A 57671-nucleotide genomic window follows, 5' to 3' on the forward strand; every position below is an offset into this window, starting at 1 on the left:
CGCCATTTTCACATGTTGATTGGCATATTGCGGGTAGATCTCATTCCAAGCTTCGATGAGCCGTTTGAAGTGGCGATACACCTCCTCTTTGCTGTCTACAAGCAAGGGTAAGCAGTTGAAATCTCGGTTTACACCCTGAATCAGTTCATTAAAACGACTCGACAGCATGCGGAATAAATTATTTCTTACGTCTGGGGAAATGCGAAGTTGAAAGGTCGCTTGGAGAACGCTTTCCATCTGGTTTGGCAATTCTTGCTGTGAAAGCTCCGGGAGTGAGTCCGCAAATTGTTGTAAGCGCGTTATCGTCTCTCTCGTGCCTGTCATGCTAGCTAAACGCTCTGCCGTTCTACGTAATGCACCATGGAGTTCATCCTCGTTCAGCGGCTTTAACAAATATTCAAAAATACCAAACCGCATAGCTTGCTTAGCATATTGAAAATTATCATAGCCACTGACGATAATCGTAGCCATCGGCAGTTCATGCTGATAAACTTGCTCAGCTAACCAGAGGCCATTCTGGCGAGGCATCATGATATCAGTGATCAGGATGGACGGCCAACATTCTTGTATGGACTGCCAGGCATCTTCTCCGTTTCCCACTTCACCGACCACATGAAATGCCGGACTGAGCTTCTCCACCATTTCACCGATCGCACTGCGTATCCATAGCTCATCTTCAGCGATTAAGACATCGAACATGGCTATGCACCTCTTTTCATTTAATTTCTTTGACCTCAGGCCGCAGACCTACTCGTTCATATTGTTCGGAAGGCGCGTCACTCTCTTGCATGATTTGCAGCATGTGTCCTATCATTTTGGCCTCGATGTTCTGATCTTGGATGGGTAGCTGTTGCCTTGGATCTTCTTCGGTATCAAAAAGCAGTGTTCCAAACTTATGCAGCTCATTGTGTGGATTGGCACTTATCTTCATCGTCTTCAGCTGTTTCGTGAATGCGAATGGCTGCGCTAGCTCAAGACTTTTCAACTCGTCGATCGTAAATAAACGTCGCATGTGGGACGGCATCAGTGTGTAATTGAACAGAGGACCATTTTCCGGAGCTACAGGAGCTTTCATATACACATAACGACCATCCGTGCAGTTGATATGACCGCCATGAATGCCGAAGAGTGCCGCATCTCTAACGGGATAATTAGCAGCGATCGACGCTTTCAACGATTTCCCCTGCATATCATCTGGTATTTCAACACCAAAGAATTCTAATAAAGTCGGAGCCATATCAATCATTTGTACGAGGCAGTCTCGGCGCTCCCCAGCTTTCTTACTTCGTGGGTCCCATATAAAAAGTGGCGGCCTAGCGATTTCATTGTAAAATGGTTGAATATTCTTGGCCCACCAATCATGTTCGCCCATCAGGAAACCATGATCCGAATTGACGATGAGCATCGTATCCTTCCAGAGATCAAGTTCATCCATTAGATCCAGCACTTTGCCCAAATGATAATCACACATGCTTACAAGCGCTGCATATTCATATCGAACATGCTCAACTTCTTCAGGCGTTTCCTCAATTCGGCGGTATGGCGGCCAATCGAAATGTACGCCCTGATAATCATGCGGGTACATATCGCGGAATGATGGATGAGCAAAAAAAGGCTCATGCGGATCAAAGGTCTCGAGCTGCAAAAACCAGTTATCCTCCGCCACATTCTTGCGAATAAATTCAGTACCCAGTTCGAATGTTAATGCCTGTGGAAATTCCGGCAAATCCTTTACATATTGACGATTAATCCAGTCCTGTGTAACCATTCTACCTGCATGATGTCCACCAAGTCCGGTCGTATGTCCGCCTTTATAAGCAGGGGTTTGTGGATCTGCAATTTCCCCTTTCCACGGATCACCTTCCTGACCTCTAATGAATTCATACGTGTTATAGCGATTATGATACGTTGCCCCGCCGTCTTCCCAATAATGCTGATGGTCCGTGACGAGATGTGTATAGACACCATTCTGCTTTAAAATCTCAGGCATAGAATCATCAAATGGCTCTAAAGGTCCCCAACTGCGATGTAAAAAGTTGTATCTCCCGGTGTGAAGCTCTCTCCGCGCTGGCATGCAAGGCATACTACCAACGAAAAAGGTATCGAATGTAACACTCTTTGCAGCAAGACGTTCAAAGTTTGGCGTTTGGATCCAGCCCCCATAGGGTGGAAGCATGTGTCTGTTCAAAGAATCAAACATAATCATGATTGCTTTCATTCGTCTTTCGCGCAGGTAAATAAGGTGAGGTGAGAACTGCCTGCGCTCCTCCTTTTCATTTGTTGGTTGAAGCATCATTCTATGTAAGCGCGTTCAAGTGTATTGTAGCATAGACTCTTTCGGCGTATATATAGATAAAATCAGCAAAAAAAACTAAGCGCCATATAAGCAGCTTAGCTCTTTATTTAATACTAGGGGGATTCCCCTTATCCTTAAAGTTCGATGATCTTCGTTGCAACGTGATGGCAAAATTCGGCGTCATGCTCAACGAAAAGAAGGGTTGGCGCGTATTGGATCAGCAATTCTTCAATCTGCATGCGTGATATGACATCAATAAAATTAAGCGGTTCATCCCAAATGTGCAAATGAACGTTTTGACTCAGACTTTTTGCAATAAGGACTTTCTTTTTCTGACCGCCGCTAAAAGTGGACATATCCTTTTCGAACTGCACTCTGGCAAAATCCAGCTTTCTTAGTATGGCCTTAAAAAGACTCTCATCAATCCCATTTTGCTTCGCGAAATCCGTCAAATTGCCCTGTAAGTGAGATGTATCTTGTGACACATAGGAGATCTGAAGCTGGCTTCCCTTTCGGAAGGTTCCCGAATAGGTGATGTCCTGACCGCATAGCAGCTTAATTATACTTGATTTGCCTGAGCCATTTTGACCTGAAAGTGCAATTCGCTCACCTTGCTCAATTGTAAAGTTGACATTCTGGCAAACGACCTTCTCGCCGTAATATATGGACACATTCTCAAGCTCAGCAAGTTGGTTTCTATGATAGGCAAGTTGAGATATCTTCAAATCATCTGCGCTTTCCATATTTCGAAGGAGCTTCGATTTCTCGTCGATGGCTGTTTGCTGTCTATTCTCAATGGATTTAGAGCGTTTCATCATTTTGGCCGCTTTGTGACCAATGTACCCCTTATCCACCTTGGAACCTGAATTTCTAGTACCATTTTTGGTTTTCTCAACTTCATGTGACCAGTCACCCGTTCGTTTCGCAGAATCGGATAGCCGTTTAATATCCTTCTTCAGCTTTTCGTTTTCTGCAAGCTCGAACTGATCTTGCCGCTGTTTATTTTCCCACCAATCGCTAAAATTACCTCTTTGAATGTCAATATTCGTCTTGTTGATGGAAAGAATATGATCGACACAGTTATCCAAGAAAGCTCTGTCATGCGACACTAAGATGAATCCGCTCTTAGATTTGAGGTAGGAGCTGACCAGCTTTCGAGCTTTCATGTCCAGATGATTGGTGGGTTCATCAATCAACAGAAAGCTATTTTCCTTCAGAAATAGTGCAGCCAACAACACTTTCGTCTGCTCTCCATTGGATAATGAATCAAAGGAACGATACAGTACATCCTCAGAAACCTTCAACAAGGAAAGCTCACGCATTAATTCCCAATGTTGATAATCTGCTAAAATGTCATTGATAATATCAATGGTATTATGTCCCTTATTGTTCACTTTAAAAGGAAAATATTCAAAACTGACATTTGCGGAAATATGTCCGCTGTATTCATACTTCCCAAGCAGTAAGTTGAGAAAAGTTGTTTTACCTCTTCCATTTCTTCCAGTAAACCCTAATTTCCAATCGGTATCGATATGAAAATTGACATCCTCAAATATATAATCATAGCTGCCATCATAGGCAAACGTGAGGTTTGTAACTTGTATTAATGACATAATTGAATCCTCCTAACCACGCGTGATGCTGAACCCATCATATCATAATAGGATTTACCATTTCGAAGGAAAGGATAACTATAGATAAACTATCCTTCTCCATTCAGATACATTTGTTTACATTCAGTTTAAAAAGGTACGTTACAATCACGTTATCAATTGTTCTTTAGGAGGAATTATATTGGATGCTTCACAACGAAAAGAATTCGCACAGCATGGCGATTGGGCTGTCGAAGCGAATGGACTTGTCAAAACGTTTGGAGAAAATCGAGCGGTAGATGGTGTGGACTTGAAAGTAAAAGCAGGTACGATTTACGGCGTACTTGGCCCGAATGGCGCGGGTAAAACAACCACCATCAATATGCTTGCGACCTTACTACGCCCCGATGCGGGATCTGCGAAAATCTTCGGATACGACGTCGTGAAGGAGTCACAAATCGTTCGTCAATTAATCGGCGTAACAGGTCAGTACGCATCTGTCGATGAGTCGTTAAGCGCGACAGAAAACTTGATCATTTTCTCCCGTCTGCTTGGGCTCAGCCGTAAAGAAGCTCGTCAGAAGTCAGACGAATTGCTTGAGGAATTTGGATTAACAGAGGCTGCAAAACGTCCATTAAAAAATTTCTCCGGCGGTATGCGCCGCAGATTGGATCTAGCAGCAAGTCTTATTGCCCAGCCTCCACTCATCTTCTTAGATGAACCGACGACCGGGTTAGACCCGCGTACACGTGCTCAGATGTGGGAAACAATCCGTAGATTGGTAGACACAGGATCTACGATTTTGCTAACTACGCAATATCTGGAAGAAGCAGATCAACTAGCTGATCGAATCGCGGTTATTGATCGCGGGCGCGTCGTCGCTGAGGGAACCGTAGATGAACTTAAAGCTTCTGTGGGTACGTCTTCCTTGCAGCTTACTGTCCAGAATCCGCTAGACATTGAGCAAGCTCGTAGAACGGTTGAGCAAGTTCTCCACGTAGCTTCTACTGTGGCCGCTGGTCAAATCTCGGCTCCAATGGCGAACGCCGATCGTGTCACGGACTTGCTGATCTCCCTGCGCGAAGCTGGCATTCACTTGGCGGAGTTGAGTGTTCAGAAGCCGACACTCGATGAAGTATTTTTGACCATTACAGGCCATGGCGTCTCGGAGCAAGATTCAGAAACGTCTGATTCATCAAGTAAGAAACAGGAGGCACGTGTATGAGTACATCAATTAAACCCGTATCCGAGCGCCATTTACGAAACCACACCAGCTTCCGTCAGTCCGTACGTAATTCATTAACCATGGCTTACCGCGGATTGCTAAAGATCCGTCGTACACCTGAACAATTGTTCGATGTCACGCTTCAACCGATCATCTTTACTTTGATGTTTACCTATATTTTCGGCGGAGCCATCTCCGGTGATGTCGTGAGTTATTTACCTGTCATTATTCCCGGCATTCTCGTTCAAACCGTGATCACCACATCCATCGTTACGGGTGTCCAGTTACGAGAGGACATGGATAAGGGTGTATTCGACCGATTCAAATCATTGCCCATTGCCCGAATAGCTCCACTCGCGGGAGCCCTATTGGCTGACACCATACGTTACACCATCGCGACGGTACTTACCTTCTCCATGGGCTTCATCATGGGTTACCGACCTGAAGGCGGATTAGCCAACGTTGCCATCGCCGCGCTGCTTGTCATTTTCTGTTCATGGGCCATTAGCTGGATCTTCGCATTCTTCGGCGTCATTGCACGTACAGCATCCAGTGTTCAAGGGATCTCGATGCTCGTCTTATTCCCACTTACGTTTCTATCGAATGCCTTCGTACCGGTCGACACCATGCCGAACTGGCTTCAGTGGTTTGTCAAAATCAATCCAATCTCGCACCTTGTCTCCGCTGTCCGCCAGCTAGCGAATCAAGGAACTGTTGGTTGGGATCTAACGATCTCCCTTTTCGGTGCGATCGTGATCGTGGCGATTTTTGCACCAATTACGGTGATTGCGTATATGCGCCGGACATAGTCGTTGAACGAAAGAGGCTATTTCAAAAGTCGATCTAGACTTTTTGAAACAGCCTTTTTTTTTACAAATGACTTTGAGTAATGAACCTGCTTCCTCTGCTTCCTCTGCTTCCTCGCAAGCTAACTGGATTTTCTCCATCTATTTGAACCGTTTTTCTAGAATTGGAATGGTTAACTGTATTTCCTGTAGTTAAATTCCTGCGATTTGCTCGATCCTTCAAATATCATACAATTTAGATGTACTTTATCCATCTAATCCTGCATTCACGTCAGATTCGGACAAATTAGCTGTAGTTTATACATCTAAACACGTATTGGCAGCTCACATGGATCTCACTCAGCGATGAGCTTCCAATTTTCATCAAAAATGTACTTCCCATTTATTTGACATGAATCATAATTTTCCCCACGTGACGACCTTCACCAAAATAATGAAGAGCCTGAGCTACATCACCCAAAGGGTAATGACGATCCATCACAGGCACGATTTTCCCCGCCGCTCTTAGTTCCATTAGTTCATTCTGATCCTTCTTATTTGGCTTGTGCAACAGGAGTCCCATTTTTTTCGTGCCAAACATTGAAATCAAGGGTCCAAATAACATGCCTTGCAAAATCCGATGCATCGGACCTCCCACCATCACGTACTGGCCATTCGGATTTAAAGCTCGTTTGCAGTCGAAGATGGATCGCGTTCCTGCGATATCAAGGATTAAGTCATACCGTTGACCATTTGCAGTAAAATCATCTTGGGCATAATCAATAACATGATCCGCACCAATCGCTTGAAGATCAGCCAATTTTCCAAGACTATCTACACCCGTCACTTCAGCCCCAAAGTATTTGGCAAGCTGGATGGCAAAAGTACCGACACCCCCACCTGCCCCATTGACAAGTACCTTGTGTCCTTCCCGAATAAGTCCTTTATCTCGCAACCCTTGCAAAGCAAGGACTGCCGCTTGTGGCATTGCCGCCGCATCTTCAAAGCTTATGTGGGTTGGTTTCAGTGATAACGCTTGTTCGGACGCGCATACATACTCCGCAAACCCTCCCCAGTTGCACCCAGATAGGTCTCCAAACACCTCATCTCCAGGAACAAACTGTTTAACCTTTTTGCCAACCGCTTCAACGTGCCCCGCTATATCTGCGCCGAGAATGTTGAATTTAGGCTTTCGCAAGCCACCGATCCGCACTAAGAATGGCGATCCACGAAGAAGATCCCAATCCCATGAATTAATTGAAGTTGTATGTACGTTGATCAGTACTTCATCATCTTTGGGTATTGGTTTTTCCACTTCTTTGAAATTCAGTTCATCCGCTGTACCGTATTTATGATAAATGATAGCCTTCATGAGGATCCCCCTTGCCTGTAAGATGCGTACCTTATCAGCTTATGTCACGCTTACATGCTTAAGTATACGCATAGGTTACCGTGGAAATATAGCAAAAAAAGCTGAATCAAGGGCTACCCTTCATCCAGCTTTAATTTCTCGCTTTTAGTTCGCCTTATCACATAAGCCAGAATTCCGAGTGTTACAAGTGCTCCAGCTAAGGCAAGCCCCATGTCCTTATGAGAATCGAATACATCTCCTTGCATGCCCACGTATTCCTCTCCATATTTCTCTACCGCGTAGGCTGCACCCATTTCTACAATTTCAAAAAAGGCACTAATCCCAAGAAGAACTACTGTAGTAATGGCATATGACCAGAAGCCGAGCTTAATAGCAACACGGATAAGTAATTCACGGAAGGGATAGGCCCAGAACACGCCGAAAGCGAAATGAACGACGCGATCATAATAACTTCGCTGAGTACCCATCGTTGCTTTCAGCCAGGTATCAAAAGGTGTGGCTTGGTACGTATAATGAGCTCCGTAGGTGTGCAAGCATAGAAAGATAAACATGCACAGATACGATAAATTTGAGAATTTGAAAACTTGATAAGTGAACGCTAGAACCAATACAAGGGCCACTGGAAGCAAGCTCTCCATCAGCCATTGCATACGCTGTGTTGGTGAAATAGCTGTATATACAAAGTAAGCCATGTAAATGACAATCATCACATGCAGAGGCCAATTACGTGAAAATGATACATCATGTTGCGTCAGCATAGAAGCAGGCGACCTTCATTTTTAGTTAGGTTCGTGCATCTAGTTTGACAAGGATCCCCGCAAGATATACATGAAGTCAACGTGCTTACACGGCTACGGTTTCATTTTTAACATCAGGGATTCAACCTGCCCGTCTTTGGTCGCCGCATTGATGTACAATTCATAATCGCCTACTCGGTAATATAAACCCCAAACACCATCTTCACCATTGATCTCACTACTTGGCATTCCTAAAGCTTTTTTCACCTCAGGTAAGCTGTAATCAACCGCCGCACCAAGCACCCGAATGGCACCGATTCGTTGATCTGGCGGCCAGAAGTACAATTGATAGTGATGCCACCGCTGAAATTCCACTTGCCTAGTTCCCACTTCATGAGGTTTTCCCCATTTGGCAATCACTTCATCCTGTGCAGCCCCGATACCGAATTCAACACCAAGAATTTTTCCCGTAGCGGCTACCTCCAAAAACTTCGGATTAAGCACGATCTTTTTTGTCAAATGAGCAATCGAACTTGCATCACCAGGCACGGGCTCCTTGCCATCGACCATTGAAAAGTTAGCGTACGTATTTTGGAAGTTTACCTCCCTTAGATCGAAACCTTTTATTTCTAACAATACGTAATCGTTGACTAAATCCTTATCACTTCCCGCGGCATATTGATACGACTGATACGCAATCATAGCTTCTCCCGCTGAAACCAATACATCTTCCAACTCCACGGAATCAGAGTACGACGAAGATGACTTAATCAAAGCATAAGTTCGATCACCGAATGTTTGATATTCCTTTTTCCATTCCGGTTGCTTCAAGATCCCTTCAGCCCATGTCTTCACTTCTACCGGAGCATGAACTAGTGAAATTCGTGTATAAATGTCGGGTGATGAATTCCCTTCAGGTGTATAATCCGTACATGCGGAAATGAGCCATATCCCATCATGGGTATAATCTTTTCTCATTGTGATCATATAAGCAACTTGATCCGTAGTGGTAACCAGCACAGAACGCGGATTTAGAGGTTTACCGATCGTTTGGAAGTTCGTAATTTCCTTCTTCAACTGTGTCTGAACGAATTTTTGAAGCACGTGGATATAATCTTTATTTTCAGGATCAGCCTGAAGCACCTTGCGTTGATCTTCTGTGTATTCATACCCGACTGTGCTATCGTGAACTCTTGAAAGCAGATGCAACAACCTATCCCTATCCTGCAATTTGGTGTTTACCACAATAGGGTTTGGGGATGCCGTGTTCCCCTGATATAGCGTTGGACTTGGACTAACCGATATTTTCGATTCTTCAGAAATTCTATCCTTCGAGACTGAATAACCCACACCACCGCCTATTACCAATGCACATAGAACCGCAAGCAGATATTTGATTGGCATCTATATTCCCCTTCCCTCTTTCACCCCACCAAGTCTTTCCAATTAGTTAGACGTGAACGATGTAGTGAATGTTCTGTGTTTTTCAAATTTAAAGCCGCAATTCCCCCTTACATAAATCCACCATGTTTGTACCACAATAGCCTTGAGGTGTCGAAATGTTATCCTTCCGCAATCGCATTTATTTCGTACTTTCGGTGTTAGTAGGAAGTACACTGCTGCAGGTTAATCCCGAAGCAAAGGCTTCTAGCTGCCTCCCTATGGAGTCCGCAGAAGTGCCTTCAACGCAAACCGATGAGCTTGAAAAAAGACTACAACATCTTGAACCCCCGCTTCCCGTACATATGGATGAATTACCATTTCAAACTAATCTAAAAAAACTTTACCCGAAACATACGGTGTCCCTGAGCGAGGTCATGCATAAAGGCACTCAAATTCCTTTTAACCGCATGACAAATAAACCTGCTTATATTAGACCTGTCTATGAGCCGCATTGGCATAGTACCTATTGGGGTGGTAGATGGAGTTACCTACCTTCTCGCATTTATTATGCCTCTCATCGCCTGTTTACCACTTATGATATCGGACTTTCGAATTGGATGAATTTCGAGAAAGATATGGGTTTTCAGATTGATATGTTTCAAAATGAGACGGCTCTCGATATGTATCTCGTGGTTTTTCAAACGGAGGTTACAGCGGTATATACAAAAGGAAATCAGATTGTTATCGTGGGTAATCCTAAGCGTGATGGCGTTGAAGTGATTACGATTAAAACAGGAGATCTTCGACCTGAAAATAAGAAAGACATGCTGCTCGTTCAATTAGCCACTGACTCCGGTCATGAGTTAGATTACTCTTTAATCAGCTATGTGCCGCCTGATTTTTGGTTACAACAAAAAGCTAAACATAGGTAATCAAAGCAAATAGGCGCTTTTACAAGCGCCTGTAGCGTTAGATTCGATTTTGCTGCATTTGCTTTTTCAACAGCATGATTTGTCCGATATGATATGCGTTATGGATACATAGATTAGAAATCACGCCCCACCACGGTGCTTCGAAGTAGAATGGTAATCTTTTCTCCAGTTTCGCATCCTCACAACTCGTAATGGCCTCACGCCAAAGTTCGAAACCATCGCTTAACTTCCGTATGGACGCCTTCCAATGCTCTTCATCTTGATATTGCCCTGTATCGGATGTTTCGATGTTTGCGATGTCACTTTCTTCAAACGGAACATCTTTTACGAAGCGATTGAACCACATCTCATTCCAAAATATGAGGTGATTCGTGATCTCCCAGATGGATTGCGAGTTGATCGCTACTTTCAAAGCAGCCTCATGTACAGAGATATCCGATAAAATCTTTGTCGAAGATTTGAACCAACTCTCATCATTATGGCATGCAGCTAATTGATCAAGTAGTACAAGTTTCACACTTGTCAGCATGATTACCTCCAAGATATTAGGACTTCCACCCTAAAAATAATTTCAATTTCCAGTTATTACACCCTTCCATTTTACACTTTCATGACGAATTTATGTTTTAATTAAATAGTGAAAGTATTTTAGATGCAAAGGAGAGATACAAAGTGGAAATTAAATCGTTTTTGTTACCTAAGGACAAAGTCTCCTACCTGACGACATCAGCTTCGATGAAAGAAGCGATAGAACGGCTGGAAGCCTGCCATTATACAGCGATTCCGATTATTGACGAAGAAGGAAAATATGTCGGCACGTTATCCGAAGGAGATTTGTTATGGAAGCTGAAGTGCACTCCGGGTCTAACTTTCGATAATATGCACGAAATTTCTGTGACGAATATTCGCAAACGAATCTACAATGAGTGTGTCGCTATCCATGCTCATATGGAAGATATGTTGGCACTAGCTGCGGATCAGAATTTTGTTCCCGTTGTTGATGGGGACCGTGTTTTTCTCGGCATCATTCGACGCAAAGACATCATTGAATATTATACGAGAAATATTACCGATTAAATTAAATCGATCATGACATGAAGCGAGGAAGATAAGTCAATTTCAAAAGGTGACTTGATCTTCTCACCTCGCTCGTTGGTAAGTACTCTAACGACAGGTCTAGAGGGAATGTACGTATTATGTCGGCAGACAACACCGAGTTCACCCGTGCTTAATTTCACGCCTTGTCCAACTGGGAAAATGGCAACTTTATTCCGAAATTGGGTTACTTTTTTGATATCAAATAAGGTTCCGGCATTCGCATATAGGATTTCCAACGCGTAATGCGGCGCAATCGAATTCCGATACGTTCTCGGATGGGTCATCGCATCGTACGAATCGAGCATCCCGATCCAACGCGCATATTCATGAATTTCTGTTCCTTGAAGGTTATGAGGGTAACCACTTCCATTAATTCGCTCATGATGCTGTAACGCACAGATTGCCGTAAGCAATGGAATGCCCATATCCTCTTTAAGCATATGAAAGCCTAACTCTGCATGTTTCTGAATCTCCACATATTCGCTGGTCGTAAGCTTGGTACGACTTAATAATAGCTTTGCTGGAAGCTGAATGTTACCGACGTCATGTAGTAATGCACCCATTCCTAATTCTGTTAACTCTTTCTGAGAATACCCATGGAGCATACCAAGCTTCGTTGCATAGACGCAAACATTAATCGCATTTTGACAAAAATGCTGTTCTAACGTAGTAGCTGGAACCATATTAAGAGTCGTAAGGGAGACCAAATTGTGTCTCCCTTTTCTCATATCTTCAATCACCCTAGTGATACCTTCAAACAGTAAAGTCGAGATTTCTGCAGTATTTGATGAACCATGCAAAGATGAGGTCGCGCTGAATTTGCTGAAAATTTTACTCAACACGATGCGCAGCAAAGCACGTGTCTCTTCATGAATCGATTCTTCGATCGCGATGTCATCCGTATCTCTGTCTTCAATATACAAGAAGTCAAGTCCCATGAGGACTAACTTTCTAATCATGAATTGTGTAAGTTCTACGCCATGTCCGATCATCACTCGACCTTGTTCAGACAAAACGGCTTTACCGATCCGCATGCCCGGCCGACATTGAGCCGTTGGAACTATAATCATGGTCTATACCTCCGCCAAAAGATACAATATGATCCCTGTATTCTTTCTCAGTATACGGAGTGGAAATCAAAAAAACTGTCGAAAACACTGCAAGGATTGAAACAAATTTTCTCAAAATCAGACATCTGTTAAAACTTTATTTCTCGTTTTCCTCTTGCCCCAAGGCTTAAATACGGATAGTACAAACATGGCCAGTAATGAGAGAAGCTGGAGACCGATACCTACGAAGAGATATACAGTGTTAGCCACATAAGCACCTTGATTCGCACCTTCTAGACCTACATCCGTTAGTAATGTAATGCCTTTCAATGTCCACACATACATGCCAAAAGGTCCTAGGATAATAGCGATTAGGGTAAGTATTTCTTTGACAATAATCCAATTGTATTTCACCAAGCCCCAATGCGTTCTCAAAGAGAGCAGCACCCCTGTGACGATAGTCCCAATGATGGAAGCGCGAACAGAACTTCCTGATAAAACATGCATGGCCTTATAACAGGCGAGTACTAAGGCGGAATCTTGGGTGCTTACGGCCGTTATACTCAAAATGAGAAACGTGACACTCGTCCCCAGCATGATGGCTGAGAATACAATGTGCAGGCTTAATAGCCACTTTTTATTCGTCATGCTCATGGTTTTCATCGTTCCACAATCTCCCTTGTAATCCTTCTTACCACTAAGATAATCAATTGAGATTAACTGGTTGTAAACCATTTCTTAAATATTCCTAAACTGATGAAAAACATACCTAATAAAAAGGAGTTCCCGCGCATGGCAGGAACACCCTTGGTTTCAAATTTGCTAGCTTGGTTACATCAGCAACTTCAGCAAGGCATCTTTTACCGTTGACTCCACACGGTGATCGAAGCTTGCAGGCATTGCAAAGTAGAAGGTGGATTCGTGCGTCTCATAGCCACCTTCTTCCAGTTGTTGAGCGGTAGGGATATAGCCAAACATACCATTCGTATATCCCATCGGCAGTATGCTTCCATCTGTGATCCGCTTGATAAACAGTCCGTAATCAACTACGACTTCAGCATTCATGCCGATAAGTGAGAGATTATCCGCCAGCTTCAATACCGTTAACTCAAGCGGAATATGTGCCGACAGATTGTCATATCGCTCCAGCATGAGGCTGCTCCATTCACCAATCACGCCAGGCTTCAAGGCTGATTTTATAAGCTGCTCACGTTCTGGAAGATTAGCTAGCGGAAGTTCAACCACTGTCTTACGCCATTCCACATGAGATGGGGGTGCTTGACGCAAACGCATACGCAGCGTTTTCAACACGCAATCGGCAAAATCTATCCCGATTTGCTCAACAACATCGTTGTTTCCTCGTATGACCTGCATGCCATTTCCAGGGTTAATATCACCGCAAGTTCCCTGTAGAAAGGCAACGACTGCCCCTTCGTCAATAGCTTGCTCCACCAACGTCATGGCAACACCGGTAAATTCCGATGACACTAGATTGTCCCTTGTAATAACCGGGTGACATGCGTAATGGACAAGCAGCCCTTTGGTTCCTCCATCCTCTTTAACAAAGCGAACGACTCGCAGCTCGTGATCCACGGGTCCCGCTTCAGGAGGCGATTTCGCTACGCCACGTCGATTAATCCCTAGTGGAGATACTCCAGTTCCCTGCTCAATTCGAACAGGTTCAACTTGAAGCAAGGCTACTTCAATACCTTCAAGCATACGTAACTCCAGCGTATTCACATATTCTGCGTCCATAACGCCTAGGTACGAAGTGAATAAGCCACTCGTTTGGGGACCAGAATGCGTGTGAGTTCCGTGCAGAAGAATAGCATCCTCGGCTATGCCGAAGCGCGCCTGAATGCGCTGCTTCAGTCCCGGAACTTGATCGCTTCCCCACCATAGCAAATCTGCTGAGATGAGAACTGCTTTTTCTTCTATTGAGTCATCGCTCTCCCCTTCACTAGTTGTAATAACAAAGATACGCGCATACAACTTGTGCGAAACGCCTTCAAAGGGACCTAGCTCGCTTCGAACCGCGAATCCAGCAAGCGGAACAGGAAGAACGGGAGTAATATCAACCTTACTTACTCCAACTTGCAAGAACGGCTTCGACATCCTACTCACCATAACTCCCCTTTCCCTGTACACGATCCTCGTGATAACTAAGGTTATTAATACGATTTGATGACTTTCTGGATCGCCGCCGCAACGTCATGCATGGCTTGCTCATCGGCGAGCAACACGTTCTGTCCAAGCCAGAGTACTTCTTTGTCACTTAACCGTTCGCTGACGGGGCAAATATATACCTTATCTTCTCCCGTCAAAACGCGTGTGGCGTTCACAATTGCCTCGTTGCGATTCAGCGGCACATACCCATGACTGATCGGAATCCCTTCCGCATTCACTTTGCGAATGAAGTCGGTTTTGTCGATCCGATCTGTCACTGCTGAAGCGAGCCGGAACATGTACAGGTGATACGCATGTCGTGTGATACGAGGTTCCGATTTCAGCACCTCAATGCCGTCGATGCGACTTAATAGTTCAGTAAGCAGCTTCGCATTCTTTTCCCTGAGCTGCATCTGCTCTTCCAGTCGCGTCATCTGAGCGAGCACGATCGCCGCTTGCAGCTCGGTCATCCGGTAATTTTGCCCGATGCGATCGTGCTGATACCAAGCCCCCGTTCGCGAGCGGCCTACATTGCATAGTGACCACGCAATTTCCGCTAGTTCATCATTATTGGTAAGAATGATGCCCCCTTCACCACTATTCAGGTTTTTGCTCGATTGCAAGCTGAACGTTCCGAAATCTCCAATAGCCCCAACACTGCGGCCTTCCCAGCTCGCACCAACGGCTTGAGCAGCATCTTCAATCACCCGCAACTTATGAGCAGCTGCTATTTCATTGATGCGACTCATATTAGCTGGAGCACCGGCAAGGTGAACAGGGACGATAGCTTTCGTTCGTGAAGTGATGGCTCCAGCTACCTTCTCCGGGTCGAGCAGAAGTGAATCTTCCTCAATATCTACGAAGACAGGAACAGCCCCATAGGCAAGTGCAGCCGCAGCCGTAGCAATAAACGTGTAAGGCGGCACGATGACTTCATCTCCTGGCTTAACACCCGCTGCTTGCAGTGCTACCGTAATGGCGACCGTGCCATTTACAACACTAATGGCATGCGCTGCCTGGTGCAATTCCGCGAATTTGTGCTCCATCTCAGGGAGCTTAGGCGTATATTCAGGCGTATGTACAACGCCCGTACCTCCCCATTTCCCTGAACGAACAACCTCGAGAATAAGCTGCTCTTCCAGCTGCCCGAATATCGGCCATTTCGGGAATTCATCGATTCGAACAGGCGTCCCGCCATCCACGGCTAATGCTAGCTTCTCCATGTCCTCACCTCTTCCTTTTATGAAACATCTACATTCGCATGTATGATAACCTTGCGGCATGGCATGCCAAAATGCTTCTCATGTCCTTCATGAGGTAAGAATGCTTCCGAAGTCTGCATTGGCACCCAAACAACAAGTCCATCAACAGGAGGATTTGCTTGCAGCTCAATATTTCCGTTGCTATCACATGTGATCCGAACTGATCTTCGCAAGCGCGTCCAATCTTGAATCTGCTGTGATTTCCAAAACGTGAAGCCCAGCTCTCTCGCTTTTGTCACGAGCATTCGAATTGCGTCCCGTACCTCTTCCCTATTGTGAATGTGAATCTGATGGAATAGAAAATGTGCAATACCGTTCACTTCCAAGGTTTGCTTTAGAAAGGGTTCAATCACCTTATTGTCAGCCAAATGGCCAAGATCCAGATCCTGTGTTAAGAAGCCAATCTCAAGCACATCATAGAACCTATTCTTCTCATCAAATAACGAAATAGGAAAATAAGGATGACAAGTTCCAAATAAGAATCCGACATTACCTTTTTTACTCGGACCTCTGGTTTGATCACTCGGGATTTCGTTCTTTTCCAGCCATTGGAAGAGCTCACCCCATCCTTCCACTCGCGTGTAATGGTTTTTGTTGGTTGTTACGTGTTCTAAGCCTGTCGCACCCTTCAGCCAACTTACCTGTCGATCAAATTCAGCTTCATCCCAGTACCCATTGTCTTTCTCCAAAGCGTTATAATGGAAGGCAAGTTCATGATCGGCTTGCTTCACTTCCTCGTAGATAGGGGCACTATAGCCAGGTTCAATCATGCACCAGGTTGTCTGAATGTGGCATTCTTCAAGCAACTTTAGTGTGGCCACTGCGTGTTCATCCTGATTGGAATCGCTGTCATGTGAGATCAATGCCATATGCTTGACGCCTTCTGGCCAATAACCTGTGAATGGCAATGTCATTTGCTTATCGAGTGCACATTGCAGCACATGTCGGATCAGCGCCTCTCGCCAATAATCCGCATACGGCCACGGGAAATAAGGAATACCGGTTTCTGTAAGTACACGGTCGAATTCCCAGTCCATCGCAATGCGATCATCTGCTTTCAGAATATCCTCATTGACATTTCCACTGCCATCCAGGGCTGGAACACCATCGTCTAGAACAGGTCCCGTGCCTTGCTGCATGTGAACGATCGTTAAGGGGATATTGACGGTCCAACGATGAATGCTTCCTTGCCCTACATCAAATATTTGAAGGGCAGGTCCCTTATCAGGACCATCGGGACGCCCCTGATTAATCGTCCCACTGACTCGACAAGTAGCTTGCGTAACGCCTTCCGGTGTCGCTTCACCAGCTTCTATCCAAGGGTTAGCGGATAAAAAGCGTAATTGACTCGGTTGTCCCGACTGAGTTGGTACGATCTCTGCATAGCCAGCGCCAAGCTCTCCCGTCTGGATATAGCCTAAGTTGATGGCTAATGCGTTAACACCAGCATACGAAATCAGCGTGCCGCCTTGCTCCGCATACGCCCATAACAGCGCAGCTTTGGCCCCACTCTCTTGTGAACAAGCGACAATGACGATGTCGAATTGTTGTAAGCTCGCAGCATCTAGCTCCGTTAGGGATGTATAAGAAATGCCAGCATGTTGTAAGACTTCTTCCACATATTTTTCAAAAACGTTTAGTCCGTACTTCCATTTGCGTGCAGCAGCCTCATGTTCGACGAGGACTCCGAATTTGGCCATCTTCATTTCAATTCCTCCATCCGCTGTCGGCTACACGGCTTTCAAGCCCGACTCCCTATAATGAGCAGCCACCTTGCGAATGCCTGCAATGATCTCATCGATATCCTGTTCACTGAAGAATTCGTTGACGGGTACGCGAATCGCATTCTTCAGAATATGTTCAGCCGTGGGGCAAAGCCCTTCGCTATACGTAATATCAGATAGCTCAAAGGGGTAATGACTGCCTGTATACGCTTCCCGATTCAAAAATAATGGCTGCATATAGACCGGTTGAGGGATATAGCCTGCCGAACTGTCAATTCCCTCAGCTTGAAGTGCTTGGGCGAACTCGTCTCGTGTACAAGTAAGGGTATCCGTATCAATCGTAAACATGTAAAACCAATAGGTGCATCTTCCGTCCGTCGTTACTTGATGCGGATGGATGCCGGGCACATTGCTAATGCCAGCTGTTATGGCATTTCCGTACTGGCTGCGCTTGTCACAAATCCCTATTAATTTCGATAGTTGAGCAATACCCACGGCACCTTGCAGCTCCGTCATCCGATAATTGGGCGCAAGCAGCCTCATTTCTCGCTGTACTTGGTTACCGAATCGGCTATAATTTTTGTCAGCAAACGCATGCGTCCGTTGATAATCCGCTTCAGATTGTGAGTTGACGGCGACAATGCCCCCATCTCCGGTTGAAATGTGTTTGTAATCATTTGTACTAAAACAACCATAATCTCCTAGGGTCCCGACCAGCCGGCCTTTGTAGTAGGTCATATAGCTTTGCGCGCAATCCTCGATGACGATTAACTTATGTTCACGTGCTAATGCAAGAATCGGATCCATATCCGCTGGATTGCCTGCTAGGTGCACGACGATGATCGCTTTCGTCTTCGGAGTAATGCGTGCTTTAATCGTTTCTGCTGTCATGTTGTACGTATGTGGATCCAAGTCAGCAAAGACGGGAATCGCATTCTGATACAAGATGCCAATAATCGAGCCTGCATCCGTGATGGGGCTTGTGATGACCTCGTCACCAACACTTATGCCGGCTGAACAAATGGCCACATGCAGCGCAGCTGTGCCAGATGATGTAGCGACACTGTACGTAAGTCCATACAAGGCATTAAATCGCTCTAAAAACTGCTTTACTTTACGTCCCGAATGATAAAATAACGTATTTTGTTCGAGTGCTTCGACGAGCTCTTTGACTTCTTCTTCGCCAAATCGCTTTCCAGTGCCGTAAGGCGTTGTTTTGATCTTGGAACCACCGAGAATGGCTAACTGTTCTTTCATCATGCCAAACCTTCTCTCGTGTTGAAATATGTTTATAAATCTTATAATTCAATAGGAATAATCAGATATGGATTCGTAGATCGCCTCCCGAGCAACGCTAGGGTCACTCGGGAGACGTGTACGGACTGCAGAAGTATGACGGATTCTTACTCGTTTTTACGGATTCTCGGACTTAAAGACAACAGGCGTTTTAAACACTTGCGAGATTGTCTTCGCATAATTATCGAAGATCTCTTTACCATGATACGTGGTCATCAGTTCTTTACGATACTTCGGCCAATTGCTTGCGTCCTTCTCTTCGAAGAGGATTTTCACCATATACGCACGCATTTGTGTACGGAATGCGCCGATATCAAAGCCTGGAGGAGGAGCAACGTTCGTGCCGAGTACTGGATATTTATAGGTTTTCAGTTTTTCAATAATAGCTCGGTCATGATCGGTTTCGCGTGGATCGATAATGGTTAGACCAATTGGGCTCGGATCTTGCACACCATAAGCGAAGATGGAGCTATATACATCAAAGAAATTACCGTTAGCTTGATTATCTTTCGTGATCGCATCAGGAATTAGCGTAATCGTGTTGCCGCTCTTCGTATAATTAGTGCCTTCTTTCCCATAGTGCGACAGCAAATAACCTTCTGGACTTGCTAACCAATCCATAATCTCAATGCTTTTCTTGATTTTTTCTGGCGGTGTTTTGGCACCAAACAAGAATGGAACGCCTGGCAGAGCAGCATAGTTAACAGCATTTGGCGTAATGTGGAACGGAACGAAGTCCGCCGTTTTAACGCCACTGATATCAATTGTTTTCTTCTTCACGCTCGTCGCTACATTATCAAATGCAGCCGTACGTAGTACGCTTTGGAAAATCCCTGCTTTCCCTGCTTCAATTTTCTCGAGTTCTTGCCCTGGTTTAGCTAGAAACCAGTCAGGATCTACGATTTTCTGAGCCATGACGGCACGAATATCATCAAGCACTTTCCCCGCACGAATATCGGATTGCGGATCTACATATTCCCCATTCGCTTGATCATACCAGAGATCGACGCCTAGACCATTTTTGTACCACTCTGGAAATTGCTTTGAAACACCAATACCATTACCGAATGTGGTGAACCCGTACGTATCATTTTTACCATTGCCATCCGGATCGTTAAAAGTGAATGCTTTCATGACATTAATCATTTCGTCATAATTCGTTGGCACCTTCAAACCAACCTTATCCAACCAGTCTTTGCGCACATAGTAGGATTGGTAAAGCTGCTTTTCATAAGGAACGGGGGCACGCATAAAGACTTCTTGAACTTGATAGCGTGAAATAATTTCAGGGGTAACCCACTTGTAGTAGTTAGGCATCGTTTGGGGATTCACATAGGGGGTCAGATCGGCAACCGCTTTATCAATAATAAATTGATTCGTTTGCGCGCCGTCGGCTTGAAACATATCAGGGGTTGCACCAGATGAAATTTTTAAGTTGATTTTGGTCTTATGATCCTCACCTGGGACACCATATTCCATGTTCAGTTTGACATTGAACTTCTGCTCAATCGCTTGACGAATGTAGTCTTTATCAGGGGCTGGCAATGATACATCGTTCGTTGGAACAAAAGTTAACCAATTCAATGTCATTGGCGGTGCTTTGGTAGCTGCCGCTGTCGCAGGAGCTGCTGACGAGGAAGTAGATGCAGAAGGTGTAGCCGTAGATTCGTCTTTCGAACAACCACTCAATACAACCAAACTAGCCATTACGCCGAATGCTACCTGTTTACGTAATTTCATGCAAACGACCTCCCATTTGTACTTGAATTCATTCACAAGTCTGCTCTGGTTGTCTTTATGACTGAAACGAAGCAAATCAAGGCATCACTCCTTTCAAGCTCGCAAGCTTGTGCCTCTAAACCTTTACCCTTTGATGGAACCGACTAACATACCCTTGATAAAATATTTTTGAATAAACGGATAAATGGCTAATAGCGGCAATGTTGTCACGACAACGGTTGCCATACGGATGGTGTCCGGCGGCAAGGTTTGAATGACAGAAGGATTCGTATTCAACTCTTGACTCACGCTAGACGTAACGATCATATTGCGCAGAATAACCTGAATAGGGTACAAATCGCGGTCTGACAGATACAAAATGGCATTAAAGTAAGAATTCCATTGAATTACGCCATAGAACAAACCTATCGTGACAATAATCGGCATGGATAAAGGAATAACTAACTGAAATAATGTTCGAACATCCCCACATCCGTCTACTTTCGCCGACTCTTCGATCTCCGTAGGGAAATTGATAAAGTAAGTACGCATGATAAACATGTAGAACGGTGAAACAAGTGTTGGGATAATGAGTGCCCAGATCGAATTGATTAAGCCCAAGCCCTTTACGACGAGATAAGTGGGTACGATACCACCACTGAAGAGCATTGTGAACACAATTGCCAGAAGAAAAAATCGACCACCCGGTACATCCTTCTTCGAGAGCGGATAGGCTAGACAAATCGTAACCAGAAGACTTAAGAAAGTACCTATAACCGTAATCAGAACAGATATTTTAAGCGCATCCGGCACAAGCTTGCTGCCGAATATTGCTCGGTAAGCCTGCAGCGTGACTTCCTCCGGAAATACGACAAATCCACCGTTACGAATCAGTTCTTTATAAGGAGTTATCGACTCGATGAATACGAAATACAACGGAAACACGGCAGTTAAACAACAGAATGTAAGAAATACGTAAATGATGACATCGATTATGCGATCCGATTTACTTTTATGTACTGCAAAAGACACATGTTCCACCACCTATTAGTAGATTCCCGAACCACCGAATTTCTTCGCGATACGGTTAGCGGCAATGACGAGCGCAAATCCAATAACTGATTTAAATACCCCCATTGCTGCAGGAATACTAAAGTCGCTCTGCTCAATGATTCGGCGGAATATCCAGGTATCCAGAATATCTCCAACATTCGTTACACGCGCATTGAGGAATACATAAATTTGATCGAAGCCTGCATCAAGAATCGTACCTAACCGCAGAATGAGCAATAAGATGAAGACCTCACGGACGCCAGGCAATGTAATATGCCAAATCTGCTTCCAACGGCCTGCTCCATCCACAACAGCAGCTTCATAGAGCTCGGGATTGATAGTAGCCAGGGCAGCAAGGAAGAAAATAGCGCCAAATCCTGTATTCCTCCACACATCCGTAAGGATGATAAGAGGCCGGAATAAATCCGAATTCGCAAGTACGTTCAGTTCTCCCCATCCCATATTTTGATAGAACGTGGTGACGAGACCTGTGCCGGGAGAGAAAAATGAATACACCAGACCATATACGATAACCCATGATAAAAAGTAAGGGCCATACGTGATCGTTTGCACAATCTTTTTAAACCAAGTAACGCGGATTTCATTGAGAAGTAAGGCGAGAATTAAATCAGGAAGTAGATTGAAGACGAGTCTGTACACGCTAATGAGGAGAGTATTGGTCATGAGACGGAGAAAATCAGGTGATTTAAAAATAATTTCGAAATTGCGCCAACCCACCCAGGGGCTATCCCAAATTCCTTTTGTGACACTGTAATCTTTGAATGCGACGAGCAATCCTGCCATGGGGACGTATCGGAAGATGAGAAAGTACAACAGGCCAGGAGCCATTAACAGATAGAACCATCGGTATCGAACTATTTTTCGAAAAACACGATTTGACTTAGAACTGGCGATAGAAGCCATGTGGTCACCCCCCGTTTACAATCCCATTATAATTTATAAACACAAAAAAATACAAGTGCTATACATGTTTAATTTACGTCTTTAAATTGACCAAAACTCGTGCTATGTCTCACTTTTTTTATGTTGTATATTTACCAAATATTGTTTAGAATACATACAACTGAGCAAATAGGTGGCGATTCTGATTATGAGAAAAAAGGACCAATATTGCTATTCGTCATTAACCGACATCCTTCGGGAACAAATTCTTTCTGGCTTTATCAAGAAGGATGAGTTCCTTATGTCCGAGAACGAGTTAAGCAAATATTACGAGCTCAGCCGCAGCTCCGTTCGTAAATCACTTGATCTCCTCTTGAAGGAAGGCCTTGTTGTAAAAAAAGCCGGACTCGGAACCTTCGTCTCCCCTGACGTCACGGTGCGGAAATCGAAGCGGAAAGTGTTGCGCATTTTAACCATTACACCTTCCTATTTTGTCGATCACTGCTTACCATTCATCTGCGAAACATTCGAACAACAACACCTTGATGTGGACATTAAACTGCTCAGTTTTCCAATTGCACAGTTCTGGGAGTCCTTGCACAAATGCATTGAAATGGGTATTCAACCTGACATTTGCATCATTACAGACACACTCTTTCAAGAGCATAAATCGATGGACGATTTTGTGAGTTTAGATCGTATTATGGATGATGAGCTGAGTCGGATGTACCCCAAGTTGCTAGATGGATTTCGCAAGGATGGAAGCAATGGCAGCGTCAAAGCCTTACCTGTCACTTTTTCGGGTATATGTCTCGCTTATAATCCGCGCATGTTCGACAAATATAGCATTGAAGCACCTCGCCATGGTTGGAATAAGGAAGAATTTATGGACACCGCTGGTCGTCTGACATTTGATACGAATCAAGATGGTATCATTGATAATTATGGTTTTTCTCTGCCATCGACACTCAATCGCTGGAATGTGATCGCCATGCAGAATGGATTTGACTATAACAAACCGAATAAGAAAGCGCTTTTAGACACATTGACGTTTATGCACGATATGATATATCGCAAACGCAGTGCGTTGGTTTCTCATATGCAACTGCACCGTGTTGCTTTCCAAAGCGAACAAGTCGCCATGATGCTAACGACGACCATTGAGCTTGCTGGGTTTGGCAATCAGCTGCCCTTCGAGCCCAAATTCGCGCCGATGCCGTTCGGTGAATCACCGAAGACATTGCTCATTGCCAATGCCTTGATGGTTCATTCTGCTAGCACGGAGCGTGAGTTGGCCATCCAGTTTCTTCAAACAGCCTGTCACCCTGATGTGCAAGCCAAATTTGGTAAATCACGCTTCCTCTCTGTACTTCACAGTATTAATCAGCAGTATTGGGATCGGCTTGATCTGGAGTCACTCCATATTTCTGATGGTCAATTACATGACGCCTTCTACCAGCATGAGACCATCTCTGACATGCAATTGATGCAAGAAGTTAACAATGAAATGATGCTCTATTGGGAAGGCATGGAATCGGCCGAACAGTGTGCGCGACGACTGCATAAAATACTTTCACCTCGAAAGAAAGTGGCTAGCAGATAACATGACAAATGCTGATTAACGCAAACCTAAGTGTACTTAGGCTTGCGTTTTTTCGTATGATGCCAGCCAGATCAGTCGTCTTAAGTAAAATGTGCGCCTTACTCATTACGGAGCGATAGGGTCCAACATATGCTAGTACTAGTTGGACAACCTGATTGCAGGAGGCGTTGCGCGTGTTAAGCCCCGAAGATGCGAATAAAATAATTGAAACTTTTTTGAGCCCAATGTGGTTTTTCGTCACCTCACAAGAAGACAAGGATGAAATTCACCGATTGGCCAATGCATTGCGATTGGCTTCAGGTCAGTCACAAAATTAAGGGGGAGGTACTTGATGCTGCGCAAAAATGATGCTGACAAAATAATAGAATCATTTCTACAACCGCGTTTAAAGTTCCTCCAATCCCAAACAGATCGAAATGAAATACTCCGCCTAGCTGATGAGCTCAAAAAAGCCGCTGTTGACTCCCCACTACTTAGTTTCTCTGTCGTCAGTGATATTCATATTCAATATTGGGACAGCAACGCTCAGACAAAATGGCATGCCGCACTAACAGATTTACATCAATTGAACGCAAATTTAGATGCACTAGTGATTAACGGAGACCTTGGCGATGGGCGTCCCAATGACTATGCGATGATCACTTCCATTTTGCAAAAGCATTCGCTGCCGAACCAAGTCCTCTTTACGATGGGCAATCATGACTATTACAAAGCCTACTACAACGCTTCTGGTGAATGGGCGCCAGCTACATTTCCCAATGGAGAATCGGAGCAAGCTTCTATTGCACGCTTTCTGTCATTCGCAAACGTATCCAGCGTTTATTATGATCGATGGATTCAAGGCTATCACTTTATCTTTCTCGGTTCTGAACAATACCGACAATCGAATCCAGACAATAATGAAGATGCTTGGTTGTCTTTAGCGCAATTAAACTGGTTGCAGAGTAAGCTTCAAGAAAACTATATGACGAATAAGCCTCTGTTTGTTTTTCTGCATCAACCTTTCCAAGGAACCGTTTCTGGCAGCCTAGCACGGGGAATTGTTCAGCATGACGAATTGAAACGGATACTCGCTAACTACCCAGAAGTCATATTCTTCACGGGCCATACGCATTGGGAATTGAAACTTTCAACTACACTAGTTCGAGAGGTATGTACAATGGTCAATAGTTCGTCCGTTAGCTACCCATATAACAGCAGTGACGAACTGATTGAGGAAAGCCGATCAGAGGGCTTAGTTATCGATGTGTATGCGAATCGCGTGCACATTAGGGGCCGAGATTTCCAAGGGCAAGCTTGGATACAGGCGGCAGATTTTACATTAAGTCTTTGACAGTCTTGGCTACATTAATCCCTATCGCTTCTTTAAGGTTAACCATGACTAAGACCTGCCAACTTCAAGAAGTGGCAGGTCTTATCCTCGCTTTACCATAATGTAGAAAATCGAATGATATCCTCATCCGCAAGGTCATTCCCCAACCAAACTTCCATTAACACCAAATCTGTAACTGCCTTGATCCCATGCTTACTGTTAGCTGGAATTTGCAAAACATCACCTGACACAAGTCTAATTAGTTTGTCCTCCATAAGAATTTCCGCGCAGCCAGATAGAATCGTTAGGCTTTCTTGTCGATGGCTATGCAAATGATAACTGGTCATCTTTCCTTGGGAGAGCCTCACGATTTTAATCATGCTTTCTCTCCTGTGTTCTTCCTCCTTTTCATATTTCAACACTTGATAAGAACCCCATCTTTTCTCCCCATGCATGGGAAACGGTGGCGCTTGCGTGAGTCTTTCTTTGATCATATGAGCTTTATCTTTGTTCGCAATCAAAATACCGTCTACGTTAGCCGCGACAATCATATTCGAGATACCGATGACTTCAATTGGATAGGGGAGTTCATTAATGAGATGTGTATTCACGGAATCATCCGAAATTCGACCTGCACCGATCTGACTGTCCAAATGGGGTGTTAATGCCTTCCAACTGCCTACATCACGCCATACCCCCTCATACTCCATGACTATGGTGTGTGGATTGCGCTCAACGACTTCACGATCGAAGCTTGTATTGATCACTTTCTCGTAATTTGCTAGCCATGACTCCACTTGCGTCGGTTGTCCATTGTTCTTCAAATAGCTCAGCATGAACCTTAAAGGGAAGGCAAACACCCCGCAGTTCCACAAAGCTCCATGTTCAATGAGATCTGCTGCCGCTTCTTCATTCGGTTTTTCGACGAAATGACGTACAACAGCAAAATCATCGGTATCCTTTGGAAGAACAGGTACAATATAGCCAAACTGATCAGAAGGCATATTAGGTTTAGAACCAAGTAGCACTAAATCTGTCTTGGAACGCGAAATGACCTCAGGAAAACGATGTAACAGTTGAAAAAAAGCCGAATCAACATACGTGTCCACGGGGAGTATACATATCGTTTCATCTGGATGTACTTTCATCATCTCAGACAGATAGGTAACCGATAACGCGACTGCCGCAAAGGTTCCTCTTTTGAATGGTTCACTAATGATGGGAATGTGCTCGCCTACATACGTACGCGTTATCTCTACTTGACTATGATGGGTGACAATACAGGTGGATTGCAGCAAACCCACTTCATCCAATTGTCGGCATATACGCTCAATCATCGATTCTTGACTACCATCTTTGGATTTCAAAAGCTTAAGAAATACCTTGGAGCGAATTTCGTTGGATAAAGGCCATAATCTTTTTCCAGATCCCCCGCACAATAGTACAATACGCAAGCCAAATACTCCTTTCTTGGGACATCACGCTTCACCCTTATTTCTGTGACCAATCACTTTATCGACGACCTGCTTCATCAACTTCCCGGCGCGTTCCCAGGTTATAGGAAGAACATCCAATCTTCCTTGTCTTCCCTTTCTTTTGCACAGTTCAGGATTCTCGTAAGCTTTCCTCATGTTCATTCGTAAACTAGCATGATCGGGTTCTGCCCATAGTTGTTCCTTTTCAGCAAATAAATAACGGAATGGGCGTGAAATGGCATGTCGACTATTCATGCTAACTGTCGGATTCTTTAACTGATACGGAACGAGAAACGAATTATTATGGGTTAGGAAGTCCATCTGCCCGCCCCATGCCGTCGTGATAACCGGGATACCACTAGCTAATGCTTCAAGAAATGGGAGTCCAACCCCCTCGCCTCGTGTAGCAAGGACGAACGCATCCCCTAATGTGTACAAGCCTTTAAGCTGACTTTCACTAAGTCGTCGGCCGATGATGATAATCGGTGCCGTTTCATTACGTAATCCTAATCTCTTCTTGTATTGCCAAATCTGTTGTTGAATCCATCTCTCATTTTCATAGGGTTCATATCCGTTCGTTTTGATCACAAGCATGACGTTATCTTTCGCGGAAAATTCTTCCCAGTACGCTCGCAGCAAGCCTTCTGGATTTTTGCGATGCTGAAAGCCAAAGACAGACACAAAAATAAATTTGCCTGCTGTACGCGGCAAGACGAACTTTTTATTGTTTGGATGAAAGGCCTTGGTATTCACACCATGTGGAACAATGAAAATCGGGACAGTAACCCCGCTAAGCACAAGTGCTCGCTTATTATGTTGTGTTGGTACACATACTGCATCAAATTTGTTCATATGAGATAGCCATTCTTTAGGCGTTTGGGTCGTTTCCCAAACCGTGTTTAAAATAATGGGATCATATAAACGCCGTTCACGATCCCACTTCATATGACTCGGAACATCGTGATAGATAAGCACCTTTTTACCGGGTCTTTTGCCAAATTTCCAATGACCAAGCCTTACATCAACTCCTTGCCGCCTAAGGGAGGCTGCATACGTTCTGCTTGCGTGACCAAGACCACTTACTTTATGAACAGGCCCTTTCCAGACCACAAGATAGGGTTTCATTTTGTCACCAACATCGCTGTTTTAACATACCCTTTGCGCTTGTGAAGTGAAATGGATCGATAACTTTTGGCTAAGGCTGACATCCTAGACGAGGTAATTTGCGAATCACGCACATGCAAGCTTATATTTCGGGCAGGCTTCAAAATCATTTTGTGCGGTTGCGTTGAATAAAGAAAATTACCGTATGTTTCAAATTCAGAAAAAGCAAATTGCTTGGATTTATTCATACTTTTCATAATGGCTGAATACCAGCTGCGATTGTGCTTGGACTCTATGGCTTGTTTCAACTGCTTGACTTTCGCTTTCTCGAACAGCATGTAATGCGTAACGAAGGACAATCGCGCCGAACGATTTCTTCCCATCAATTTTCTATACGTTTTGAAATATTCGGGTTGACTCCAATCCCGACAGTAGAATACGGTTTTGTCGCCCACTCTGAAGGCATGAGGTCGAATTAGAACCGTATCTGCATCAATGACCATATAGTACTTAGAGGAACACAACGTATCTCCGTTCAATTTAAGTAGCTGTTGATACAGCCAACCGGTACGATCCCATGTTTTGGATTGATAATGGATATCCTTCTTCGTGATGGGAAGAACCGTATCTTCATGAACGAATCGACAACCTTTTCTCGAGCAAAGCTCGATAATACGTTTTTTCATCGGAGCCACTATGATGATTTCACCAATCGGGTGCTTCACATATTTTCGTATACTATCAATGACAAGGGGGAGTGTTCCCAAGTCTTTCTCAATCGCTGGGATTATCACATCCAATTGGGGGCCCTGACTAAGCGCTTCTTTTACTTGCATGAACATGACATCATCTCCAATATTCAAACGTTTGGATTATCATATGTCAGGAGAATGAAATGGCATGGGTTAAGCGGTACACGAGTCGTATAATAAAAAAAAAGCCGCCAAGGATCATATCCCTGACAGCTTCTTATCTCACTATGTTTTATTCCAAAAGTCCGCCTAGTTCGGACGCTTTGATTTCTGCATTCGTTTTCGTGCCAGGCGTTAAACCTAATCTTTGCGTCATTTGCTGACTAATGTTGCCCAGTCGTTGCGTGTGTTCAGTCGCCGATTGAATGATTGTCCGATTCGATTGCTCGAAGAGATCCAGTGCAGCAAAAAGATCGTTCATCCCTCTTTCAATCGAGTCCATCTGCAAGCCTGGCTTACCGAGCAAATCATTCGTTCGTTGCGTCGTTTCTTTCAACAAGCGCGAATTCTCTTCAAACATTTTATTCAATGTCGAGTTCGCACTATTGACGGCTTCAATCGTTTGTACTTGATCCTCAATGGCCATTGAGATCATGGCAGACACCGTAAGTAGATTCTGAGTTTTATCAATCGTCGCATCTACCGCATCAATAAGTTTGTCATTATTGTCGTTGATGATATCCGTACCTGCAATCGCTTGTTGGTACAGAATGACCATCTCTTGAAAAGACTGAATACGCGTTACAACCTTGCGAAGTCCTCTTTCCAAATGGGTTTTGCGGTGTTCATTCTCAGGTTTAGCAATTTCCACTTCGAAAAGCTGCTTTAAATTCTCCCCCATCGCAATTCGCATTTGCAAATTGTAGACCGATTCAATGGAATTTTTTTTCAGCGTCTTCATGTAAGCCATATTCTCTTCCAACGTTTCTTTCCCGTTACGCAGGGATTGAACGATTGCATTGACGTTTGTTTTCACAGACTGATACTTATAAATATAGTTCTTAAGTGGCGTCTTCTTCATCATTTTCTCGAAAAAGCCAAGCTGCTTACTCTTGCTTAATGAGTCTATTTCGCCGCGCAACTTAAGGATGTTATTCTGCACCTCTGAGCGTTTGCCGGACATCAATTCATTGACGGGACGTTCTAGCATTGCAAGGGATTGTCCAGCTTGTTCCATCGTTTTGGAACCCATACGACCAATGGAATCCATTAACGTTTCTAATTCCATCGTATCTGTTGAAGAGACTTTCTCAAGCAATTGCTTGGCTTCTAGTTCAACCTTCTGCAAATCCGTTGATTTTAATTGCACCAATTGTGTTGTCATGGTCCCATGCCTCCTTTAATCTGTCGAACGATATCGCTGTTGAATTAATTCCATCCGTGTTTGCAATTCAATTAAGTCTTTTTGTTCGATCGTTTCTACATAATCCGTGAGCTTGGAGTTAATATCCTTGATCCCCGTAAGAAGAAGCCGACGATTTAAGCGTTTCGCTTCCCCTCCCAGCTTCAGAAAAGGATTAATTGCACCGTTTAAATCCTTAAAAATCAATCTTTGTATGTTATGATTCATATTTGCATCGTTTAGTTCTTTCAATTGTGGAATTAATCGTCCTACCCTGGAGAGTAAGCTAAGCGTCTTTTCAACGATTTCATCGTCAAGTGTGTTCTTCTGCCCTTCAGAAATCATCGTCTCTTCAATGACATGAATGTATTCCGAAATAGGTCCCCAGAAAGGGTCTTGTTCCGTGATACGCTCATCTTCGTTTGAAGATACGACACTCGGTTCAGGAGTGCTACTAGGAGCTGTTTCACTTATACTTACGGGAGGCGTTGTTCCCTTTAAGGCTTTGGAAGGACGTTGAAGTACGAGGATTGTTCCAAGTATCAGCGTAGCAGGCACTAATAAATTAACGGCTTCCGGTAAGAAACTAGCTGTAATGAGACTGACGACATATCCTGCAAGTGAGATGCCTGCTGCGACTTTAAATTGCTTTTGCATGATTCCTTCACACCCCTGTTCGATCGTGTTACCCACTAAAATCATATCTCCCCTAGCAGTTGATGTCAATTTATAGCAGAGTAAAAATTCATTACTCACGCTCATAGGTTTAGATTAGCTGTGTTATTAAATAAATGGCGGTTCCCCACATGATGAGCGCAGAGGCTTTATTCAGATACGTGATAAAGGTGCGAGATTTGTCTAATCTTCCAACTTGTCTCCCCATAAGCGCAAGCGCAACAAACCAAATCCATGACACTCCGATACACGCTACCGCAAAAACTAGTTTTTCCGTCCCCGAATAGTGGATAGAGCTAGTTCCAATGACACCAATGGTATCCAAGATCGCATGAGGATTCAATAACGAAACGGATGCCGCAAAAGCAATTTGCCTCTTCGGGGACAGTGCCGTTTCCTCCGATGTACTGGATGCCGGTTTGCTTTTCCAAGTAAGAATCCCCATATAAATAAGAAACAAGATACCTAGTGCGAACAGAATGATCTTAATAGCGGGAATCGTAACGATAATAACGGATACACCTAGAATGGCTAATGATATGAGCACTGTATCACAAAGAGCAGCAGTAAGGACGACGGGTAGTGCTCGAATAAAATTCGGCTGTGTTACACCTTGGTTAAATACGAAAACATTTTGAACACCTAATGGCAGAATCAGACCTGCGGATAAAAGAATTCCTTGGACTATCGCTGTAAGCATGATGTTGTTCTCCTAACTACAGATCGTAAACGATTTATATATAAACCTTATATGTTCTACATCCTAACCATTTCACTGGCTAGCAATAAAAGCGGAAACGAATAACTGGAAAATATACAGCTAATACGGCAACTTTATCCCTGAAATACGATTTAACTGCCCGAAATAACGACCTTCGTCACCATTTTCTCCGGGCCGATCTCATAGCCTGCAAACCAAAGCTTAACATGATCGCCGTCTTTCATTTTCGCAGCCTCAACCAATACACCGTCTTTCCACACTTGTGTAATCGGCAGCATGCGATATTTCACCCCATCGACTTCTAGGATTCTCTCAAGATTCACACCTTCGCCTGAAGTGGTTACTTGCGTAACCTTGCCACTTAGATCGCCGGCGCCATTGTCCAGTGAGTTAATCTGGAGCCGTAAACCTGTTGTTTGACCAGGATAGCTCGTCAGCATCATCCCCTCACTCCACACTGTGACGGATGATCCGATTTGCACGTCAGTTGCGTTAAACTTTTTACCTTCATACGTAATAAGGGCATCATCTGCCATGGTATACCAAGTTGCATTCGGCATTTTCTGCTCTTGATTTAGGGTTTTATCTGTCGAGACAACCAGAAACTTTCCCTTTCCATCAATTGCGGTGATTTTGCCTTTTGTTCCAGATTGTTCATCAATCGCGTAGACCGTTATGTTCAGTGGAAACTCAGCGCCGATCGCTGTGAAAATCGCTTGTTTGAATTTCGACTTCTCTGCGTCCGACAATGTCTTCGCATGTTCGCCTACGCGGCGCACCTCTAGAAACACTTCCTTGTCTGTGCTATAAGTCGACTGAGGTTTGACTTGATGTTTCTCAAAGACTGCTTCTAACGCGATCAGCTGATTCGCATATTTTTGTAAATCTTCTATTGAAACTGATTTCATCTTTTTAGGTGACGCCTGCTGAAAACCGCAACCCGCAATTAGGACAGTAACTAGTATCGTACAACAAAACAGAGGAAACCAATATTTTCTTTTATTCTGCATGATAGACCTCCTCTTTGCTTCCACCTAACTGCACGCAATTCGTGTGGTATGTATTAGACGAGTAATCGTTTCGTAAGGTTTCTATTTCCATCCCATTTTTGGTAAAATAAACATAGCTTGTCAACATTGGTGGAAATCGATAAGGAGTGTTTTCTATGGCCTATGAAGCAAAAATGAAAGAAACAGATAACAGTGTCATCGAGTTTATTGAAAATGTGGAAAGCCCAAAGAAACGTGAAGATGCTTATCGCTTATTGGATATTTTTGCAGAAGCAACAGGCTTTGAAGCTAAAATGTGGGGACCCAGCATTATTGGTTTTGGCAGTTACCATTACAAATATGCGTCCGGTCATGAGGGCGATGCGCCTCTAGCTGGTTTTTCGCCACGAAAAGCCAAGATCAGCTTGTATTTTGCAACAGGAGATACAGAACGAGAGGAATTATTAAAGGACTTCGGCAAACATGAGGCTGCAAAAGCCTGTGTGTACATCAATAAAGTCGCAGATATCAATACCGATATATTAAAAGATTTAATAAGCCAATCGGTCTCATTTCTCCAGGAACGTTACCCGAGCTAGGAATAAATATAAACAGCAAGCATACAAGATGCTTGCTGTTTGGATGTTATTTCGGTTGAATGTAACCTTCCGCTTTAAGCAATTCAGCGATAAGAACCGCACCACCTGCTGCTCCGCGCAATGTGTTATGGGACAATCCAACAAATTTATAGTCAAACAAGGAATCCTCACGTAAACGCCCTGCGGAAACGCCCATACCGCGCTCAATTTCACGATCAAGCTTCGTTTGAGGTCTATTTTCTTCTTCAAAGTAAGTGATGAACTGTTTCGGCGCGCTTGGCAAGTTCAGCTCTTGCGGACGACCTTTGTAGTTCTGCCAGCGAGATAGGATTTCTTCTCTCGTAGGTTTTTTCTCGAAAGAAGCGAATACTGTAGCAAGATGTCCGTCGGTTACAGGAACGCGGATACATTGCGTAGTAATCAGCGGTGAGCTCGCTTTAATGATTTCATTATTTGCGATGCTTCCCCAGATACGTAGTGGCTCCTGCTCACTTTTCTCTTCTTCCCCGCCAATATACGGGATCACGTTATCCAACATTTCCGGCCAATCTGTGAAGTTTTTACCTGCTCCAGAGATCGCTTGATACGTTGAAGCAACAACATTGGTCGGTTTAAAGTCTAACAGTGCATGAAGGGCTGGCACATAGCTTTGAATGGAACAGTTGGGTTTAACTGCGATAAAACCAGTCGACGTACCCAAACGTTTTCTTTGTGCTGCAATGATCTCAATGTGACCTGGATTCACCTCTGGGATGACCATCGGAATGTCCGGCGTCCAGCGGTGAGCTGAGTTATTAGAAATAACAGGCGTACCCGTTTTGGCGTAAGCTTCCTCGAGCGCTTTGATTTCATCCTTTTTCATATCTACCGCACAAAAAATAAAGTCAACTCCAGTGGCAACTTCCTCCACTTTTGAAGCATCTTGAACGATGATCTGTTTCACGTTTTCCGGAATCGGCGTGGACAATTTCCATCTGCTCTTCACTGATTCTTCATACGTTTTACCTGCTGAGCTGCTGCTTGCTGCAATCGCAGTTACTTCAAACCATGGGTGCTGATCCAACAATTCAACGAATCTCTGGCCAACCATGCCAGTTCCTCCGACAATACCTACTTTTAATTTTCTCGACATTGGGATTCACAAATCCTTTCACATTCGTATAAGGTAGTAAAGCATCTTAATAGTAAATTCAAAGCATCTGATATTGTGTGCCAAATGTTACAGCACCTGCGTAAAGTTTCTTACGCTATAACAAAAAAATCCCACCCCCAAGACTATTGCCAGTCTTAGGGACGAGATTAATATCCTCGTGGTACCACCCAGTTTCACCAATATGTCGCCATACCAGCCTCTTCAAGTACGACATGCCAATTGCATGCGTATACTTTAGCTCTATAACAGGAGCTCCTGTCACACCATCCCCGAGAAATTCAGTTCCGATGTGCTGCTCTGAGGCTTTGTTCAATAAAGTTCTCTTTACTCCTTTTCAGCTAACGGAGCTCTCTGTGAAAGATTTCATTTATTTACTCATCTCTTCAACGCATTTGTTATTGCGATTATATTATCAAATAACTAGAGGTACGTAAACAATAATTTTTGAAAATGTAATTTTTTTTGAATATTGCCCCCTATAGGGTTCAAGAAGACGCCCGCTAATAGAGTTAATTTAGTTATTTGGTATTCCTTGAATATACATAAAAACCACTTCTCTTTTCCCATCCCACTGTTGTCCAGAAACGGTTCCCAACCTCATTATCTTCGATAACAAAAATATGACATTTATCAATACCTTCCTGGCTCAATTTATTTAAACTCGTTTGAACCAATTGGTTACCAATTTGCTGTTTACGGAAAGCGGGGCTCACAGCAAGATGATAAATAAAACCCCTTCTACCATCATGACCACACAGAATAGTCCCAACAATCTCATTATCTTGCTCGAATACAAAACTCAACCCATTATTTCTGACTAGATACCTCTTGATGTTTTCTTTAGAATCCGCGTCACTTAAAGCTAATCCCTCAATACTGTTCCACAATTCAATCATCTTTTCGTAATCTTTAATTGTCATTTCTCTGATATTTTGCATAATTAATCTCCTTGTAAGTAGGTGTAATAAAGGCTATTGCCCTATATTAATGGACATTCTATGGTTTGTATAACTCATAATTTATTTTGTGATAATTAATAATTCAAATGATGGCGGGGCGCGAAGCATGGATTCATCTCAGTTAGAAGCATTTTTAGCCGTTTGTAAAATACGAAATTTCACTAAAGCATCAGAGCATTTACATATTTCGCAATCTGCTGTAACTGCAAGAATAAAAGCTCTGGAGGGCTCTATAGGCAAAATATTGTTCCAACGTGACAATCGTCATGTAACCCTAACGCAAGCAGGTATCGCCTTTCTTCCTTACGCAGAGCGAATGCTGCTATTATTTGAAGAAAGCAAAGTACAACTTTCGCAAGAATTTGAACATTACCTAGTTCTAAGTGGACCAGGATCCGTATGGCATTATCGATACTTACAAGACATTCTAGCTTTTAGAAGAAAACATCCTAACGTGGCTATTAGATTCCTAAGCAATATTGATCCAAGCTATATGGTACGTGATCTGGTGTTGGATGGGGTTGTACATGTTGCCGTTCGTTTTGATCCACCTGATCATCCTAAAGTATCAAAAGAATTACTATTTGAGGATGAAATTATTCTCGTATCCGCGCATAAAAAAGACTCCATTATTCGTAAAACGGATTTTATTTCTCATGAATATTGCCATATTGAATGGGGAGATCCCTTCCCTGAATGGTTTATAAGTATCGTTGGAGCTGGTTTTGTCCCATCTTTACAAACCGACCATTCCTTTATTATGGTTGCTATGCTTTTACAAGGAGCCGGATTTGGCTTTCTACCGAAGTCAATTGCACAACCATTTCTAGATGCTCGACAATTAATTCAACTTGAATGTGATTTCCATACGCCAAAAATTCGTGCAAATGCCGTCTACCTCCTCGAAAATCGTGAACACGCCAGCGTGAAATTAGGCTTAGAATTGCTAGGAGCCTCCATGTAAAAATGAAAAATCCGCCTCTCGGCGGATCATCATTCAACTATATGTCTTTATTTAACATCATTTCAAGAACGAGTTTATCCATCTCGGAAGTCGCTTCATTACCGATCCGGCAGAAGTTGTCGATCGTTTTCTCGGCATCATTTTCGATAAATCCATTCGTGGAAGAAATGGTCATCCCTTTGGAAGCAAGCAACGCAGATTGCACCGCAGCACTCGTACAAGTTGCAACTTTCATTGCGCAGCCACCTTTAGCGCCATCACACATCATCCCTGTTACATTCCCGAGCATGTTTTGGATTGCGGCTTTAATTTCGTTCTTTCCACCGCCGAGTAAATACGTAATTCCGCAGCTTGCACCTGTACCTGAGACAGTAACGCCGCATAAAGCGGACAACCGACCAAATTTGGATTTGATGTGAATAGTGACCAAATGACTCAAAGCAACCGCACGGATGAGCTTATCTTCCGCAACACCGAGTTTCTCAGCCGCCGCGATAACGGGATTCGTCGCTGCGATACCTTGGTTGCCGCTTCCCGAATTCGCCATAACAGGCATGCTAGAACCAGCCATACGAGCATCTGATCCAGCAGCTGCAAGCGCCATCGCATGAGAGATTAAATCATCTGACAGAATACCCTTCTGCACATTCTCTTTAATCGTTCTGCCAACCTCAAGACCATAGGCATGCGTCAATCCGTCTATTCCGGCCTTACGGTTCAATTCAATGCTCTGTTTAACCAATTGCAGCTCGGTAAGGTCAACTGTATTGACGAAATCGACAATACCATCGATCGTAAGCTCACCTCGTTCCTCTTTGGAACTCTTGAAAGTCGCATTGGCACAGCCTCCCGATTCAACGACCTTACCATCTACCTCAATCAGGGTAATATTCGTGTGATTATCCGTGATAACGACCTTTGCGTAACTGTCCTGCGTGTTAACGACGACCTCAATATATAGCTTTCTGGAGGTATCAGCTAAGTGAACGACCGAAGCTCCGCGTTCAACCATATCCTGCGCTGCTGTAACATTTTCTGGTTGTATATCAGCAAGCACTTCTAATTGCTTCTCCGCATTACCTCCAATCGCACCAAGCGCAGCTACAAAATCAATCCCCGTCAGATTCGTACCAGGAATCCCAACTGCCAGAGCATTCTTGATGATCCCTGCACTAGCATGCACGGTGACCTTCTCGATAGGACCTTTCACATAGCTTCGAGCTTTCGCGGCAGCCAAAGCGATCGCTACCGGCTCTGTGCAGCCAAGCGCGACGACGAGTTCCGTTCTCAATATGTTAATGAATGTATGCATATGCATGTAACGACCCCCTACACTCCCAAGTAATCTATCTCTCTCAAATGATCATCTAAAGTAACCTGTAGCTTATCAGCTACGTCCAATTACTACTACTATAACGTAAATGTATGAGGAGAGTATGTTGAAAATATTAGAACTTTACGAAACTAACCTTCTGCAACGTCGGCTCCCAGTTCACTTGCAACCTCCAGCATCTTAGGAATCACAGCTTCATTCGTGCCCGAAACATACAGATCTCCTTGATAATGACGGAATGGAATCTTTATTTCCCCATAGCTCCACATGAAAAAATCCCCTTCAATCGACATGCTGGTGGCACCAGTCACGGTATAAACCGATGAATAGGTGAAATCTGGTTGTGTAGCAAAGAACTGTTTACATTCTTCTAATGAAATAGATGTTACGGCTTGTTCATTTTGTTGAAAAGCTCTTGTAATACGATAGCGTTGACTCATAGGAAGACCTCCGTGATTATATAAATTCATCCTTACTTAATTATCTCCAAGATCCCTTATGTCTTCTGGACACAAAGCGTTGGACAACTTACGAATAGTCTTATGATAGGACAAAATGAGAAGAAAGCCAACTAGAGACAATGGAGTGTGCTAACAAATGGGTAAATGGAAATCAGGAACCGTTGGGTTCCTATGTGGAGCTTTATTTTTTTCAGGGCTCTCTTATGCGGCGAACGATCCAACCGGTATCGAGGTTTATTTTCGAAAGCTGCAGTATTATTTCGATGGAGAGATCAAGCAACCTCCGCAAGATCTTCAAGGCTTCATTTACAAAAATACGACTTATGTACCTCTTCGTTTTCTAACCGAATCATTGGGGAAACCCGTGGGTTGGGATGATGCGACAAGCTCCATTTATGTAGGGGACAAGCCTCAGCATCTCCCTGCACCTTCTGATGGGGATGAGAACTCATCAGGCCATACAGCCTTGCAAGTATTCCCGAAGAATAATCCTTGGAATACAGACATCTCCGCCTTTCCTGTTCACCAGAAATCAAAGCAGTATCTCGAAGCGATTGGCTTGAATACGAGTGTACATGCGGATTTCGGCACGGAATGGGAAGGGGCACCGATTGGGATTCCCTACACGATCGTAAGCGGCGATCAACCGAAAGTAAACGTAACGTTTACGGATTATGGCGATGAAAGTGACGCTGGCCCTTACCCAATTCCAGCCAACGCGCCAATCGAAGGCGGACCGAACGGCGATGGCGACCGTCATGTCATCGTTGTCGATAAAGACAATGATATGCTTTACGAATTGTTCAATGCACGACCCACGTCATCTGGATGGCAAGCTTCGAACGGTGCGAAGTGGGATTTGAACTCCAACGCGCTTCGTCCTAAATATTGGACATCCGCTGACGCGGCAGGCTTGCCGATCTTCCCAGGGCTTGTCCGCTATGACGAAGCAAGCTCAGGAGAAATCAACCACGCACTGCGTTTCACAGTAAGGAAGACGCAACGAGGATTCATTGCTCCAGCTACACATTTTGCTTCAAACAGCACTGATTCGAATCTTCCGCCTATGGGCCTTCGACTGAGACTTCGCGATGATTTCGATATATCAAGCTACTCGGCAACGAATCAAGCGATCTTACGAGCCATGAAGAAATACGGCATGATTGTCGCTGATAACGGCAGTGATCTCTATGTGAGCGGCGCGCCCGATCCGAAGTGGGACGATGATGATCTTCATAAACTCGGAAAGATCAAAGGCAGCGATTTCGAGGTTGTAGATACAGGTCCAATAGAAAAATAATAGAGCTAGGCGCACACTAATAGGCTGATATCAAGTATCACTCTCCACTTGAACATCAGCCTATTATTATCACATTCTCGCATCTCACCATCTTACGTTATGTTGCTTTCTTTGGTCAGCATCACGCTCATGCTCTGAACATCGATCATACGTAACAAATGATTTTTTAATGTTAGGCATACTTTTAAACCACAATACCCCATTAAGCCACCAAATACATTTAGAATAAGATCATCCACATCAAAGCTCCCCATGGAAAGAACAACCTGCAGACTCTCCAAACTCAGACTTACCCCCAATGAGCGAATGAACACACCGGAGAATGAAATTTTCTTGGAACCTGACGTGAGCAACAGAAACATGCCATAGGGCATAAATACCGCGATATTCCCAAACAAATTGATAAGATCATGCTGGGATAAGCTTTGTAGATTAGCCGTTATTGAAACGAATGGCTGAAAGTTCGCAAACGCCAGACGATTTTGGATATATATAGGATTCTCTAGATTCCGCTGCAGCTGTTGCCACAGAAACGGGAGATCAATCGAACTAAATTTAAACAAGATGATTTTGAACAGGACATACATATACAAAGCGAATAAAGCCGGCAGCAGCATCTCGTGCCATACCTTCCAATTTTTCATATCGTAAACTCACACTCCTAAAATTTAAAATGTAACCTCAAGGAAGCACCGTGACGATGATGCCATCCATGTTGTTGCCAGACAAGGTATAAGAACGATTGTTAGGCACTTGAATGGTACTATTCTGAGTGATCGGATGATACGAAATCTCGTAGATCTTCCCTTTCACCTTCGTTGTGATGTTCTTTTGTTGTTTCAAATACGCCAAATATTCTTCCAACGATAAATTCATTTGCTGCATAATCGCACTGTGAGGTAGCCCCACATAACGAAAATGCCAAGGTTCAAATTGGATGCCCGTAATTGCCGTTTTGTCCTTGGGATAGCGCAAAATAAACCCATAATCCGCCGCATTTCGAATCAACCATTCCCCTTCATCTGCTTGACTCATTTCACCTTGTGTAGAACCAATATCAAGTCCCAAGCCTAAGTTATGTTCACTATGTCCCGCGGGCAACGCGTAATTAGCTCCCATATCTTTGTATAACTGACTCTGTTCTTTATTGTCCCGGTAGCCACTGTTAATCATGAAATGACGAACTCCGTCTTTGGCAGCTGCCTGGATCATCGTCGTAAAAGAGTCAACAACCGTTCGCGACAATCGCACCGTATTATCTAAGATCCCATATCCTTTAACGAGCTCTTTATTTTCAAAAAGGTTAAGAATATCCGGCTGCATGCCCCCTGAGTGAATCGGATAATCGTTGTTAATCAGAACCAGATTTCCTTGATATATCTGATCTTTCGTCACTTTTATTGTAAGATCTTTCCCAGGGGAAGTCGCCGCGTAGGCGCTATTCACGACTTGCGAATGCTCAACTTTTTCTCGAGGAGCTTTGTGCTGCTGGTAGGCTTCATAACCTAGTACGACAATAACAAACCAAAAAACCCACTTCTTCATAACTCGTTTCCCTCCTAAACCTTGCTTGCATTTAGAATAAAGAAAACAGTTTAAATTGAAAGTGGGACAAACATAAAATTTTTCTTAAATTCAATTAGTAAAGTGGCAATCTCACTTCAAAAAGTGTCCGAATCACATCGCTTTGAACCGTAATTGTTCCGTGATGCTGTTCAACAATGTTCTTCGCAATAAACAAGCCGAGTCCCGTACTGCCCCCCTGATGGGTGCGAGCTTGGTCCCCTGTATAAAACATCTCAAAGAGATGAGGAAGTTCATCTGCTGGGATGCAATTGCCATAGTTGATCACTTGAACCACCGCTTCTTCCCCTTCTTGAAGACCATTGATATCCACATATTTGCCATCTTTCCCATATCGATTGGCATTCGTCAATAGATTTTCAAATACACGAGCTAGCAGCTCCCCGTCTGCCGCTATTTCCAGATGCGGAGTAACATTGACTCTGCTGATCAAATTGCTCTTTTCAAAAACGGGGTACAATTCCTCATTGAGTTGAATGAGCAGCTCGCTTAAATCAATAGGCTTCTTCTCGACACTTAACATGCCATATTTCATCCGTGTAATTTCAAATAGTTCATCAATCAGCTTCTCTAATCGTTGTGATTTATTAAAAGCAATGGTCGTATAATGGATCATTTGTTCCCTCGATAACTGCTCGTCCTGAAGAATAAAATCCAAATAACCAATGACAGAAGTAAGCGGCGTACGTAGATCATGCGCTAAGTTCAAAACGAGCTGATCCTTACTACTTTCGGCAAAATCCCCACGTGCGACAGCTTGCTGTAATTTCTCACTCGCCATATTAATATCATCCGCGATATCCTTGAATTCGTCATTGGAATCAATATGAATGCGATTATGAAAGTCTCCGCCAGCAAGTCGATGAATTCCCGTCGAAATCACGTTAAAATAGGTGGCATAGCGCTTCGTTAGGAAGAAGAAACATAGAATAGAAAGCGGTACAAACACCATCAAGAAAAAGTTTAAATCGCCAATCGTATTCACAAAATGACGCAATTTAGCTACAGGATCTTCCCTGCGAACGCCTGAGTAATATAGCTTCAATACGCGATAAAGAATAAAAGTAAAAGTGCCGGACATCAGCAAGCTGAGCCCCAACAAACCGATCATCTTAGATCGAAAGCTGCGCAATAGATTAGCCATTGAATGTATATCCCACACCCCATACGGTTTTAATTAACTTATTTTTGTTAATATCTTCGCCAAGTTTTTTGCGCAGCGTACGGATATGAACCATGACGGTGTTACCACTTTCATAGTAGGCTTCCCCCCATACATGTCCAAAAATATGTTCCGCGCTAAACACCTTCTTCGGGTGACTTGCTAAAAGGTACAGAATATCAAATTCTTTTGGTGTAAGCTCAATCTTCTCGCCATAAAGGAGGACAGACCTTTGATCCGCATCAATAGTCACCCCTCCCGTTTCCAAGACAGGACTACTAACTGCAGCAGGTTGTTTCAATTGTATGGACCGCCGGAGCTGTGCATTCACGCGAGCAACTAATTCCATCGGATTAAAAGGTTTCGTCATATAATCAACAGCACCCATGACCAAACCTGTTATCTTATCCAAGTCAGAAGATTTGGCACTCAAAAAAATAATCGGTAACGAATACCTTTCACGAATTTGCCGCGTCACTTCATAGCCATCCATCTTCGGCATCATAATATCTAGAATCGCCAGATCAATAGCATGAGACTCAATCGCTTGAATGGCCTCTTTCCCGTCGGATACTTTGATGAGATGGTAACCCTCTTTTTCTAAATGTAACGCAATCAAATCGGCGATTTCCGCCTCATCATCAGCGATTAATATTGTCGTTCGTTTCATCCTTATCCCGCTCCTAAAATGTAAGATCATCCCTATTATACCCGATTCAGAAAAAGGGTTCATAGCTGAACGTTACACATATGCAAAAAAACCGAGCTCATCGCAGTAAAATCGATGAGTTCGGCTTGTTCTTTTTACGCATACTCCGTTACTAAAGGACTTATTTGTACAGCGCAAACCTTGAAACCAGGCATTTTGCAAGTTGGATCCAGAGCGTCATTCGTTAATTTGTTGACGTTTTGCGTATCTCCCCAATGCATAGGCACGAAGACTGTATCTTCGCGGATGGCATCGCTGAAACGGCTTCGCACATAAATTTCGCCGCGCTTGGACATCATCTTTACAAGTGTGGCATCCTCAATGCGGTACTTTTTCGCGGTTTTGGGATGGATCTCCATGAACGACTCCACTTCACGCGCGGCCAAAGACGGACTTTTGCGTGTCTGCACGCCTGTCAGATAATGCGTAAGCACGCGCCCCGTGGTTAGATACAACGGAAACTCTCCACTGACCTGCTCCTTCGGCAGATGATTCTCCACCGTCGTCAATAACGCTTTTCCAGCTGGCAGCGGAAACGAGACATCAAATAACCGCTTAACACCTGGATGCACCACTTCTGGACAAGGCCAGTAGACGCCTTCTTCATTCCGTAAGCGGTCGTAGGTAATGCCGTAGTAATCAGCCGTCCCTCCCCGACTTGCAAGGCGGAGCTCGTTAAAGACGGCTTCGACATCCTCAAATGGGAAGAATTGACCTTTCCCCAGCTTCTCAGCTAGTTCACAGAGGACTTGCCAATCATGCTTCGTTTCGCCAGGCGCAGGACGACCCGCTTCTCGCAATAATACGCGTCCTTCGAGATTCGTTAACGTCCCTGCATTCTCTAGATAGGCTGTTACTGGCAAAAGCAGATCAGCTAGCTGTGCCGTTTCAGAGATGAGGAAGTCAGCAACGACGAGAAAATCGAGCTTTTTCAGGCCTTCTTCAACGAAGTTCGCATTCGGATTCGAAACGAGTGGATTCGATCCCATGACGAATAAAGCTCGAATCTCCTGCTCATGGACCTTCTCCATCATTTCGTAAGCAGATACTCCCTTGCCTGGCAGCTCGTTTGGATCGATCCCCCACACATTCGCGATATAAGAACGATCTTCTGGATTCTCAATCAGTCGATAGCCAGGGAGTTGATCGGCTTTTTGACCATGTTCCCTACCACCTTGCCCGTTGCCTTGGCCAGTGACGGCGCCATAACCGCAGCCAGGCTTGCCTATTTTACCTGTAAGCAGAACGAGATTCAGGAAGTTCCGAACGGCCATATGGCCATCCGTTTGTTGCTCCACGCCTCTTGCTGTAAAAACCATTCCCGTATTCGCTTTCCCATAACTCAGCGCCGCTTTACGAATGAGTTCAGCGGAAACACCTGATAATTGGGCAATTTCAGCCATATCAAGCCCATCTAGATGAGCTTTCAATTCGGCGAATCCCGTTGTCCTTTGTTCGACGAATTGTTCATCAATGAGGCCTTCCTCAAGCAGAACCTTGAGCATACCATTGGCTAGCGTCGCATCCATCCCAGGCCTCACACGCAAATGAATATCTGCAATACGTGTCGTACCCGTTTCTCGGGGATCAATGGCGATGATGAGAGCACCTTTCTCTTTCGCTCTTGTAAAATAGGGCATGAGCGTTGGTTGACACTCCGCAATATTCGTACCCGCAAGCAGGATGCAGTCGGCCAATTCAATATCGGACAATGGATTCGTTAACCCGCGGTCAATCCCAAATACTTTAACACCTGCTGACGCAGCCGCCGACATACAAAATCGGCCATTATAATCTATATACTTCGTTTGCAGTGCCACGCGAGCAAACTTACCTAGTAGATAGGCGGATTCATTCGTTAACGAACCACCGCCATACATGCCCACCGTGTGATTGCCATAGGTTTGTCGAAGTGCACCGAACTTATTTACAATAAGCTCGTAAGCTTCCTCCCATGAAATCCGTTCGAACTGACCATTTCGCTTCACCATGGGGTGAAGCAGCCGTTCGCCAGTAAGGACGTGTTGGTAGGCATTCATCCCTTTGATACACAACCGTCCTTCTGATGCCAGATTCGGTTTTGGAACTACTGAATAAACGGGGCGTCCGTTCGTTATATCCTTTTTTTCAATGATTTGCATTTTACACTGCACACTGCAAAAAGGGCATTGTGTATCTATCACATGTAAGGAATCCTGAACGACTTGCTCTTGCTCAATTTGTATATGCATAGGCTCACCTTGCCAAAGCAGCTGTGCGCTGCGGATTTACTTGCTGCTTTTCCGTACCTATCCTCGTTAGGTTCATTCTCGATATTAGCTCCGCGCGGAACACAAGATCGAAGAGTCCCTCTCGTAGGCGAGTCATTCCTATGCGCTCCACCCACTGTCCTGTCGGTTCACCGAAATTCGCTTCTTCACGGTACCACTGCAGGAACGCGGTTGATAACGCTAGTGCTCCATCCTCCGTTGGCACCATACAAAGAAGTTCCCCTTGTCGAAGCTTACTTCCTCCGCTGCCACCTACGTAGATTTCCCATCCACCAGGAACACCAACAAGACCTAAATCCTTAGTAAGCGTACCTGCTCGGTGCAACGGACTTGCCGAAACTCCGACATGTACTTGTGCTGGCATTTGTACATAAGCTAATCGACTTTCGAGATTAATTCCCAATCCGATCGAATCTTGAAGCGCACCACGGTCATAATGGATACCCGTACATGTTGCAACAGATGATATCATTCTACCATACTGAGCGCTTGTCGATGCCGATTGACCGATCTCAGCGCCAATAGAACTAACTTCCTCTTCAGGTATGCCAAGTAGATCCAGCTGCGCACCACCTGAAAGCTTCACTACCGGAATGTGATATTTATCGATCACATCGGCAAGAAGCCTTAACTGCTCGGCGCTCGTAACGCCGCCGTACATGCGTGGCGTGATGGCGAACGTGCCATCAGCGAGCAAACTCACTACTGAATCAATCGAAGCAGATTCAGCACTAGACTGGTCGGCAGCAGCGCCTCGCGCCTGGCCGACATAATAGTGCACCGCCGGCCGGCAGATCGCGCAGCCGGCCGGCTGGGTCCAACCCAGCGCATGCATCGCTTCTTGCGCGGTCTCAAAGCTAGCGCTGCGCACAGCGTCGCGCAGCTCGTCATGGCTGTGCGATGTGCAGCCGCACACCGTCTCTTTGGGCGCTGCCGGCGCGTCCTTGCTCTGCAGCGCCAACTGCAGCATCGCTGCGACGAGCGGCTTGCAGCCACCGCAAGTGCTGGATGCTCGCGTGCAGGCGCGAACATCTTCGACGGATTCACAACCGTGGTCCTTGACGGCTTCGAGAATACCGCCTTTGGTTACACCGTTGCAAGAACACACCGTCGCCGTCAGCGCAAGAGAAGCTGCGTACGTTTCATCAGCAGCGCCTCCTACGGCCGACGCTTCTTCTAATACGGACACATTCGCTTGTTGCTTGATATAGCCGAGCAGCTTATTCCCCTCACTGCTATCGCCATAAAGCACGGCTCCTACGATTTTGTTGTCTCTTATTGCGATCTTCTTATATGTTTTTTTGATGCCATCAATGACTTTCAGTGAGGTTGTTATTTCAGAATCGCGAATTTCACCAGCTGAGAATACTTCAACGCCTGAGACCTTTAATTGGGAATATAGAATTGAACCTTGGTAGCCTTCGACTTCCAGGCCGCATATCCGCTTAGCCAGTACTTTACCTTGTTCATACAGCGGGGCTACGAGACCATAAACCATATTCCGATGCTCCGCACATTCCCCAACTGCGTAGATGCCTGGCACGCTTGTTTCCATATAATCATTCACCATAATGGCACGATTGGTCTCAATACCACTATCCATTGCAAGCTTAATATTCGGGCGTACACCGACCGCAATAACGATCAGATCTGCCTCCACTTTACTCCCATCTTTAAAAAGAAGCCCTTCAACTCGTTTCTTTCCAAGAATTTTCTCAGTATGCTTCCCGAGCAGAAATTTCATCCCTTGCTTTTCCAGCTCTATGCGCATCATACCTGCAGACGTAGGGCTCAACTGACGTTCCATCAAATGGTGGTAAATATGAACGACATGGACATCCATCCCTAGATTAAGCAAGCCTCGTGCCGCTTCTAATCCAAGTAAACCGCCACCGATGACAACAGCTTTCTTATAGTTTTTGGACGTTTCTATGATTTTATTGCAATCTTTAATATCACGAAATGCTGTCACGCCAGGTTTATCTGCACCTGGTAAAGGAAGCATAAATGGCAGCGAACCCGTTGCTAGTATGAGTTGATCGTATTCTACGATACGTCCCTTCTCGCTCACTACTTTCCGTTGCGCTGTATCTATACGTATCACAGGATCTCCCGCATAAAGCGTAATCCCTTTATCCTGGTACCACTGCCAATCATTAATTGTAATGTCAGCAACCGTTGTACTACCCTGCAGCACCTTCGATAACATAATCCGATTATAGTTCGGATGCGGCTCACTGCCGAAAATAGTAATCTCGAAACGTTCAGGAGCAAGTGCTAGAATTTCTTCCACGCAGCGAACGCCAGCCATACCGTTACCGATTAAGACAAGTTTCTGTCTACCCATACTCATTCACCTCCACATTCCCCATAGGGCTTATGCCAATTTGCTTTGTTTGTTAATGACCATACGACCTGATGCTAGAATTAACAAAAGGCAAGCGCATGCGAATACCATAAGCAAAATGAAACCCAACGTATACGCACCTGAGAAATCTTTCACAATACCTAGTACAATAGGTGGGAAAAAGCCCCCTAGTCCACCTGCTGCACCAACGATTCCTGTAACTGCACCTGTATTTCCGGAAGATACTTCAGGCACCATTTTGAAGACAGCTCCGTTCCCTACGCCAAGTAGGACGGCAGCAGCTAGACAACACGCACTAAATGATACGAATTGATGCAATGACACGGATAATGCAATCGAAGTGATAATCATACCAGCAAAAACAACGACAAGTACACTTCGTGAACCTATGCGATCGGCCATATAGCCGCCTAACGGTCGAATGAGTGTCGCAATGATAACAAATCCTGCCGTTTTCAAGCCAGCATCTGTTGCGGATAGATCAAATAAATCCTTAAGAAATGTCGGTAAATAAGCGCCGAAGGCAACGAAACCACCAAAAGTTAGAAAGTAAAAAAATGATAAATACCAGGTTGATTGAGCTTTGAGCACGACCATGGATTGCTTAAAAGTCTTTTTGTGCACGGGCAAATGCAAATCCTTTGTCCCCATCCAAAAGATGGCCGTCACAACGACAATCATCATCGCCAAGCTCCAAAACACCCATTGAAAACCGTAATTATTAAACACGAAAGGCAAAGAAAAGCTAGCTGCCGCACCACCCAAATTGCCAAGTCCAGCTAAACCAAGCACAAGTCCCTGTCTCTCTGGCGGAAACCACCGCGATACATAAGTGAGGGAAATGGCAAAGGTCGTCCCCGCCATCCCAATAAATAGTGCACACAGCAGCAGCATCCAGTACGTATGCACGAACCCTGCGATAAGCAGAGGAATCGTTAGAAACAACATCGTTATTGCAAATACGCGCTTACCACCGAAACGATCTGTATATATCCCCATCGGAATTCGCAAGATCGAGCCCAGAAGTACGGGGGTTGCGATCAGCAGACTCTTCTGAATCGTGCTTAGCTGAAACAGCGCTTGTATTTGTCCAGCAATTGGAGAAAAAGCGCTCCAGATCACGAAGGATGCCATCATAGCTAACGTGGATAATCCCAGAGCAAGTAAAGATCCGTTATGTCGCATGATTGTTACTCCCCCTTGCTAGGATGCTAGGATACGCTCTTCTGAAATATGCAAATACATCTCTCCGGACGCGTCCTCAATCTCAACCTCGAATTTCGCTACACAACCATCATCTGGCGCTTGAACGAGGCCGTTGTGCAGGTCAATCTTCCAATCATGAAGCGGACAAAAGACGTGATGATCACAGACGATGCCTTCTGAGAGCTTACCCGCTTTATGCGGGCAACGATTCTCAATCGCTTTGATAACGCCATCTGAAAGCTTGAAAACGGCAATTTCTAAGTCGCCAATGCGTACAACTCGCGATCTTTTCAAAGCAATTTCTGAAATATGACCAATGTGTATCCGTTTCATATGCCTCATCCCTTCTATTTCAAAATCGAAGCTGCCGATTGTTCTTCCATAGGTATAAATGTTTGGCGTAGCGCCTTCTCTTCAATGATCTCTTTCCATGGATCTTTCAACAGAGATAATGCTTTATTGATGCGATCATTAAAGGCAGCACGATCTTCGCTTGACGCTAATGTCGATTTAATTGTCTCTAGCCCCACACGCTCCAACCATTCCGAAGTGCGTTCATTATACTTTCCAGTTTCTCGATAGTATTGTAGGTAAGCGCCTGACCATTCGAGCACTTCCTCTTCCGTCTTCACTTTGCATAAAAGATCCGTCCCACGCAGCTTCGTTCCTCCGTTACCACCCACATGGAGTTCCCAGCCGCCGTCAATAGCGACAACACCAAAATCCTTGATCGTCGCTTCCGCGCAGTTACGCGGGCACCCTGAGACGGCCATCTTCACTTTGGCTGGTGTGTACAGGCGCTCAAACTTCTTCTCAAGCTGAATGCCCATTCCAATGGCATCTTGGGTACCAAAGCGACAGAATGTGGAGCCCACGCATGTTTTCACTGTACGCAGTGACTTGCCGTACGCATACCCTGAAGGCATATCGAGATCAGCCCACATGCCAGGCAGGTCTTCTTTCTTCACGCCAAGCAAATCGATACGCTGTCCGCCAGTCACTTTCACAAGGGGGACTTCATATTTCTCAGCGATCTCAGCAATTTTCTTTAAATCCTTTGGTGTCGTAACGCCGCCGTACATACGCGGAACGACGGAGTACGTGCCATCCTTTTGGATGTTCGCATGATTACGCTCGTTAACGAAACGAGACTCTCTTTCGTCTTCATGCTCTTCCGGCCACACCATCCCCAGATAGTAATTCAAAGCTGGACGGCACTTGGAGCAACCTTCTGTATTGGTCCACTCGAGAACGTTCATTACTTCTTTGGTCGTCGTAAGTTGCATCGTGCGAATGGCTTCTACAACTTCATCTCTCCCTAGCGTTGTGCAACCGCAAATCCCTTCCTTCACGGTTTTTACACCATCAGCACCTAGGACATAAGTGAGCACATCGGCTACAAGCGGCTTGCACCCCCCGCAAGAAGCGGAAGCTTTGGTACATGCTTTGATATCATTCACGCTGGAGCAGCCTTTCTCTTGAATCGCTTGGACAATGGCTCCTTTGGAAACACCATTACAACCACATACGATTTCATCGGCGCTCATGTCAGCAACTAGATCAACACCTGACTTCGTCTTGCCGCCACCATCACCAAGGAGTACCGTTTTTTCTTTACCCGTTACATCCTCACCGTTACGAATCATGGCGAACAGTCTTGAGCCATCACTGATGTCCCCAAACAAGACAGCCCCGATCACTTTCCCTTCACGAATAACAACTTTCTTATAGATACCATCAAAATCATCTTGTACTCGAACAGCTCGCGTACCCGGTTTATCTGCATATTCGCCTGCGGAGAACACATCAACACCAGAAACTTTGAGCTTGGTAGAAACGACAGAACCTTGATAACCATCTGTACTCACACCAGCCAAACGCTTCGCCAATACTGCGCCTTGTTCATATAGTGGAGCTACCAACCCATAGGCGACACCACGATGTTCTGTACACTCGCCAATCGAGTAGATATGCGGGACACTCGTTTCTAGAAAATCATTCACCATGATGCCTCGATTGATGTCAATTCCGCTGTTTTTCGCCAGTGCAACATTGGGTCTTATCCCAACAGCCATCACAATAAGATCGGCTTCAACTTCCGAACCATCGGTAAACCGAAGTCCTGTTACACGTTTCTTACCTAAAATCGTCTCACTGTTTTTCTTGAGCAGGAATTTCATCCCTTGTTGTTCCAATTCTTGTTGCAGAAGCATGGATGCCGTTCGGTCAAGTTGGAGATTCATTAAATACTCGTTAATATGAACGACGGATACTTCCATATTCAGATTCAGTAATCCCCGCGCTGCTTCAAGCCCCAGTAGACCACCACCGATAACAACCGCTTTTTTGTAATTCTTAGCCGTTTCGATCATCGTCTCGCAATCTTGAATGTCACGAAAAGCGATAACGCCTTCCTTATCTCCTCCAGGTAAAGGAAGCATAAAAGGCATCGATCCTGTTGCCAGAATCAGTTCATCATAGGGCACCGTGATTCCACGATCTGTACTAACTAACTTGCGTTCTGTATCAATCTTGTTAACGGTATGACCTGTATGCAAAGTGATATTATTATCCGTGTACCAGGACCAATCATTAATGACAATATCCTTCATATCTGCATCTCCGGCCAGAACCGAAGAAAGTAAGATCCGATTATAGTTAGGGTGAGGTTCTTTACCAAAGATCGTGATTTCGTATGAATTCGGGGCAAGTTTTAGCAATTGTTCCATACAATTAACACCAGCCATACCATTTCCAACCAAAACTATCTTTTTCTTCATCCTCATTCACACTCCTATTTTAGTTTAAGTAACATTTAATGTTAACTTTACTGGTAATCAATAAAAATCACTAAAAATCAATTGTTTGTGTAAAATAACCTAACATTTATTCCTTTTTATAAATATACTCTGCATCTTCGTTAATTTCAACAAAAATTTACCAATAAGTTGTACTCATGAACATAAATCATTAAAAAGACGAACATTATATATAAATTTTTGGTGAAATATACGCTTTTAAACCATTGTTTTCGCTTTCATTTTCCCCTTCGCAATTTATATCCGCTTATTGATATCCACTAAATTACGTTATATATACTCACAAAAATTTTTATCTAGCAAACGATTTTGTGAAACTTCTCTAAATAGTTCACATCACTAGTCTTCCCTATTTACTTTCGCCAAGAAAACCATAGTGAAAATTCAACGTTTTTTACATGTATTAAAATATCCCCCTAGAAAACAATGTCAGGTTTATCGTAATAATGTGCGGAGTTATTTCATTATTCATGATAATTTATAAGAAAATGTTATTTGTCACCAAATTTATGTTAGTTTATATTACATTTAAAGATATTTTAAGAAATCTTCATAAAACGGAGGAGAAACCTATGATGAAAACACAACGTTACTCCACATTGGATACAGATGATTTGTGGCGAATCCATTTACTTGTCATTTCTGAAGCCAATGTCGAACCTACGCATCAGCATTATCATGATATTTTGCACATACCTGAACAGTATTTAAACGATGGCGGAGAGTTTCTAGTGGGGATAGGGCCTGAAGGGAATGTTGTGGCAATGGGCGGGTTAAAGCTTCTAAAAGAAGACAAAGCCGAAATTAAGCGCCTTCGCGTTCACCCTAGTCATCAAAAGAAGGGATATGGTCAACAAATCCTTTCTCATTTAGAACAAAAAGCGAGCGAACTAGGCATTAAACATCTAATCCTCGACACGCTTTCCAATCAATTAGGGGCACAGAAGCTTTTTGAAAAAACGGTTATCAGCCAAAAGGTTCATCTATCATTGACGGCTTCAACGTTCTTCTATATGAAAAGACACTTCCTTGAGTCAAAGAAATCAAAAAGAGGTCAGCCCTTGTTCGCAACGATCACGAACGGGCCAACCTCTTTTTTTACTTAGATACGATGTCGTATCGATATATGGCAAACGTGAATGGCGCTGGTCGGGTAACCACATAATCTCCTTGCGGGGTTGACTCCCATTCCTGAGGTTGATGTGTTGAATCGCTAATTACCTCATCCCTTACATCCATTCGAATCAATTCCGTTACTTGCAGAACACCCTGTACGTTCCATAGCTTAATGGCGGTCGAATCCGCTTCATGAAGCTCACGTATGATAAGCACATAACCATGAGTAGGTCCACACATACTCTGCAACCCCGTCCAACTCGCGCCATTTGGTTCATCCCCAATAGGCAACACATGTCCTGCTACAATGTCAGAATGATAAGGCTTTAATGCTTGAATGATGTTGGTTAAACTTGCCATTTGTTTATCCTCAAGGCTGTTTAGTTCCATCCATGCCAATGGATTTGCGAATGCGACTGCGGCGAAAGCATAGACTTGCCCACAAGCAGCAGGAGCTAATGGATCTTCCGCATACTTCTCCTTATTGCGATTGACGTTCAAAAACTCCATTTGCAATCTCGAAGTCGGCATGTAAGGAGCGAGCATCCATACATTACGAAGTGTCCAATGAGGGTAATAATTGCGCCAATCGGTGTAGCGATTCTCTAAGAATATGCTGCCGTATTGGGTTTGTCCAAAGTAACCTAAGCGCTTCTGAGCTGTTGTATCGATGTTGAAATCAACGTGTCCCTGCGTTGCAGCCAAAACATAACGCATCATCGTAAGTAGTCGCTTCTCACCGAGTTTGGAGCTTATCTCAATACCATCTAATTTAAAAGCACAAATGTGATAATCCTTATAGAGTCGCAATAGCGTAGCGACATCTTTTTCCCAATTCACATAGTCATTCTTTGCATCGGGTGAGAACCATAGACCTAAGCCAATCCCTAGTTCTTGCGCTAATACAACAATCGGTGTGAGTCCGTTTGGAAATCTGTCCGGATGCACCTCCCAGAAGTCCCCATCGCCGCTATAATAATCGCTCCAAAGCCCCCCATTCCCCTTCGTTGCGGCATTTACGGAATTGACCGTTACCCCCTTCTGCCATCCATCATCAATTTGCAAAATGCTTAAACCAAGCTCCGCAGCGGCATGCAGTTCACGAATCAGAAAGGTCTCATTAATCGCACCATCCTTCGATCGATCCCCCCACGTGTTGCTCATCATGAAGCTATCCCTAGCTGAATGATGCATACGAAGATTGCGATGATAGGTATGCAGCAAATCATATCCCCCAATGGTAGTCCCATCATAAACACCAACCGTAATTCCGTAGGTGGTGAGTTCCTCCTTTTGCGCAAGATCCTCTTGCCGAATTCCCGTCCCCGTCATGCTCAAGCTCTTTCCGCGGAAATGAAAATCCATACTGGTATTATGATAATTTCCCAACAATGTTGGTCCTTCTTTCATTACTAACAACCCACTCTGCTGAAGCGTCCGCTTCAAGAACAGCAGATTACCTGGTAAACGCCGTTTCTCATTCACATACAGCAAGCCTGTGTCACGACTTACTAAATTGTTGTTCGTATCGGTCTGATCCAGGAACTGCATAGTTTCCCATCGACAATGGAGATCCCGAAGTTCCAAATGATCGCAACTATCAGCTAACTCACCCATTTTTTGCTTATTATTTGTATCTAATCGAAGTAATGATGGTGTATCCATGCCATTATCAGTAAAATCCGCCTTCGTCCAGGCTAGGTATGGCTTAATTTGTCGCGTCAATTCGAGTTCATTAGCAATGACATCATGTTCAGGAATCACGGTGATTTCATGTCGAACAAATGCAGCATCTGGATAAAGTTTTATCGTCAAACGGTACAGCGTTTGTTGAGCCTGATTGTACATATCTACATTCGTTTGTAAGTAAGGTTGTGAAATGCCAAAGTCATTACTGACTAAAGTGGATAGATAAATGGTTTCTGGCAGGAGATCAACAGACCATCCAGGAAGTTGAAACATCGGCGTATTGGATTCGTTTGCGAGCCATTCCACGCCTTTGTTTTTATCCAAAATGGAGACACTGACTGGCCAACCATGGCTAAATGACCATTTCCTTTCAATCTTGGCATTGCCGACATACAAGCAAGTCCCTTCCAGATGAACATAACAATCCAACCAATCCTTCAATAACATAGTCTCAGCGACCTCCAATATGGTAATATATTATCTATTAAAGACATTATATATCCAATGAATCGCAGAAAATATAGTAACATTTTGAACATAGGTGGTAATATATTGTGCATAAATCATATGGTTTTAGATATACAGGCGGTGCTGATCGTCACTTGTATAAGCTCATTTCGATCGGGCACAGCTCGGTGAGTGACGAGAATTATCGATGGGATGGTCTTAAGCGCGGCGGCCAAGGAATCATCTTTCAGTTTTCGTTAAAAGGTGCAGGGAAACTTCGTATTGGGAAAGAGATGTACACGGTTCCAAAAGGACATGCATTCGTCGTCGCCATTCCTAGCGATCATGAATATACATTCGATGCGTCGATTGGAGAACCATGGGAGTTCATTTGGATTCGATTCGAGGGTGTCAAAGAGGATTGGTTGCGACAAGACATACTTCAAACGTACGAACCGGTTCTAGAATTGGATGCTGATACGGTACCAATCCATCTGCTTTGGCGATTGTATACCGATACAGCTGAGAACAAGTTGAATGACCGATTTGACCTTTCGCTTCGGATCTATGAATGGTTGTTGTCCCTTCAGCGCTGCTTTATAGAAGGGGGAGCCCCCTCACAATTGGACATTCCCCCACCTTACAGGCGAGTTGCTGCATTTATTCAGAAGCATCTTGCCGACGATCTTACCTTAGATCAGTTAGCCGACGTCGCTGAGTTGGACAAATATTATTTATGCAAGATGTTTCCTCTCTACTACCGGATTACACCGATGGATTATGTCCGAAACCGACGGATCGAACAGGCAGCTGAACTCTTGCGAGACCCTGGATTATCCATCACGATCATTGCTGCACTTTGCGGATACAGCAGTTTGAGTTACTTCGGGAAAGTTTTTCATAAAATGGTCGGCATGTCCCCCCTTGCATTTCGTCATACCGAAATAAGCGAGAGCGATGACTATTTACGTTTCTTGGAGTGAGTAGGTTTCTTCTTGTCGCAACCCTTTTAGAGCAATTGGCGGGTAACCCATGATTTGTTTGAATTGTTTGGAAAACGAATACGGATCGGGATACCCTAGAGACAGCGCGACTTTATGCACCTTTTGCCCACTCTCGATAAGCAGTTGCCTTGCATAATTCATGCGAACTATGACCTGGTATGCCATGGGCGTCTGACCAACTTGCTTTTTAAACAACTCCCGAAAATATTTCTCCGAAAGTCCGGCCATCTCAGCCAATTGATTCGGCAAATAGCGTTGCTGCGGATTATGTGCCATGAAACGTTGGACTCGCTCAATTCGTTCATCCAGGGATAACAGCTTGTTTTCCTCTGTAAATTCCAATTGCATTTTCAGCAGTATTTCACTCAACACTGTCCCGCATAAAGCCTCGCCAGAGGGCTTTGCAACATGCTTGGAGTAGGCATATAACTTCTCGAATAACATCTGAAAGGCCAACGTGTCATGTGAGATGTAAGAAAGACTAAATGGCTGAACATCAGGGCTCACCATCCCCTTCGTACGATTGTCATAAAAGCCAAAACGAACAGGTATGATCGAAGGTGGATTTCGTATGTCTTGAACTGCCGTGTGAACCATCCCCGGGCTGACGAGGATAATTTTCCCTTTTTCAAATGGGACCGGGAAATGATTAATGTCATACTGACCTTCACCGCCTTTGATGTACACAAGGTGATAGTCACTATTGATACGATCTTGAAACTTCCAATGCCGTGGGACAATGCGGTTATAACAGCTATGGATTTTGATATGACAGTCATAGGGCATGCGTGCCATCAATTGATGAAATAAACGGCGAGATCGCGCGAAAGAATCCTCCAAATTTGACATCTTAATCGCCTCCCCTTCTATGTAAATACTGCGCTTGTTCGCCTATACTTAGAAGTAACCGTATTCAAATAACTTTCATTGAGGGATGTCTATGACAAAAAAGCCGAATATTTTATTCTTATTTACGGATGATCAGCGCTTTGACACCATTCAAGCCTTGGGAAATTCTGAGATCATTACACCTCACATGGATCAGCTTGTTGCCAGTGGCACCGCCTTTACTCAAGCACATATCCCAAGCGGTACTTCACCAGCCATTTGTATGCCAAGCAGAGCGATGCTGCATTCAGGTCGCACGCTTTTTCACATTGAGAAAAATGGTCAGAACATCCCGCCCGAGCACAAAACGCTCGGCGAAACGCTGCGTGGTGCTGGTTATCGAACTTTTGCAACGGGAAAATGGCACAATGGTCCTGCTTCTTTCGGCAGGAGCTTTTCGGACGGGAATTCGGTCTTCTTTGGTGGGATGTGGGATCATTGGAATGTACCGCTCTGTCACTTCGATCCGACAGGTACATATGAGAATCTCATCCCTTTCACTCAGAATTTCCTTCGTGAGAGTAAGACCACTGATGTACATTGCGATTATTTCTCCACGGGTAAGCACTCTACAGATGTATTTAGTGAAGAAGCTGTGCAATTTCTGGAAAATTACGACTCCGATGAACCCTTTTTCATGTATGTCTCTTATTTGGCGCCGCATGATCCAAGAACCATGCCCCCACGCTTTAGAGAGATGTACAATGTAGATGAGCTTACTCTACCCCCTAATTTCATGGGTGAGCATCCTTTTAACTATGGCGCAAAGCAAATACGCGACGAAGAACTAGCTTCATATCCGCGGACAGAGTCTGAGATTAAGAGGCATCTATTAGAGTATTATGCGATGATCACTCATCTTGATGAGGAAATCGGCAGGATCCTTGCTACTTTAGAGAAATCCGGTCAAGCAGAGAATACCATTATCCTCCTTGCCGGAGATAACGGGCTTGCCGTAGGTCAACATGGCCTTATGGGAAAACAAAGCCATTACGAACATAGCATCCGCGTCCCCCTCATCTTAGCAGGACCCGGTATTCCAAAGGGGCTCCAGCTTGACAACTACGCCTACTTG

The 57671-nt window shown here is 44.3% G+C and carries 51 protein-coding genes and 1 other annotated feature (2 of these 52 cut by a window edge); of the genes, 13 read left to right on the forward strand and 38 right to left on the reverse strand.

Annotated features, from left to right (window positions below; genetic code table 11):
• From AC58QM_RS21920 to AC58QM_RS21930, 3 genes are all read right to left on the reverse strand, one after another.
• Window positions 1-699 carry the 5' portion of a response regulator gene (locus AC58QM_RS21920; protein ID WP_497286979.1) on the reverse strand. Its footprint begins 312 nt before the window's first position, so the window shows 699 of its 1011 coding nt (coding positions 1-699); the start codon lies at window positions 697-699; its stop codon lies off the left edge, out of view.
• Window positions 700-715: 16 nt separating this feature from the next.
• A complete protein-coding gene (locus tag AC58QM_RS21925) occupies window positions 716-2218 on the reverse strand; it encodes a sulfatase (protein ID WP_497286980.1) in 1503 nt (500 codons plus the stop codon).
• Between the two features lie 212 nt (window positions 2219-2430).
• On the reverse strand, window positions 2431-3909 hold the full coding sequence (locus tag AC58QM_RS21930; protein ID WP_497286981.1) for an Lsa family ABC-F type ribosomal protection protein: 1479 nt from the start codon (window positions 3907-3909) through the stop codon (window positions 2431-2433).
• A gap of 181 nt (window positions 3910-4090) precedes the next feature.
• On the opposite strand from AC58QM_RS21930, the gene AC58QM_RS21935 reads away from it, so the two are divergent.
• Together AC58QM_RS21935 and AC58QM_RS21940 are read left to right on the forward strand one after the other, a co-directional pair.
• Complete coding sequence (locus tag AC58QM_RS21935; RefSeq protein WP_497286982.1) at window positions 4091-5113, forward strand: ATP-binding cassette domain-containing protein; 1023 nt, start codon at window positions 4091-4093, stop codon at window positions 5111-5113.
• Window positions 5110-5922: an ABC transporter permease gene (locus tag AC58QM_RS21940; protein ID WP_310224346.1), complete on the forward strand. Its 813-nt coding sequence runs from the start codon at window positions 5110-5112 to the stop codon at window positions 5920-5922. The genes AC58QM_RS21935 and AC58QM_RS21940 overlap by 4 nt, the downstream gene beginning before the upstream one ends.
• 379 nt (window positions 5923-6301) lie before the next feature.
• Here AC58QM_RS21940 and AC58QM_RS21945 read toward each other — a convergent pair whose 3' ends face one another.
• The 3 genes from AC58QM_RS21945 to AC58QM_RS21955 all read right to left on the reverse strand — a co-directional run bounded on the left by AC58QM_RS21945 (window position 6302) and on the right by AC58QM_RS21955 (window position 9411).
• The gene (locus AC58QM_RS21945) at window positions 6302-7270 is read right to left on the reverse strand and encodes an NAD(P)-dependent alcohol dehydrogenase (RefSeq protein ID WP_497286983.1); all 969 of its coding nucleotides are present in this window, start codon (window positions 7268-7270) and stop codon (window positions 6302-6304) included.
• A 113-nt stretch (window positions 7271-7383) separates the two neighbouring features.
• Window positions 7384-8028: a DUF2238 domain-containing protein gene (locus AC58QM_RS21950; RefSeq protein ID WP_497286984.1), complete on the reverse strand. Its 645-nt coding sequence runs from the start codon at window positions 8026-8028 to the stop codon at window positions 7384-7386.
• Window positions 8029-8121: 93 nt separating this feature from the next.
• Entirely contained in the window at window positions 8122-9411 is a 1290-nt protein-coding gene (locus tag AC58QM_RS21955) for a DUF4309 domain-containing protein (protein WP_497286985.1), read from the reverse strand.
• 155 nt (window positions 9412-9566) lie between these two features.
• On the opposite strand from AC58QM_RS21955, the gene AC58QM_RS21960 reads away from it, so the two are divergent.
• A complete protein-coding gene (locus tag AC58QM_RS21960) occupies window positions 9567-10322 on the forward strand; it encodes a hypothetical protein (RefSeq protein WP_497286986.1) in 756 nt (251 codons plus the stop codon).
• A 37-nt stretch (window positions 10323-10359) separates the two neighbouring features.
• Here the strand turns inward: AC58QM_RS21960 and AC58QM_RS21965 are convergent, their stop codons facing one another.
• Window positions 10360-10851: a DinB family protein gene (locus AC58QM_RS21965; protein ID WP_497286987.1), complete on the reverse strand. Its 492-nt coding sequence runs from the start codon at window positions 10849-10851 to the stop codon at window positions 10360-10362.
• Between the two features lie 143 nt (window positions 10852-10994).
• On the opposite strand from AC58QM_RS21965, the gene AC58QM_RS21970 reads away from it, so the two are divergent.
• Window positions 10995-11399, forward strand: a complete 405-nt coding sequence (locus AC58QM_RS21970) for a CBS domain-containing protein (protein ID WP_497286988.1) — start codon at window positions 10995-10997, stop codon at window positions 11397-11399.
• Here AC58QM_RS21970 and AC58QM_RS21975 read toward each other — a convergent pair.
• The 9 genes from AC58QM_RS21975 to AC58QM_RS22015 all read right to left on the reverse strand — a co-directional run bounded on the left by AC58QM_RS21975 (window position 11396) and on the right by AC58QM_RS22015 (window position 22613).
• Complete coding sequence (locus AC58QM_RS21975) at window positions 11396-12490, reverse strand: HD-GYP domain-containing protein (protein WP_497286989.1); 1095 nt, start codon at window positions 12488-12490, stop codon at window positions 11396-11398. The genes AC58QM_RS21970 and AC58QM_RS21975 overlap by 4 nt on opposite strands.
• A gap of 117 nt (window positions 12491-12607) precedes the next feature.
• Window positions 12608-13132, reverse strand: a complete 525-nt coding sequence (locus AC58QM_RS21980; protein WP_497286990.1) for a hypothetical protein — start codon at window positions 13130-13132, stop codon at window positions 12608-12610.
• Between the two features lie 168 nt (window positions 13133-13300).
• Window positions 13301-14596: a neutral/alkaline non-lysosomal ceramidase N-terminal domain-containing protein gene (locus tag AC58QM_RS21985; protein ID WP_497286991.1), complete on the reverse strand. Its 1296-nt coding sequence runs from the start codon at window positions 14594-14596 to the stop codon at window positions 13301-13303.
• 44 nt (window positions 14597-14640) lie between these two features.
• On the reverse strand, window positions 14641-15858 hold the full coding sequence (locus AC58QM_RS21990; RefSeq protein ID WP_497286992.1) for a DegT/DnrJ/EryC1/StrS family aminotransferase: 1218 nt from the start codon (window positions 15856-15858) through the stop codon (window positions 14641-14643).
• Window positions 15859-15875: 17 nt separating this feature from the next.
• Complete coding sequence (locus AC58QM_RS21995; protein WP_497286993.1) at window positions 15876-17603, reverse strand: polysaccharide deacetylase family protein; 1728 nt, start codon at window positions 17601-17603, stop codon at window positions 15876-15878.
• Window positions 17604-17627: 24 nt separating this feature from the next.
• Window positions 17628-18881, reverse strand: a complete 1254-nt coding sequence (locus AC58QM_RS22000; protein ID WP_497286994.1) for a DegT/DnrJ/EryC1/StrS family aminotransferase — start codon at window positions 18879-18881, stop codon at window positions 17628-17630.
• Window positions 18882-19034: 153 nt separating this feature from the next.
• Window positions 19035-20657, reverse strand: coding sequence for a type 2 periplasmic-binding domain-containing protein (locus AC58QM_RS22005; protein ID WP_497286995.1), 1623 nt, complete (start codon window positions 20655-20657; stop codon window positions 19035-19037).
• 123 nt (window positions 20658-20780) lie between these two features.
• Window positions 20781-21668 (reverse strand): carbohydrate ABC transporter permease, encoded by an 888-nt coding sequence (locus AC58QM_RS22010; RefSeq protein WP_497286996.1) that lies wholly within the window; start codon window positions 21666-21668, stop codon window positions 20781-20783.
• A 15-nt stretch (window positions 21669-21683) separates the two neighbouring features.
• Window positions 21684-22613, reverse strand: coding sequence for an ABC transporter permease (locus AC58QM_RS22015; RefSeq protein WP_497286997.1), 930 nt, complete (start codon window positions 22611-22613; stop codon window positions 21684-21686).
• 187 nt (window positions 22614-22800) lie between these two features.
• Here AC58QM_RS22015 and AC58QM_RS22020 point away from each other — a divergent pair, with 187 nt between their 5' ends.
• From AC58QM_RS22020 to AC58QM_RS22030, 3 genes are all read left to right on the forward strand, one after another.
• Window positions 22801-24195 carry an extracellular solute-binding protein gene (locus AC58QM_RS22020; protein ID WP_497286998.1) on the forward strand — a complete coding sequence of 465 codons (1395 nt, stop codon included), beginning with the start codon at window positions 22801-22803 and terminating at the stop codon, window positions 24193-24195.
• A gap of 173 nt (window positions 24196-24368) precedes the next feature.
• Entirely contained in the window at window positions 24369-24512 is a 144-nt protein-coding gene (locus AC58QM_RS22025; protein WP_497286999.1) for a hypothetical protein, read from the forward strand.
• A 14-nt stretch (window positions 24513-24526) separates the two neighbouring features.
• The gene (locus AC58QM_RS22030) at window positions 24527-25528 is read left to right on the forward strand and encodes a metallophosphoesterase family protein (RefSeq protein ID WP_497287000.1); all 1002 of its coding nucleotides are present in this window, start codon (window positions 24527-24529) and stop codon (window positions 25526-25528) included.
• A 92-nt stretch (window positions 25529-25620) separates the two neighbouring features.
• Here the strand turns inward: AC58QM_RS22030 and AC58QM_RS22035 are convergent, their stop codons facing one another.
• The 7 genes from AC58QM_RS22035 to AC58QM_RS22065 form a co-directional block, all read right to left on the reverse strand.
• Window positions 25621-26961 carry a sugar phosphate nucleotidyltransferase gene (locus tag AC58QM_RS22035; protein WP_497287001.1) on the reverse strand — a complete coding sequence of 447 codons (1341 nt, stop codon included), beginning with the start codon at window positions 26959-26961 and terminating at the stop codon, window positions 25621-25623.
• 24 nt (window positions 26962-26985) lie between these two features.
• On the reverse strand, window positions 26986-28107 hold the full coding sequence (locus tag AC58QM_RS22040; RefSeq protein WP_497287002.1) for a glycosyltransferase family 4 protein: 1122 nt from the start codon (window positions 28105-28107) through the stop codon (window positions 26986-26988).
• Entirely contained in the window at window positions 28104-28928 is an 825-nt protein-coding gene (locus AC58QM_RS22045) for a DUF6492 family protein (protein WP_497287003.1), read from the reverse strand. The genes AC58QM_RS22040 and AC58QM_RS22045 overlap by 4 nt, the downstream gene beginning before the upstream one ends.
• Before the next feature lie 142 nt (window positions 28929-29070).
• Window positions 29071-30162: a toxic anion resistance protein gene (locus AC58QM_RS22050; protein ID WP_497287004.1), complete on the reverse strand. Its 1092-nt coding sequence runs from the start codon at window positions 30160-30162 to the stop codon at window positions 29071-29073.
• 15 nt (window positions 30163-30177) lie between these two features.
• The gene (locus tag AC58QM_RS22055; protein ID WP_497287005.1) at window positions 30178-30837 is read right to left on the reverse strand and encodes a hypothetical protein; all 660 of its coding nucleotides are present in this window, start codon (window positions 30835-30837) and stop codon (window positions 30178-30180) included.
• Window positions 30838-30946: 109 nt separating this feature from the next.
• Window positions 30947-31555 carry a LysE/ArgO family amino acid transporter gene (locus AC58QM_RS22060; protein ID WP_497287006.1) on the reverse strand — a complete coding sequence of 203 codons (609 nt, stop codon included), beginning with the start codon at window positions 31553-31555 and terminating at the stop codon, window positions 30947-30949.
• Window positions 31556-31707: 152 nt separating this feature from the next.
• Window positions 31708-32586 (reverse strand): DUF3221 domain-containing protein, encoded by an 879-nt coding sequence (locus AC58QM_RS22065; RefSeq protein WP_497287007.1) that lies wholly within the window; start codon window positions 32584-32586, stop codon window positions 31708-31710.
• Between the two features lie 155 nt (window positions 32587-32741).
• Between AC58QM_RS22065 and AC58QM_RS22070 the strand changes: the two genes are divergently transcribed.
• Window positions 32742-33164: a DUF1801 domain-containing protein gene (locus AC58QM_RS22070; protein ID WP_497287008.1), complete on the forward strand. Its 423-nt coding sequence runs from the start codon at window positions 32742-32744 to the stop codon at window positions 33162-33164.
• Between the two features lie 46 nt (window positions 33165-33210).
• On the opposite strand, the gene asd is transcribed toward AC58QM_RS22070, so the two are convergent.
• Window positions 33211-34296 (reverse strand): aspartate-semialdehyde dehydrogenase, encoded by a 1086-nt coding sequence (gene asd, locus AC58QM_RS22075; protein WP_497287009.1) that lies wholly within the window; start codon window positions 34294-34296, stop codon window positions 33211-33213.
• A gap of 154 nt (window positions 34297-34450) precedes the next feature.
• Window positions 34451-34713: a binding site (T-box leader), on the reverse strand.
• Between the two features lie 122 nt (window positions 34714-34835).
• Window positions 34836-35255, reverse strand: coding sequence for a GNAT family N-acetyltransferase (locus AC58QM_RS22080; RefSeq protein WP_497287010.1), 420 nt, complete (start codon window positions 35253-35255; stop codon window positions 34836-34838).
• A gap of 127 nt (window positions 35256-35382) precedes the next feature.
• On the opposite strand from AC58QM_RS22080, the gene AC58QM_RS22085 reads away from it, so the two are divergent.
• Window positions 35383-36240, forward strand: coding sequence for a LysR family transcriptional regulator (locus tag AC58QM_RS22085; RefSeq protein ID WP_497287011.1), 858 nt, complete (start codon window positions 35383-35385; stop codon window positions 36238-36240).
• Window positions 36241-36277: 37 nt separating this feature from the next.
• Here the strand turns inward: AC58QM_RS22085 and AC58QM_RS22090 are convergent, their stop codons facing one another.
• Complete coding sequence (locus tag AC58QM_RS22090) at window positions 36278-37558, reverse strand: L-cysteine desulfidase family protein (RefSeq protein ID WP_497287012.1); 1281 nt, start codon at window positions 37556-37558, stop codon at window positions 36278-36280.
• A 146-nt stretch (window positions 37559-37704) separates the two neighbouring features.
• Window positions 37705-38013, reverse strand: coding sequence for a hypothetical protein (locus tag AC58QM_RS22095; RefSeq protein ID WP_497287013.1), 309 nt, complete (start codon window positions 38011-38013; stop codon window positions 37705-37707).
• A 157-nt stretch (window positions 38014-38170) separates the two neighbouring features.
• On the opposite strand from AC58QM_RS22095, the gene AC58QM_RS22100 reads away from it, so the two are divergent.
• On the forward strand, window positions 38171-39334 hold the full coding sequence (locus AC58QM_RS22100; protein WP_497287014.1) for a stalk domain-containing protein: 1164 nt from the start codon (window positions 38171-38173) through the stop codon (window positions 39332-39334).
• Window positions 39335-39426: 92 nt separating this feature from the next.
• Here the strand turns inward: AC58QM_RS22100 and AC58QM_RS22105 are convergent, their stop codons facing one another.
• The 9 genes from AC58QM_RS22105 to nirB (AC58QM_RS22145) all read right to left on the reverse strand — a co-directional run bounded on the left by AC58QM_RS22105 (window position 39427) and on the right by nirB (AC58QM_RS22145) (window position 51413).
• Complete coding sequence (locus AC58QM_RS22105; protein ID WP_497287015.1) at window positions 39427-39978, reverse strand: VanZ family protein; 552 nt, start codon at window positions 39976-39978, stop codon at window positions 39427-39429.
• 37 nt (window positions 39979-40015) lie between these two features.
• Window positions 40016-40879, reverse strand: a complete 864-nt coding sequence (locus AC58QM_RS22110; protein WP_497287016.1) for a M15 family metallopeptidase — start codon at window positions 40877-40879, stop codon at window positions 40016-40018.
• A gap of 94 nt (window positions 40880-40973) precedes the next feature.
• Window positions 40974-42062 (reverse strand): sensor histidine kinase, encoded by a 1089-nt coding sequence (locus AC58QM_RS22115; protein ID WP_497287017.1) that lies wholly within the window; start codon window positions 42060-42062, stop codon window positions 40974-40976.
• Entirely contained in the window at window positions 42055-42750 is a 696-nt protein-coding gene (locus tag AC58QM_RS22120; RefSeq protein ID WP_497287018.1) for a response regulator transcription factor, read from the reverse strand. The genes AC58QM_RS22115 and AC58QM_RS22120 overlap by 8 nt, the downstream gene beginning before the upstream one ends.
• A gap of 134 nt (window positions 42751-42884) precedes the next feature.
• Window positions 42885-45020, reverse strand: coding sequence for an assimilatory nitrate reductase catalytic subunit NasC (gene nasC, locus AC58QM_RS22125; RefSeq protein ID WP_497287019.1), 2136 nt, complete (start codon window positions 45018-45020; stop codon window positions 42885-42887).
• Between the two features lie 4 nt (window positions 45021-45024).
• A complete protein-coding gene (nirB, locus tag AC58QM_RS22130) occupies window positions 45025-47406 on the reverse strand; it encodes a nitrite reductase large subunit NirB (RefSeq protein ID WP_497287020.1) in 2382 nt (793 codons plus the stop codon).
• 30 nt (window positions 47407-47436) lie between these two features.
• A complete protein-coding gene (locus AC58QM_RS22135) occupies window positions 47437-48612 on the reverse strand; it encodes an MFS transporter (protein WP_497287021.1) in 1176 nt (391 codons plus the stop codon).
• Between the two features lie 18 nt (window positions 48613-48630).
• Entirely contained in the window at window positions 48631-48966 is a 336-nt protein-coding gene (gene nirD / locus AC58QM_RS22140) for a nitrite reductase small subunit NirD (protein WP_497287022.1), read from the reverse strand.
• Window positions 48967-48980: 14 nt separating this feature from the next.
• A complete protein-coding gene (nirB, locus tag AC58QM_RS22145; RefSeq protein WP_497287023.1) occupies window positions 48981-51413 on the reverse strand; it encodes a nitrite reductase large subunit NirB in 2433 nt (810 codons plus the stop codon).
• Window positions 51414-52024: 611 nt separating this feature from the next.
• On the opposite strand from nirB (AC58QM_RS22145), the gene AC58QM_RS22150 reads away from it, so the two are divergent.
• Entirely contained in the window at window positions 52025-52558 is a 534-nt protein-coding gene (locus tag AC58QM_RS22150; protein WP_497287024.1) for a GNAT family N-acetyltransferase, read from the forward strand.
• On the opposite strand, the gene AC58QM_RS22155 is transcribed toward AC58QM_RS22150, so the two are convergent.
• Window positions 52551-54704: an alpha-galactosidase gene (locus tag AC58QM_RS22155; RefSeq protein WP_497287025.1), complete on the reverse strand. Its 2154-nt coding sequence runs from the start codon at window positions 54702-54704 to the stop codon at window positions 52551-52553. The genes AC58QM_RS22150 and AC58QM_RS22155 overlap by 8 nt on opposite strands.
• A gap of 107 nt (window positions 54705-54811) precedes the next feature.
• Here AC58QM_RS22155 and AC58QM_RS22160 point away from each other — a divergent pair, with 107 nt between their 5' ends.
• Window positions 54812-55687, forward strand: coding sequence for a helix-turn-helix transcriptional regulator (locus AC58QM_RS22160; protein ID WP_497287026.1), 876 nt, complete (start codon window positions 54812-54814; stop codon window positions 55685-55687).
• Here the strand turns inward: AC58QM_RS22160 and AC58QM_RS22165 are convergent.
• Window positions 55670-56557 (reverse strand): helix-turn-helix transcriptional regulator, encoded by an 888-nt coding sequence (locus AC58QM_RS22165; RefSeq protein WP_497287027.1) that lies wholly within the window; start codon window positions 56555-56557, stop codon window positions 55670-55672. The two genes, AC58QM_RS22160 and AC58QM_RS22165, sit on opposite strands and share 18 nt — an antisense overlap.
• Before the next feature lie 91 nt (window positions 56558-56648).
• On the opposite strand from AC58QM_RS22165, the gene AC58QM_RS22170 reads away from it, so the two are divergent.
• Window positions 56649-57671: the 5' portion of a sulfatase family protein gene (locus tag AC58QM_RS22170; protein WP_497287028.1), read on the forward strand. The gene runs 372 nt beyond the window's last position; 1023 of the gene's 1395 nt are visible here — the first part of the coding sequence; its start codon is at window positions 56649-56651; the stop codon falls past the right edge of the window.

The organism is Paenibacillus sp. J22P165, from assembly GCF_059692015.1.

Excerpts from the sequence above, each read along its gene's own strand:
- nirB (WP_497287020.1), bottom strand. The coding sequence starts at position 47,406 with ATGGGTAGACAGAAACTTGTCTTAATCGGTAACGGTATGGCTGGCGTT.
- AC58QM_RS22115 (WP_497287017.1), bottom strand. The coding sequence starts at position 42,062 with ATGGCTAATCTATTGCGCAGCTTTCGATCTAAGATGATCGGTTTGTTG.
- AC58QM_RS22050 (WP_497287004.1), bottom strand. The coding sequence starts at position 30,162 with ATGACAACACAATTGGTGCAATTAAAATCAACGGATTTGCAGAAGGTT.
- AC58QM_RS22095 (WP_497287013.1), bottom strand. The coding sequence starts at position 38,013 with ATGAGTCAACGCTATCGTATTACAAGAGCTTTTCAACAAAATGAACAA.
- AC58QM_RS21930 (WP_497286981.1), bottom strand. The coding sequence starts at position 3,909 with ATGTCATTAATACAAGTTACAAACCTCACGTTTGCCTATGATGGCAGC.
- AC58QM_RS21975 (WP_497286989.1), bottom strand. The coding sequence starts at position 12,490 with ATGATTATAGTTCCAACGGCTCAATGTCGGCCGGGCATGCGGATCGGT.
- AC58QM_RS21995 (WP_497286993.1), bottom strand. The coding sequence starts at position 17,603 with ATGAAGATGGCCAAATTCGGAGTCCTCGTCGAACATGAGGCTGCTGCA.
- AC58QM_RS22030 (WP_497287000.1), top strand. The coding sequence starts at position 24,527 with ATGCTGCGCAAAAATGATGCTGACAAAATAATAGAATCATTTCTACAA.
- AC58QM_RS22100 (WP_497287014.1), top strand. The coding sequence starts at position 38,171 with ATGGGTAAATGGAAATCAGGAACCGTTGGGTTCCTATGTGGAGCTTTA.
- AC58QM_RS21990 (WP_497286992.1), bottom strand. The coding sequence starts at position 15,858 with ATGGAGAAGCTAGCATTAGCCGTGGATGGCGGGACGCCTGTTCGAATC.
- AC58QM_RS22070 (WP_497287008.1), top strand. The coding sequence starts at position 32,742 with ATGGCCTATGAAGCAAAAATGAAAGAAACAGATAACAGTGTCATCGAG.
- nirD (WP_497287022.1), bottom strand. The coding sequence starts at position 48,966 with ATGAAACGGATACACATTGGTCATATTTCAGAAATTGCTTTGAAAAGA.
- AC58QM_RS21955 (WP_497286985.1), bottom strand. The coding sequence starts at position 9,411 with ATGCCAATCAAATATCTGCTTGCGGTTCTATGTGCATTGGTAATAGGC.
- AC58QM_RS21950 (WP_497286984.1), bottom strand. The coding sequence starts at position 8,028 with ATGCTGACGCAACATGATGTATCATTTTCACGTAATTGGCCTCTGCAT.
- AC58QM_RS22085 (WP_497287011.1), top strand. The coding sequence starts at position 35,383 with ATGGATTCATCTCAGTTAGAAGCATTTTTAGCCGTTTGTAAAATACGA.
- AC58QM_RS21925 (WP_497286980.1), bottom strand. The coding sequence starts at position 2,218 with ATGAAAGCAATCATGATTATGTTTGATTCTTTGAACAGACACATGCTT.
- AC58QM_RS22045 (WP_497287003.1), bottom strand. The coding sequence starts at position 28,928 with ATGTTCATGCAAGTAAAAGAAGCGCTTAGTCAGGGCCCCCAATTGGAT.
- AC58QM_RS22005 (WP_497286995.1), bottom strand. The coding sequence starts at position 20,657 with ATGAAATTACGTAAACAGGTAGCATTCGGCGTAATGGCTAGTTTGGTT.
- AC58QM_RS22020 (WP_497286998.1), top strand. The coding sequence starts at position 22,801 with ATGAGAAAAAAGGACCAATATTGCTATTCGTCATTAACCGACATCCTT.
- AC58QM_RS21965 (WP_497286987.1), bottom strand. The coding sequence starts at position 10,851 with ATGCTGACAAGTGTGAAACTTGTACTACTTGATCAATTAGCTGCATGC.
- nasC (WP_497287019.1), bottom strand. The coding sequence starts at position 45,020 with ATGCATATACAAATTGAGCAAGAGCAAGTCGTTCAGGATTCCTTACAT.
- AC58QM_RS21980 (WP_497286990.1), bottom strand. The coding sequence starts at position 13,132 with ATGAAAACCATGAGCATGACGAATAAAAAGTGGCTATTAAGCCTGCAC.
- nirB (WP_497287023.1), bottom strand. The coding sequence starts at position 51,413 with ATGAAGAAAAAGATAGTTTTGGTTGGAAATGGTATGGCTGGTGTTAAT.
- AC58QM_RS22060 (WP_497287006.1), bottom strand. The coding sequence starts at position 31,555 with ATGCTTACAGCGATAGTCCAAGGAATTCTTTTATCCGCAGGTCTGATT.
- AC58QM_RS22065 (WP_497287007.1), bottom strand. The coding sequence starts at position 32,586 with ATGCAGAATAAAAGAAAATATTGGTTTCCTCTGTTTTGTTGTACGATA.
- AC58QM_RS22110 (WP_497287016.1), bottom strand. The coding sequence starts at position 40,879 with ATGAAGAAGTGGGTTTTTTGGTTTGTTATTGTCGTACTAGGTTATGAA.
- asd (WP_497287009.1), bottom strand. The coding sequence starts at position 34,296 with ATGTCGAGAAAATTAAAAGTAGGTATTGTCGGAGGAACTGGCATGGTT.
- AC58QM_RS22080 (WP_497287010.1), bottom strand. The coding sequence starts at position 35,255 with ATGCAAAATATCAGAGAAATGACAATTAAAGATTACGAAAAGATGATT.
- AC58QM_RS22155 (WP_497287025.1), bottom strand. The coding sequence starts at position 54,704 with ATGTTATTGAAGGATTGGTTGGATTGTTATGTTCATCTGGAAGGGACT.
- AC58QM_RS22105 (WP_497287015.1), bottom strand. The coding sequence starts at position 39,978 with ATGAAAAATTGGAAGGTATGGCACGAGATGCTGCTGCCGGCTTTATTC.
- AC58QM_RS21945 (WP_497286983.1), bottom strand. The coding sequence starts at position 7,270 with ATGAAGGCTATCATTTATCATAAATACGGTACAGCGGATGAACTGAAT.
- AC58QM_RS22090 (WP_497287012.1), bottom strand. The coding sequence starts at position 37,558 with ATGCATATGCATACATTCATTAACATATTGAGAACGGAACTCGTCGTC.
- AC58QM_RS21940 (WP_310224346.1), top strand. The coding sequence starts at position 5,110 with ATGAGTACATCAATTAAACCCGTATCCGAGCGCCATTTACGAAACCAC.
- AC58QM_RS22150 (WP_497287024.1), top strand. The coding sequence starts at position 52,025 with ATGATGAAAACACAACGTTACTCCACATTGGATACAGATGATTTGTGG.
- AC58QM_RS22015 (WP_497286997.1), bottom strand. The coding sequence starts at position 22,613 with ATGGCTTCTATCGCCAGTTCTAAGTCAAATCGTGTTTTTCGAAAAATA.
- AC58QM_RS22040 (WP_497287002.1), bottom strand. The coding sequence starts at position 28,107 with ATGAAACCCTATCTTGTGGTCTGGAAAGGGCCTGTTCATAAAGTAAGT.
- AC58QM_RS21960 (WP_497286986.1), top strand. The coding sequence starts at position 9,567 with ATGTTATCCTTCCGCAATCGCATTTATTTCGTACTTTCGGTGTTAGTA.
- AC58QM_RS22055 (WP_497287005.1), bottom strand. The coding sequence starts at position 30,837 with ATGCAAAAGCAATTTAAAGTCGCAGCAGGCATCTCACTTGCAGGATAT.
- AC58QM_RS22165 (WP_497287027.1), bottom strand. The coding sequence starts at position 56,557 with ATGTCAAATTTGGAGGATTCTTTCGCGCGATCTCGCCGTTTATTTCAT.
- AC58QM_RS22135 (WP_497287021.1), bottom strand. The coding sequence starts at position 48,612 with ATGCGACATAACGGATCTTTACTTGCTCTGGGATTATCCACGTTAGCT.
- AC58QM_RS22000 (WP_497286994.1), bottom strand. The coding sequence starts at position 18,881 with ATGATGAAAGAACAGTTAGCCATTCTCGGTGGTTCCAAGATCAAAACA.
- AC58QM_RS22120 (WP_497287018.1), bottom strand. The coding sequence starts at position 42,750 with ATGAAACGAACGACAATATTAATCGCTGATGATGAGGCGGAAATCGCC.
- AC58QM_RS21985 (WP_497286991.1), bottom strand. The coding sequence starts at position 14,596 with ATGGTGAGTAGGATGTCGAAGCCGTTCTTGCAAGTTGGAGTAAGTAAG.